This window comes from Pseudomonas frederiksbergensis (assembly GCF_900105495.1).
In the GTDB taxonomy this organism is placed as follows: Bacteria; Pseudomonadota; Gammaproteobacteria; order Pseudomonadales; family Pseudomonadaceae; genus Aquipseudomonas; species Aquipseudomonas frederiksbergensis.
In genome coordinates this window covers 1,493,264-1,550,934 of the sequence record NZ_FNTF01000002.1, presented here as the reverse complement: position 1 = coordinate 1,550,934, position 57,671 = coordinate 1,493,264, and the positions used below count along the sequence as shown (strand labels likewise).

The window sequence follows — 57,671 nt, the reverse complement described above, 5'->3', positions numbered from 1 at the left end:
TATCCCAGCGGTTTTCAGATTCCCGATGACGACGAAGCGCGCATGCTGCTCAAACTGGCGCGCGACCTGGGCATCAACCTGATCGACACTGCTCCGGCTTATGGCCGTAGCGAAGAACGCCTCGGCCCATTGCTGCGGGGTCAGCGTCAGGATTGGGTGATTGTCAGCAAGGTCGGCGAAGAGTTTGCCGATGGCCAGTCCCATCACGACTTCAGCGCCGCCCACACCCGGATGTCGGTGGAACGTAGCCTGCAACGCCTGGAAACGGACCTCATCGACCTGGTGCTGGTGCACTCCGACGGCAACGACCTGGCGATCCTCAACGACAGTGAAGTCTATGCGACCCTCGCGGCGCTCAAGAGCGAAGGCAAGATTCGCGGCTTCGGTTTTTCTGGCAAAACCGTCGAAGGTGGTTTGAAGGCTCTGGAACAAGGTGATTGCGCGATGGTCACCTACAATCTGAACGAACAGAACGAGAAGCCGGTCATTGACTATGCTGCTGCTCACGGCAAAGCCATTCTCGTCAAAAAAGCCCTCGCCAGCGGTCATGTTTGCCTGAGCCCGGGCGTGGACCCGGTTCGCGCCAGCTTCGAGTTGTTGTTTGAACACCCGGGTGTTGCCAGTGCTATTGTCGGGACCATCAATCCGCTGCACCTCGCCCATAACGTCGCGACCGTTGCCCAGGTCCTACGTAGAAACTGATGCCGCCCACGCGGCCTTAAGCAGGAGCCGACATGCCGCGTACGCTCATAAGAAAGAACCCGAGCAACTTCAAGACCCTGCCGTTATTCGTCGAAGCGACTCCCGAAGGCCTGAGTTATCAAAGCGTCGGGATGCCGCTCAATTTCTCCCAGACGCTGCAACGTCGCCGCCCGGTGACGGTCGCCGACACTCAGCGGTTTTCGCTGGAGCTGGCCAACCTCGGGGTCTCGGTGCGCCTGACCCTGCATTGGCAGAACCGCGATTACTGGGTGTTGGTTCGTCAGCGTCGGCAAGACCGCGGCGATGTAGTGCTCAAGCTGATCTCCGGTTACGTGCCCGCCCATGAACTGAACCTGCCACTGCACACCGCGATTCAGGAAATTGCCGAAGAGTGCCTGCTGGAAACCCCGGAAGGCTGGCTCGGCGGGCGTTTCAACGACACGTGGCTGCCGGCGCCCTACTCGTCCGCGCTGCATTACCGTGAAGCCTTGCCGTTTCGCCTGACGCCGTTGTCCGGTTCGGCGCGGCCGGTGCGTTGCGCCAAGATGCAGTTGATCGAACGCCCGCGGGCCTACGTGCATTTGCCGACGGCCTCGCTGCAATTGATCTATGACTTGCGCCTGGACGTGCCCAAGGAGGCCAAATCCCTGAGCCTGTTCCATGTCGACGAACGACTGGAAGGCGATCAACTGGTGGCCCGCCTTGATCGCAAACGTCCCGATTTGTATTTGATGCCGCTGCAGGACGGTCAACCGATGGCCGAGCTCTACACCCTGAAAAAGGATCAGCTGTACCCGGCGAGTACTCGCGGGTTGTACCTGGCAGAGAGTTTTGCCCAGCAGGAAGGCTGGCTGGTGAGGGATGAACGGATTCGCTGGAAGGATTGGGTGCGGCAACAGGGCTTGAGCCCGCCGGGGAAAGATTCAGGTTTGGCGCGGTTGCGTGGGAAGGCCAAGCTATTACTGAAAAGAATCGTACCGCGTAAAAAAGTCAGCTCCTGATTGATCGTTCCCACGCTCTGCGTGGGAATGCCTCAATGGACGCTCTGCGTCCGCTTTGGGACGCGGAGCGTCCCGGGCTGCATTCCCACGCAGAGCGTGGGAACGATCAGTGTTACTCGGACTTGCGGATCTTCTCGACAATCGCGGTAGTCGAGCTGTTTTCCACCAGCCCCAGCACTTTCACCGTTCCGCCGTAAGCGGTCACGATGTCTGCGCCGACGACCTGCTCGATCCCATAGTCCCCGCCCTTGACCAGCACATCCGGCTTGACCTCGCGCAGCAGGTTTTCCGGGGTGCCTTCAGCGAAGCTGATCACCCAATCCACGGCGCCCAGACCTGCCAGAACAGCCATGCGACGGTCGACGCTGTTGATCGGACGACCCGGACCTTTCAGTCGGCTGACCGACGCATCGTCGTTGACCGCCACGATCAGGCGATCACCCTGAGCCCGCGCCTGTTCGAGGTAGGTCACGTGGCCGGCGTGCAAAATGTCGAAGCAGCCGTTGGTGAAGACGATCTTCTCTTTATGCGCACGCGCATCATCGACGGCCAGTAACAGTTGCTCCAGGCCAAGCACACCGCGCTCCGAACCTTCTTCACGCTGGATGGCGCGACGCAGTTCCGGCGCGCTGATGGCTGCCGTACCGAGTTTGCCGACCACGATGCCCGCCGCCAGGTTGGCCAGGGCCACCGCGTGGGGCAGTTCTTCGCCTGCGGCAATGGCGGCGGCGAGGGTGGAAATCACCGTGTCGCCGGCACCGGTCACATCGAACACTTCACGGGCACGGGCCGGCAGGTGCAGCGCCGGATGATCCGGCCGCAACAGGGTCATGCCGTGTTCGCCGCGGGTCACCAGCAACGCGCCGAGGTCGAGGTCGTGCATCAGCTGCGCGCCCTTGCTCACCAGCTCGTGCTCATCGGCGCAACCACCTACGATGGTTTCGAATTCGCTGAGGTTCGGGGTGATCAGGCTTGCACCCCGGTAGATCGAGAAATCCTTGCCCTTGGGGTCGGCCAGCACCGGAATGCCACGGGCACGGGCGGCCTGGATCAGCACCTGATGGTTTTTTAGCGCGCCTTTGCCGTAGTCGGACAGCACCAGCACTTTGATGCCTTCGAGCAATTCGTCGACTTGCTCGCCCAACGCCAGCGCGTCGGTGGCGAAAGGTTCTTCGAAGTCGATACGCAGCAGTTGCTGGTGACGGCTCATGACCCGCAGCTTGACGATGGTCGGCTGGTGCGCAATGCGCTGGAACACCGCTCGCACGCCAGCGCCCTTGAGGCTGTTGGCCAGGCTGTCGGCGGCTTCATCGTCACCGGTCACGCCGAGCAGCGAGGCCGGGGCGCCGAGGGCGGCAATGTTCAACGCAACGTTGGCGGCACCGCCCGGGCGGTCCTCGATTTGCTCGACCTTGACTACCGGTACCGGCGCCTCAGGGGAAATCCGTGAGGTACCACCATGCCAGTAACGGTCGAGCATGACATCGCCGACCACCAAGACAGGGGCTTGATCGAATCGCGGCATGGACAACTTCATGGAGCAACCCACATACAAAATGAACAGGGGCGCGATATTAACACAGGGTTGGCGTGGGCTTGTGTGACGGCTGCAATGGGAGGGTTCGGCAGATGTTTCTGATCATTTATTGATCAGAAAACCGGACAATCGACAAGTTTGGTCAAGGAAGGTAAAGGTCTGGATACAAACCGCCGGGCGCATTGCACGCCGGGTGTGCGAAAGGGGTGAGCCAGGCTCACCCCTTTTTGTGGGGTCAGGCGATGTCGCCAACCGGAGCATCGAGGCCCATCGCATGCAGGCGCGAGTAGTAGCCGTTTTGCGCCAGCAGTTGAGCGTGGGTGCCGCGCTCGACGATTTCACCATGATCCATGACCAGGATCAGGTCGGCTTTCTCGATGGTCGACAACCGGTGAGCGATCACCAGCGTGGTGCGACCTTTCATGACCTGATCCAGTGCCGCCTGAATGTGTCGCTCGGACTCGGTATCAAGCGCCGACGTTGCCTCGTCGAGAATCAGCAACGGTGCGTTCTTCAACAAGGCCCGGGCAATCGCCAGACGCTGACGCTGGCCACCGGACAACAACACGCCGTTTTCGCCGACCTGGGTGTCCAGGCCTTGCGGCATTTCCGAGATGAAGTCCATCGCGTAAGCATCCGTGGCGGCCTTTTCAATGTCGGCACGTGGGGCGCCGGCCAGGTCACCGTAGGCGATGTTGTTGGCGATGGTGTCGTTGAACAGGGTCACATGCTGCGTCACCTGTGCCACGTGTCGACGCAGATTACGCAGGCGATAGTCTTCGATTTCCACGTCATCGAGCATGATTTCCCCGGTTTCGTGGTGATAGAAACGCGGGATCAGGCTGGCCAGGGTCGACTTGCCGCTACCCGAGCGACCGACCAGGGCGATCATTTGCCCCGGTGCTGCCGTGAAGCTGATGTTCTTCAGCACTTCACGCTCGGTCCCTGGATAGGTGAAGCTCAGGTTGCGCACTTCCAGGTGGCCGCTGACGCGATCACGCTCGACGGTACCCAGGTCAACCTCTGGCTCGACGTCCAGTTGCTCGAAAATGCTCTCGGCGCCGGCAACGCCTTTCTGGATGGTCGAGCTGACTTCCGACAGTTGCCGAATCGGCTTGGGCAACAGGCCCGCCGCGGTGATGTAGGCCACCAAATCACCGGCGGTGGCATCGCCGCGCAGGAACAGCACCAGGAACATCAGCACCGCCATGGCGGTGTAGATCACCAATTGCAGCATGGGCGTGTAGACCGCACCGGTCTTGGTCATGCGCAGTTGCTTGTCGGTGTTGCCCTGGCTGGCTTCGGCGAAACGACGCTCTTCATAGCTTTCGCCACCGAAGCTGCGCACCACGCGATAGCCCTGGATGGTTTCGGAGGCGACGTGAGTCACATCGCCCATCGCCACCTGGATTTTCTTGCTCTGCTTGCGGAATTTTTTGCTGGTGCTGCTCACCATCACTGCGATGATTGGCAGGATTGCCAGCATTACCAACGTCAGCTTCCAGTTCATCCACAGCAGGTAAGCAAACAGGAACACCACGGTCAGGCCTTCACGAATGACCACTTTGATGGCGTCCGTGGCAGCACCGGTGACCATGGTCACGTTAAAGGTGATGCGCGAAATCAGGTGCCCGGAGTTATGAGTGTCGAAATAACGGTTGGGCAATACCAGCAACTTGTTGAACAGCTCGACCCGCAAGTCGTGGACCAGCCCCAGCGATACTTTGGCCAGGTAGTAATTGCCCAGGAAAGAGCCCAGTCCTTGCCAGGCGGCGATCAGGATGATCAGCAGCGGCACGGCCATCAGCAACTGCAAATCTTGCAGATAGGGAACAGTCGGGAAGAGCACCGCTTCGGGGTTGCTCAAGCCATCGACGAAATATTTGAGAATCCCTGCGAGCATGGGCTGCGTCGAGGCAAAAATCACAAAGCCGACGATACTGATGGCAAACATGCCCCAGTACGGGCGCACATACGACAGCAGGCGCAGGTAAATCTTCAAGCTCGACGGCGCAGGCAAATCAGGGCTGGTCATGAGAACCCGTTGTATGAGAAAAGAGCCCGCGAGTGTAACACAGGCCATTTTAGTCGCTGAGCTGCGGTAACATGGCCGGCTATCCATGCCTCACGGCGCCCAACCCGGAGTATTGATGCAAGCGCTTGATCACACCCGATATCTCGCCCTGCGCGAGGGAGCACAAGTCCTTGAAGCGGATGGTTCGGGGGACAAGGTTCTGCGGTTGACGGACGGTTCAATACTCAAACTGTTTCGCCGCAAACGCCTGCTGACGTCGGCCGCGTGGTACCCGTACGCCAAACGCTTTGCCGACAACTGCGATGCATTGCGTGAACGGCACATCCCCTGCCCCACGATTCGTCAGGTTTACCGTATTGCGAGTATCGAGCGCGATGCCGTGCACTACGATCCGCTGCCGGGCCAGACCCTGCGTCAGCTGCTGGACATCCAGGGCGATGCCGATCCGTTGCGCGGCCAATTGGGGGTCTTCATGGCCACTTTGCATGAGCGGGGGATTTACTTTCGCTCGGCGCACCTGGGCAACATCGTACTCACACCCGAACATCAGCTGGGTCTGATCGACATCGCCGACCTGCGGGTGTATCGCCGTCCGCTGCGCAAGACGCTGCGGCTGCGCAACTTCAAGCATATGGTGCGTTACCCGCAAGATCGCCAATGGCTGCTCGACAGTCGCGGCGAAGTCTTCATGCAGCATTATGGCCAGACCCAGAGCATCTGCTCCAAGGAAGAGCTGAGCGTCGCACTGCAAAAATGATCTGACGGCCTTCGCCTCCGGGGAGGAAGCGAAGGCCAGGCATTACGCCAGCGCAGGTTGTCGCGTCTTCAGCACTCGAGAGAGGATCATCGCGGCGGGCAGCAGCACCAGTGGCCACAATTCGTCAGGGTTACCGATCAGCAAACTGCCATCGAAATTCAGCATCACCAGCGCACACGCCAGGTACATTCCCCACGCGTCGCGCAGACGCCAGGCCTGCCAAAGGCTTGCGACCATCAGCGCGACGAACAACGCCAGCGCGACCCCGCCGCTGTACAGCCCCAGCGCTACGAAAATGTTGTGTGGATGCTGAATCGGCATAGAGCCATCGAGCACCTGGGCGGTATGAAAGTTGATGCCGCAGCCCAGCGTCCAGCCACAGTGGCGCCACTCGCCGACCATGATCTGGAAGATTTCGATACGGTACGAATCGCCTCGAGTCCAGAGGGACTGGTACCAGGCTTCGTTGTGCACCATCAGGAACAACAGGCCTGAAACAACCGCGCCAATCGCCACCGCAGTGCCAACCAGCCGCGGCTTGAGATAAATACCGTAAAGCAACCAGATGCCAAACAGGAACACAGCCCCCACGAACGCAGTACGCGTCTGCAGGACGAAGGCTACCGCGAACACCGACAACACGATGGCCAGGCCACCCTCGATATACTTTCGCTCCTTGAGCCAGATTGGCAGCGCCAGCGCCAACGCACAAAACAGCCAGATGCTGGCGTAGATGACATTCTCCAGGCGTGCCGGAAGTATCGCCACCCGGCTACCGACGGCGAACTCACCGGTTGCCCATCCGTAGAGCGCACTGCCGAAAATGTACAACGTCAGAATCCAGAACTGAGCGCGAATAAAAGCTGCGCTGCGGAAAAACTGCGGATCGGTGAGGGCTGCGGCCACCATCACGAACATCAGTACATAGAAGACGTGTTTGTAGAATTGCAACTGCCCGGCAATCGTCGCAGGTACCAGAAACCACAGAATGAACGCCAGCCAGCCCCATGCCATTGGCTCCTTGAGCAAGCCCGCACCGCGCTCCTTGATCAGGAAGACCAGGCCCGGCAATGCCATCAGGACGTAGAACAGGTTGTTGGTCCACTTCGACGACCAGCCCACCACAAAGCTCAACAGAAACAGGCAAAGCACTGCGCCGAAATAGGTCAAGGTGTTCTTTGCTGGCTTCATGCCGCTAAATTCCATGGAGCACCCAACCTATTGCCAGACCCAAGATAAGAGCTGCAATCAGCTTCAGCCGATCGAGACGTTTACGCCGTAACTTGTTCTCCCGCTCCTTCGGAACCACTACATGCTCTCCGAAGCCGGTGTGCAGTACCGCGTCGTTTTCCAGAATCAACGCATAGCGGTTCTCGCCAGCGTACAGGCGCGACAGGTCTTTCTCCCCGGAGAAACCGGAATACGGTGCATGCATCAAGTAATCCGCACGACGGCGCAGCCCTGGATTAAAGGAAAAACCTTGCCACTCGGCTTTTTGCGAGCCCAGTACGTAGAAAGGAATGCCATGGCTGACTTTGCGTTCGTTCAGGAACACATAAGGACTGTGAACCATCAGGTCATGATTGAAGCTGCGCAACCACACTTGCAGTGCCTGGGGATCTTCTTCCAGCAGGCATTGGGACTCTTCGATGAACCCTTCGCGATAGAAGTCCCAGTCATCTTCACAGTGGAAAATCCACGATGTCTGCACCTGGGCATAAGCGGCATCGATGGATCGCAACTGCCCCAGGCGTGGCTGGTTGATGAAGAACTGGGTGTGCGCTCTCCAGTGTTCCGGAATACAGGCCTCTACGGCGCTGTCGCCGGAGTCCTCGGTAATGAACACCTTACGAATGGGAGCCGTGTTGAACCGGTCAAACGTCTCGAGCGTACGCTTCAACAGATCGAAGCGACCGCAACTAGTGATTACTACCGAAATGTCGCTAGTCTCGCTGAACAGCATTTATTTGCACCGCACCATAGGTTGTTTAATCGCCCGGCTTCACAGCCCCAGCGACAAGCGTAATTTTTCTTTCCAGCCCAGCGGAACATGCTCGCGCAACGGCGCACGCAGGGCGTCGACGATCGCATGTCCTACCGCCCGGAACGTGTAATGCTGCTCTACCAAAGCCTGCCCGGCCAATGAAATGGTCTCGGTCAGCTGTGGGGACTGGCGCAACACCGCCAGTTTTTCCCTGAGTTCGTCGCGGGTTCGATAGAGCACGATGTTGTGCATATCGACAAACCCCAGCGCGCGATTCTCTGCTTCCCCTTGATCGTAAGCAAACAGCACACAACCACAGGCCATGGCCTCGAAGTTCTTGATCATGTATTCGCCCATGCCGACGTCGGCACTCACGAAGTAACGGATCCGGCTTAACGTCTCGCAGTATTCCTCGCCCGACTTGGTGCGCGTGATCAGCAGGTTCTCCACTTCGGCCACGGACTCGAGCATGGCCTTGCGCCCGGCATACGCCACGCTGTTGAGGCTACCGACGAAACCCAGCTCGATATCACGTTCACGCTGGCAGTTTTGCAACAACGCCTGATCGTAGCCCTTGGGCACGAAATGCGCGTCAAACCCTTCCTCACGCAAGCGCTGGCTGACCATGAAGCCCGAGCTGATCACCCGCACCCAGGGCAGCTTGCGGTAATGGGCGCTGAACTTGCCGGTGTACTTGCACGGGATGTAGTTCTGGTACGCATCGTGTTCCAGAATAACCAGATTGGGCAGGGTCTGGATGAACCTCACCTGTCTGATTTCTTTTTTGAAGCGCAGGAAAAACACTATCCGGTCGTAGCGGGTCACATCGACATGCTTGCGGAAATATCCACGCAGGTCGTCCTGCTCCGCGCTGGTCAGCTCGCGCTTGTCGCAGTCGCAGTGCTCGGCGATACCGTCGTACAGTCGATCGAGGATCGCTCGCTGCTCTTTCTGCACCAGAAACAGAACTTTCAATTGGTCTCTCTCTTTCCAGACAGCTCTTGGACCCAGAATAATTCGTGGCGTCGCACCGCTTTACGGAAGAACTCGTTTTCGCCGAAAGCCGGCCAGCGACGGGCCGCCAGACAACGTTGGATCGCCCGACGAAGTAGACGCTTGAGGGGAAGTCGGGGCTGAAGGTCGTGCATCATGCCCAACGACATAGCCTTGTGCCACTGCTTTTCAGCCGACAGACAAAGCGCCCAGGGCCGCAACGGTTCGTGATTACTGATCTGTGGCGGCAGGGTCACACCGGTCCCGGCATCACCCATTGGCCAGCGATCGTTGTCGTGAAGATGATTGGCGTAATGCAATAAGGTGCCGGGCTGCCAGGCTGTACCGTTCAGTGCCTGCATTACCGCCTGCTGTGAGCATAGATGGTCCGGGTGCGGGTCGAAACGCGGATGTGGCAAAACGATGACCTCAGGCTGAATACGCTCGATCAACTCACTCAGGTCGGCCAGCAGATTGTTCCAGGACGGTATGCCATCGACGTCACTGCCCAGGGCAAACGGATTGAACCGTCGAAAAAATCGGGTATCGCCCAGCTGTGCCTCACGGGAGACCACGGCCTCGGTCGGCGCGCTTTGCATGACGGGCAATTGCAGGCAGAAATAGCCCAACTGAATGCAGCGTTCCTGAGGTACACCACCCCACAGCGGCACGCTGAGGCTGTCCCAGGCACGAAGCGAGCCTTTCAACCGGGACGCTTCGACGCCATCGAGCCCCATCTGCTGATAGTGCCCGGCCTCGATTTCACCGGCAGTCAGGGTCACGATCCAGCTTTGACTGGCGCTGCTGTACAGGCCGAATGCGGCCAACTCGGCATCGTCGGCATGGGGTGCGATCACCATCACCCGTTGACGGCTGTAATCCGGATGCTCGAACGCCCTGAGCACCGGCTCACCCAGCAGTCGGCAGAACCGCCCGCGCAGGCGTAACTCACCTTGCGACAGAACCTGCGCCTGACCACTGAGATTGAGGTAACGCAGGCCGTTCACACCCCGCTCGAACGTTTGTCGGTCCGGGTTATCTCCCCCCGACAACTCGACCACGGGATCGATGAAGCGCCCCAGCCAAGTGCTTTTTATCCGTAGCGCCAGGATCAGCGTGGCGTCATCGACCAGCATGACCCCGTCATCCAGGCGCAAACGCTCACCGTCGAGATGAACCTTGGGCTGCTGGGTGTACGGTGGAAAGCTGTACTGATAATCGTCGTTGGGCGAATAAAACAAATGGTCGGCAAACCAGGCTTCGTGGGTAATCCAGCCCAGAACCGCGAGCACCAGCGGCAGCCACCAGGCCACCAGCACACCCACGGCAATCAAAAGCACCAGCGCGATGAGCAGACCGATGCGTTTGTTGCGCCGATGGCGCTTGAGCAATTGCTGTTTGCGGTTCATGGGCTGGCTCATACGGTGAACACCGGCACAGGATTGCACCAGCGATCCTTGTATTCACGGTCGGCGCGACCGAAAGAAAAGCGCAACGGTTTGCCCAACGCCCGGGCATGCTCCCAGGCGCTTTGCGTATTGATAAAGCTCAGCACGCTGCCCGGACTGAATTCGCGGGTTTCGGGATCGACGCCGCCATTGATGTACTCGACGCTGATCCACTGCGGTGTTTCGACACGGTAGACCAGTTGAATCGCGATGGGCGCATCGTTGAGAAAAATCACCGAGCCGATCAGCAAATCACGCAGCAACTCGATGACCTCCGCCATGCGCTCGGCCCCCGTCGCCGGGAACCCCCAGCGACGCTGGAACAGGTCGCAATAGATCGCCGCCAGTTCACTGCTGGAAAACTCCGCGACCGGCCGAACCACTCCGCCCGCTTCTTCCAGCAATCGCAATTCACGACGCTGGTTGTAGCGAAACTTCTTCGACAGTTCTTCGGGTGTGCGGGCCATCGCCAGCTGTTCAGCCTGCAACTTGATGCCGGTAAAACGGCCTTCGTTCAGCGCCGACAGGTAGCGTCCACGATGACGCAGCGGCGCTTGCGCATCGGCAGCGGCCGGCAGGATGAACTCGGCATTACCGAGGTCGAACAGGCCTTTTTTACCGCAGCGCTTGAGCACGTCCTTGGACAAGGCGAGATCGCGACCCCAAGTCGGGATCGCGGCTTTGACTTCACCGTTTTGCTCCCAGGCCAGGTAGCGCACAGGAATGTCGGCCAGCTGCGAAAGCCGCTCGACCACCATGGGATGAGTGGCGACACTGCCGCCATATCGTTGCCAGGCCTGGGCATATGTCGAGGCGTCGACTACCGCCCAGCCACGTTCGCGCCAGCCTTGAAATCGGTTGAGCATCAGGCCCTCGACGCCAGTTCGGTAACGTGCGGCAAACGCCAGAAGGCATCGCGTACCGCGCGGTCGGAGAAGCGCTCACGCAAGCGATCGAGCATCAGCTCGGCACACTGGTGACGCTGCTGCTCATCCATCGCGGCCAGATGTTGCAGCCCTTGAGCCAAGTGTTCGGCATCGCCCAGCGGGAACAGGATACCGACGCCCTCGACCACTTCCTTCGCCCCGCCACATGCCGTAGCGAGCAACGGCACACCGGCAGCCATCGCCTCCAGCAGCACCATGCCGAACGGTTCGTGATCGGAACTCAGTGCAAACACATCGAAGGCACGGAAATAGCGTCGGGCTTCAGGCACCTGACCGAGAAACAACACGCGGTCGCCGATACCCAACTCACGGGCCAGGGCCTTGAGGTCCTGTTCCAGTCGACCGGCACCGAGAATCACCAATTGACTGCTGGCCGGCAAACCCGGCAACGCCGCAGCAAAACCGTGCAGCAGCGTAGTCTGATCCTTGTCCGGGTGCAGCCGCCCGACATTGCCGACAACCCAGGCATCCGGCGCCAGGCCAAGGGTTTCCCGGGCCTCGCGAACCGACACCTGACTGTCCTGCAAGGTCTGCACATCGATACGGTTATAGAGCGTCTGAATCCGCGCCGCCGGCCACTTCGTCAGGCACTGGCGCATGTCGTCGCGTACGGCATCCGAAACCCCGAGCAGGCTCAGGCGCTTGCGGAAAATATTGGCGAAGAGTTTGCGAGTACCGCGCTTGTAATCGTCAAACGCGTGATGCACGCCAATCACTGGCAACGACGTGCCGAGCAAGGCGATATAAACAGGTTTGAAACGGTGAGCGATGCAGAAACTGAAATTGCGCGAGGCGGCGATCTTGCGCAGGTCGCTGATGGCGCCCAGCTTCAGGCCACGAATGGCCTTGGAGCTGTATTCCATGAACAGCACCTCATCGGAAGCGCAGCCCGCGGCGACTTCGGCATCGGCGGCCCCGGTCAGAAACACCGTGGTCACGCGATAACCGGTCCCCGCGAACAGGCTGGCGTACTGCCGGGCGCAGTCTAGAAACGGCCCGTCATAGCCGTGACAGAACTGCAGCACATGGCGTTCAGCCGAGCGTGTCATATGCGTCCGCGCCCTCTTTGACCACCAGGATGTCTTCCATGATCAGGTACTGCAGATCGGAACCGAAGAACATGTTCAGGGCGTCCGTCGGCGAGCAGATCATCGGTTCGCCACGACGGTTGAGCGAGGTGTTCAGCGACACGCCGTTACCGGTCAGCACTTCCAGCGCCTTCATCATGTCGTAGTAGCGCGGGTTGTATTCGCGCTTGAGCACCTGGGCCCGGGACGTACCGTCTTCGTGGACGACTTCCGGCACACGGGTCTTCCACTCTTCCGCCACTTCAAAGGTGAAGGTCATGAACGGCGCCGGGTGATCGATCTTGATCATCTGCGGTGCAACGGTGTCGAGCATCGACGGGCAGAAAGGCCTCCAGCGCTCGCGGAACTTGATCTGGTGGTTGATGCGGTCAGCCACGCCAACGGCGCTCGGGCAACCGATGATCGAACGACCGCCCAAGGCGCGCGGACCGAACTCCATGCGACCCTGGAACCAGGCCACCGGGTTGCCATCGACCATGATTTTGGCGATGTTTTCCGGCATGTTCTCAAGCTTGCGCCATACCGGCTTGCTCGGGTGACGGGCGCACGCGGCGAGCACGTCTTCGTTGGTGTACGACGGGCCGAGGTAGACGTGTTCCATCTTCTCGACCGGCACACCACGGGCATGGGACACATAGGCCGCCGCGCCTACCGCGGTGCCGGCATCGCCGGACGCAGGCTGCACGAACAGTTCTTTAACGTCATCGCGGGCGATGATTTTCTGGTTCAGCTTGACGTTCAACGCACAGCCACCAGCGTAGGCCAGCTTGCCGGTTTCCTTGAGCACGTCGCCCAGGTAGTGGTCGATCATCTGCAGCGAGATTTTTTCGAACAGCGCTTGAATGCTCGCTGCGTAGTGGATGTACGGCTCGTCGGCGATATCACCTTCGCGCTTCGGGCCCAGCCACTCGATCAGCTTCGGCGAGAAGTAGTAACCTTTGCCTTTTTCCTTGTAACGACGCAGGCCGATGACGTTGGCGTAGTCGGTGTTGATCACCAGCTCGCCGTTTTCGAACGAAGCCAGGCGCGAGAAATCGTATTTGCTGGCGTCGCCGTACGGCGCCATGCCCATGACCTTGAACTCACCGTCGAGCATATCGAAACCGAGAAACTCGGTGATCGCGCCATACAGGCCACCGAGGGAATCCGGATCAAAGAATTCCTTGATCTTGTGGATCTTGCCATTCTCGCCGTAACCGAAGAAGGTCGTGGCGTACTCACCCTTGCCGTCGATCCCCAGGATCGCGGTTTTCTCTTTGAAACCGGAGCAGTGATAAGCGCTGGAGGCGTGGGCCAGGTGGTGCTCGACCGGCTCGATCTTGATTTTCTTCGGATCGAAGCCCAGTTGCTCGAGGCACCAGACAATCTTGTTGCGATAACGCTTGTAGCGACGGTTGCCCATCAGGATCGCGTCAAGAGCGCGATCCGGGGCGTACCAGTAACGCTTGGCGTACTGCCAGCGAGCCTTGCCGAACAGGCTGATCGGCGCGAACGGAATCGCTACCACATCAACGTCGGATGGCTTGATGCCGGCCTGCTCGAGGCAGAACTTCGCCGACTCGTAAGGCATGCGGTTCTTTGCATGTTTATCGCGCACAAAGCGCTCTTCCTCAGCTGCCGCGACCAGCTTGCCGTCGATGTACAGGGCTGCGGAAGGATCATGGCTAAGGGCGCCGGACAGGCCAAGAATCGTCAATGCCACAGGGGTCTAGCCTCTTTAGTCTGCATGCAGGCGCAAGGCGCCTCAAAGATTAATGTGCCCTCGCAAAGGGCGAGTGGCAGCTAAAGGGCGGGATTATAGCGTAAACATGGCGGGAATGACCCAGCGCATATTGCCCCCGTGAAGATGGCTCGGGCGATAGCAGGCGGCATTGCTCATCAGCGGCCTGCTCGCCAATAGATGCTGATATTGCCGTCAGTAGCCTGGCGGTAAACCGTATAGGGCAGGAGGACGGTATCGAAAACACCCGACAGGGTGAAATCCACCAATACGAACGGCAAGAGAATTCCCGTGGGATCAGGCGCTGCATTCAATACGCAAAAGTCGAACGCCAGACCACTGTAGATACGCGGGATGGACTGGCAGTAGGTCTTCTGCTTTCTAAGACTGCGAGCCGCGTCTTCTTCATCTTGCAGCACTGTAACAGCGGTCCCGCAGCCTGATAAAACCAGTGCAAAAGCGCTCAGCAACAGCGTTATTTTTATTGTCAAAATCTGCCCTCCGTGAACGTCAGGCAAACTAGCATTGCGGCTATTCAGGGCACAGTTCACGGGTTCTGCAGATCATGTAGGACATTTCATAAGAACCTGTCCCTTAATCTCGGGGGACTGTTCTGGCCCCATCGCGAGCAAGCTCGCTCCTACAGGGGATCTGTGTCGCCGGAGATCCAGTGTGGGAGCGAGCCTGCTCGCGATAGGACCGAAGGTCCGATTCAGGCAGCGCTAGAGATATCTTTGGGAAGACGCTGATCGATGATCTGATACAGCGCGCTGCTCTCAGGCCAGTTACGCATGAACCGCGCCCGATCCCGCGCATACGCCGGGGCGAAGCTGCTGAGCGAGGCGTGCTGACACATCGAATCCAGATCGATCAGCGCCCAGCGATCGTCCTGCCAGAACAGGTTATGCCCCTTGAAATCCCCGTGACTGATCCGCTCGCCAATCAGCTCGGCAAACAAATGATCCAGCGCCAACAACTCGGCTTCCGGTGCCTCACCGCTTTCAACATAAGGCGCAAAGCGCTCGATGATGTCCGGCCCCGGCAAATACTCGGTCACCAGATAAGCCCGACTGCGCAGCCAGAGAAAACGTTTCTCCAGCAACGCCAACGGCTTGGGCGTGGCGATGCCGAGAAACGCCAGGCGATTGCCTTCGCGCCAGGAATGCCAGGCACGGCTCGGGCGCCAGAAGCGTTTGAGCCAGTGGGCAAAACCTTTGATGTTGTAGCGCTTGATCACCAGCGTGCGGCCGCCCACCTCGACCTTGCCGACGCTCGCCGCGCCGCCGGTCTTGTACAGATGGCCCTGATCGAGCAACACATCGGCCTGGGCCAGCACCGGCAGCATCGCCGCTTCTTCCTCGCGGCGAATCGCCCGCAAGCCGAACGCTCCGCGCTGGACACTGAACAGCGTGCAATCGCGGCCGATTTTGATCAGGAAGTCCTTCAGGCGCCAGCTGCGCACCTTGTTGATCTGCTTCTGCAACGCTTCCATCGGCAAGGCATGCTCGCCGTTGCTCAGCAGGTAATACACCAGCAGCTCTTCGGTGAAAGGCTCCAGCGTCTTGGGCAACTGGGCGAAAAACACCCCGAGGTTTTCCAGGACTTTCTGTCGCGAGAGCGGCTGGCCAGGGGTTTCGGAGCAGACGCCGCCGCCATCGATCAAATACAACCGGCCGCGCTGGCGCAAAAGGTTGTCCAGGTGCAGGTCTTCCTGCCAGAGCCCCTTGCGATGCATTTGGCCGATGGCGCCCAACGCCTCGGCCAGCACAGCCCCTTGCATATCCGCCAGCACCGGCAAATGCTCGACCTGTTTCCAGGTTTCACCGAGGCTTTCGGCGCCCTCGATGAACTCGAACAGCAGCCAACCGCCCTCGCCGTCCTTCAGGCCATCCGCCAGCAACAACGGCGTGGTCAACCCCTGAGCCGCCAGCAACCGCACGCCGTCCAGTTCACGCTGGAAATGCCGCGCCGCTTTGCTGCCGACCAATAACTTGGCCAACACCGGGCGCCCGCGCCAGACGCCGGCACCGACATAACGCTGCCCCGGCAACACCCGCAACAGACTTAGCAATTGCAACTCGGCAGGGCCGGCGGCATCGGCCAGTGGAATGTTCAGCGGCAGGCGCGGGCTGCGTCCTGCGTTTTTCAGCTCAGACAAACGCATCAGCGCGTCTCCTTATGAGTGCGCCGCGCGATCAGGCGCGCAAGCCAGGCGTCGATCAACGAACTGTCTTGCGATTGATCCAGATAGGCGGCCAGCAGCTCACGCAACTGCGCTTCGCTCCACTCAGGCGCCCGACGCAGCAACGGCTCCAGGTCTTTGGCCCGATCACGCAGGCCAAACAGCAACGGCCGGGTCTTTTCCAGGTCGATCAGTTGGGCCAGGTAACCATCGCCAGTGGCCTGGAGAAAAATGTGCTTGGGGTAGAAGCAACCGTGAACCTGACGCGCGCCGTGCAGGCGCCGGGCCAATAGGCCACAGGCCTGAAGAATGGCCGAATGCTGCGCCGAACTCAGGTCCGACCAGCGCTGCAACAGCGAATCCAGGTCATCCCAACCGTCCAGGGCACGGGTTAGCAGAATCGCCCGAACTTCGCCGTCGACTTTACGCTCACCGAAAAACGCCGCTTTCAATGCTGGAATTCCGAGCTTTTCATAGCGACTGATATTGCGAAATTCACGAGCAAAGCTCGGCTCGCCAAAGGGCGCATGCAAGGTGCGCATCTGGTAGTTGCTCTGGCGCTTGAGGTAGTAGCCGTGACCTTCCAGATTCAGCCGAAACACGCTGCTCCAGCCGCCGCGAGCGGTGTTGGGCTCGTCCACAGCGTCGAGCTGCTTGGCCCAGAGTGCATCGAAGGTGCCGAGGCCGTGACGCTCAAGCAGCGCACGGTCTTCAGCGGCCAGAAAATCAGTCATTCGCGTCCCTCGAAAAATCTCACCACGTGCCGAATCCGTTTTTTGTCGGCGGCATTTAGCCGATCACACTGGCGGTATTGCAGATAAAAGCGCAGGCGCTGGGTAGCCGACAACTGATACTTGGCGACTTTGTCCAGACAGGCCAGGTCCTTGGTGATCCGGTATTTGAGCCAGAAGCCGCGCCAGAAATCGCCGTTGGGGCAGTCGATCAAAAACAGCCGGGGCTCATCGTCGATCAGCAGGTTGCGCCACTTCAAATCGTTATGGGTGAAGCGGTGGTCGTGCATGGTCCGGGTATAAACCGCCAGCTGCCGGCTGACATTGTCGACCCAGGCGCGGTCCGCCAGTTTCGGATCACGCCGCTCGGCCAGCGCCGACAAGTCTTCGGTATTGGGCAGTTCACGGGTGATCATCGCCCCGCGATCGTACGCCGCACCGCGACGCTCCAGGCCCCAGGCCACCACTTCAGCGGTAGGAATGCCCCACTTGGCGAAGCGCTTGAGGTTCTGCCACTCGGCCTTCACCCGAGGCTTGCCCAGGTAACGGCGCAGGCCTTTGCCCGCACCCACGTAGCGTTTGACGTAATAGTTGACGCCATTGCGCTGGACGCGAATGACCTCGGACAACGGGTCGCGGGTCAAGCGCTCGCCCTGAAGCGAAAACACGGCCTCAAGGCTGCCGAAATCTTCTGCCAGATCGCTGTACTCAGGCTCCAGTGTCCAACCCGCCATCAGAGCGCATCCCCGTATCGCTGTTTACGGTCGTAGAGTTTGTTGGCCTTGCCTTCGAGCCAGGCGAGCAACCCGGCTTCCTCGCCCAGGATCTGGCGCAGGGGCCGCTGGAAATAGCCCTTGAGGAAACGCAGTTTGTCGCGGCGGGTCAGGCCAATGTCCAGCGCTGAAAAATACAGCGCCGCCAGGTCCTTGTTGCGCCAGCGTTGGGTAATCGTCGGCCGGGTCTGGGCACGGTGCAAGTCGATCACCGAGAGCTTGAAATCATCGGCTGTCACCGGTTTGTCGGTGTGCAGCAAAAAGTGGCAGATGTAGCAGTCGCGATGGTTGACCCCGGCGCGGTGCATCATCCCGGTCATGCGCGCGACTTCGGCGATCAGCGCTCGCTTGAGTCTTGGCTCGGGCGAGTGCTTGGCCCAGTCAATGCTGAAGTCTTCGAGGCTGACAGTGGGCGCCAGCTCTTCGGTGATGATGAACGAATGCTGGTCCGCCGGGTTGCTGCCCTTCTCGCCGTAAGCCACGGCGGTCATGGTCGGCACACCGACTTCTTGCAGGCGCTGGATGGCCTTCCATTCCTGGCCGGCACCGAGCACCGGCAACTTGGCGGTGAGCAGGTTCTTGAAGATTTCGCCCCAGCCAATGCCACGGTGGATCTTCACGAAAAAACCACTGCCGTTGACTTCGGTACGCAGGGTCCGGCGCGCTTCAAGTTCGCGGTATACCTCGCCCTGGAGACCTTCGACTTCGGCGAACGGGTCGCGTCCGGCCCAGAGGCTCTTGAACGGTTCAGCCAGCATCAACTTCATTAAGCGTGCTCCGCCAGAATCACATCGGCCGCGTGCTGCGGCATGCTGTAGAGGTCGGCCGTCGCGGCGAAGGCCAGACCGTTGCGGCTCCAGGCCGCCCGTGCATTTTCGTCATTCAACATGCCGGTCAGGTATTGCGTCAGCTGCGCCTGATCGAAAGGCTCGTCCAGCACCAGACCGGCGTCGGCCTCGGCGATGTAATGGGCGTAACCACACACCGCGCTCACCAGCACCGGCAACCCGGCCACCAGGGCTTCGAGCAACACAGTCCCGGTGTTTTCGTTGTACGCCGGGTGAATCAACAGATCGGCGCCGAGCAGAAAACGCGGGATGTCGCTGCGGCCCTTGAGGAACGTCACGTTATCGCCGAGCCCCAGTGTGGCGCTCTGCATCTGGAACAATTTGGGGTCGTCCTGGCCAATTACAAACAGCCGGGTGCGTTTCTTCAGATCGGCGGGCAATGCGGCCAGCGCCTTGAGGCTGCGATCCACGCCTTTGGTCTTGAACCCGGAGCCGATTTGCACCAGCAGCAGATCGTCCTCTTTCAGGTTGAATTCGCGACGGAATTCGGCACGGATCTCGGCGGCATTGGCCGGTGCACGACGGTCCTGAGAGATACCCGGCGGCAGCAAATGGAAGCGCTCAAGCGGCGTGTCGTAATGCTTGATGAACAGCGGCTGCTGGACTTCGGAAATCATCAGCACTTCGGTCTTGGCGTCCTTGGCGAACACCGCGCGCTCGTACTCGGCGAAGTGCCGGTAGCGGCCCCAACGGCGGTACAGCGAGTTGCGCAGGTTCTGCGCCTTGTCTTCGAAGCAGCCGTCGGCGGCATAGTAGACGTCCAGGCCGGGCATCTTGTTGAAACCGATCAAACGGTCCACCGGACGCTTGGCCAGATCCGCCTCCATCCATTCGCTGAGTTTCTCGTTGCGACGATGATTGAAGAACGCCTTGACCGGCGCAACCAACACCTCGAAGCCCGGTGGAATGTCGCCTTCCCAGATCAGCGTGTAGACCCGAATCTGATGGCCGCGCTGCTGACATTCCAGGGCGATGCGCATGAAATCGCGCTGCAAGCCCCCGAATGGAAAGTACTTGTACAAGACGAATGCCAATTGCATCAGCGCAGCTCCTCAGCCAGTAACAACGTGCTCAGTCGGGTCGCGACACGCTCGGGATTCAGACGCGTGAAGCACAGGGGCCACTCGCGCTTAAGGTCAAACTGACGGGCATCTTCGGCCGTCGGTTGATACGTACATTTCTTTTGCATACACGGCGCACAGGGGAAATCGCTGGCCATGTGGATCTGCGCTTTACCGTAGGCGCCGGTCAGGCCCGGGTTGGTCGGGCCGAACAGCGACAACGTCGGTACGTCCAGCGCCGCGGCGAGGTGACCGAGACCGGTGTCCACCGCCACGCAGGCTTGCGCGCCGGCCAGCACTTTGCCGACACCCGCCAGGTTCAGCTTGGGCAGCACTTCGACGTGCCGCATGTCTTTGGCGATGCGCTCGGCCCGGGCTTTCTCGATCGGATTACCCCACGGTAGCTTCACCGCGACACCAAGATAGCCGACGCGCTCGGCCAACTCGCGCCAATAGGCTTCAGGCCAGTGTTTGGTGTCCCACGTGGTGCCGTGCAGGAACACCACATAAGGATTCTTGCGCGGCAGCTCCACCAGTCGCTCGATGTTCAGGCCGTAATCGCCCAGGCCTTTGGGCAGGTCGTAACCCAGGGCCACGGCGAACAGCTGACGCACTCGCTCTACCGCGTGTTGCCCACGGGCCACGGCCAGACGCCGGGAATAGAAGCGGGCGGCAATCGGCTCGCGGGCCGAGTTTTTATCCAGCCCGGCCACCGGGGCTTTGGCGTATCGGGTCAGCAAGGCGCTTTTGAGCAGGCCCTGGGCATCGATCACCAAATCATATTTGTTGGCGCGAACGCTTTGCTTGAAGCGTTTCCATTCGCCACTCTTGATGGTCTGCCAGATGTTTTTGCGCCAGCGACGGATCGCCACCGGAATCACCTTGCCCACGGCCGGGTGCCAGGTCGGGATTTCGGCGAAGCCCTCTTCCACCACCCAGTCGAACTGGATGCCGGGGATCGCCCGTGCCGCGTCGGTCAGCGCCGGCAACGCGTGAATCACGTCGCCCAGCGAAGAAGTCTTGATCAGCAGTACCCGCAAACTATTTGACCTCGACCACAGTGCCCTGCAAACGCTGCAAGGCTTCGTTCACCGCTTGCGGCATGAGTTGGCGCAGGCAGTTGTAATGACCGAAACGACACGTGCGATCGAAGCAGGGGCTGCATTCGATGCCCAGGCGCACGATCTCGACGTGCTCGGCCAATGGCGGCGTGAAACCCGGCGATGTCGAGCCGTAAATCGCCACCAACGGGCGATTCAACGCAGCGGCGACGTGCATCAGGCCGGAGTCGTTGGACACCACCGCGTCGGCGCAGGACATCAGGTCGATGGCTTCGGCCAGGGAAGTGCCGCCGCTGAGGTTCACCGACTCTTCACGCAGACCGGGAATCAGCCGCGAGCGGATGTCTTCGCCGACAGCGTGATCGTTTTTCGAACCGAACAGCCAGACTTGCCAGCCTTCGCGGATTTTCGCTTCGGCAACCTTGGCATAGTGCTCGGACGGCCAGCGCTTGGCCTCGCCAAACTCGGCGCCGGGGCACAGCACCAACACCGGACGGTCGAGAGCCAGGCCGAACTTGGCCAATGCCGCTTCGCGAGTGACCGGGTCAATCTGCAGGCTCGGCCGTGGATACGGGGTCGGCAGTTCGGAACCCGGCTCGTAAGCCAGGGCCATGAAGCGTTCGATCATCAGCGGGTAACGTTCTTTGTCCAGCGTGCGCACGTCATTGAGCAGGCCGTAGCGGAATTCGCCACGCCAGCCGGTGCGTTTCGGGATGCCGGCGAAGAACGGCACCAATGCCGACTTCAGGGAATTGGGCAGCAGGATCGCCTGGTCGTACTGGCCGGCCAGGGATTTGCCGATGCGCCGACGCGTCGCCAACTCCAAAGCACCGTGACCGAGCGGAAAGCTCAAGGCCTGGCGTACTTCGGGCATGCGCTCAAGAATCGGCCGGCTCCACTCGGGGGCCAGCACGTCGATTTCGCATTGCGGGTGGCGCTGCTTGAGGCACTGAAACAGTGTCTGCGCCATCACCATGTCACCGACCCAACTGGGCCCAACGATCAGAATTTTCATGTGGTTTCCATAAACGAACCGGGGAGGCATACGCCTCCCCGCCTCGATAATCCAGCACCTGCGGGGTGAACCGTCAGGTCATTTGGACGAGCTGATTGGGGCTCGTCGGATCAATTTAATACACATTCATGTCAGTCAGCATAAACCTCTGTGGCGAGGGAGCTTGCTCCCGCTGGGCTGCGCAGCAGCCCCAAAATTTGCCACTGCATTCTCATGACAGACTGCACAAGCTGATTTGGGAGCGCTTCGCACTCCAGCGGGAGCAAGCTCCCTCGCCACAAAAACCCGCTCCCACATTTGAATCTCGTCGCCTGCTCAGCTTAGCCCCAGCTCGCGCCAGATCCGCACTACCTGCCGCCTTTCGTCCACGAACTGGTCGCCCGGTATCACCCCGGCGTCCTTCTGCAAGGCCTGCCGGTGAGCGGCTGAACGATAGGCTTTATAGGCCTCGCGCAACAGGCTGGCGTCTTCGGCGGGCATCAGCCCTTCCTCCTCCAGCCCTTCCAGAATGCGGATGTTGTCAGTCCAGCGCAGCAATGGCGGGTGCGATTCGGACCACGCCAGGGCCGCGTATTGCACCATAAATTCAATATCGACGATACCTCCGGCGTCCTGCTTGAGATCGAACGGCGCCGTGGCCTCGAAGGCATTTGCCCCGGTGCCCGCCGCAGTACTCTTGCTGCCAAGGTTATCGCGCATTTTGGCGCGCATCTCGCTGACCTCTTGGCGCAACGTCGCCAGGTCACGCGGCTTGCCCAATACCGCCGCGCGGACTTTCTCGAATGCCTGGCCGACGTCCGGGCTGCCCACCAATACCCGCGCCCGCACCAACGCCTGGTGTTCCCAGGTCCAGGCTTCATTTTCCTGATACCGGGCAAACGCTCCGAGCGAACTCACCAGCAACCCCGACGCGCCGGACGGCCGCAGTCGCATGTCCACTTCATACAGCTGACCGGAGTTGGTCTGGGCCGTGAGCAAGTGAATGATCCGCTGCCCCAGCCGGGTGAAAAATTGCGCGCCGTCGATAGGTTTCGGCCCGTCGGTTTCCGCCTGCGGATCGCCATCGTGGATGAACACCAGGTCCAGGTCGGAACCATGCCCCAATTCCAGGCCGCCGACTTTCCCGTAACCGACAATGATGAAGCCGGGATCGCACAAAGTGCCGTCGGTACGCAGCGGCGTACCGTACTTGGCCACGGTCTGGCGCCAGGCCAGGGCCAGCACTTGCTCGAGGATCGCTTCGGCGAGCCACGTCAGGTAATCGCTGACTTTCATCAACGGTAGGCTGCCAGCGATTTCCGAAGCGGCGACGCGCAAGCGGTGCGCCAGTTTGAAATGTCGCAGGGCTTCCATTTGCTGTTCGAGGTCGTCTTCGGGAATCCGCGTCAAACGCTCGCGCAACTCGGCGGCCAATTCCGGTGCCAGCGGCGGCTTGAACAGCCGGCCTTCGTTGAGCAATTCGTCGAGCAGCAGCGGGAAGCGGGTGATCTGTTCAGCGATCCACGGGCTCGCGGCGCACAAGGTCAACAAACGTCGCAGCGCGCCGGGGTTTTCGGTCAGCAACACCAGGTACGCGGAACGACGGGCCACAGCTTCCACTAGCGGCAAGACTCTTTCCAGCACCAGATCCGGATTGGCGTGCTCCACGGCCTGCGCCAGCAACCGCGGAATAAAGGCATCGAGGCGCTCGCGACCCAAGCGCTGCATCGCGCGCAATTGCGGACTGCCGCGCAAACCGGCCAACGCTTTCAAAGCTTTGGTGGCATCAGCGAAACCGCCCTCTTGCAACTGACGGCAAGCGGCCTCTTCATCCTGAGCCTCTTCCCACAGCGGCAGCCATTCGCCGCCGACCACCACTTCGCTTTCGGTGCCTTCCTCTTCGTCGGGATCGGCGATCACCTGACCAAAGTGCCAGGCCACGCGGCCACGCCAATACATAAGCTGTTCGTGGAAAGCGGCCCAATCGGCGAAGCCCAACATAAAAGCGATGCGCGCCTGATCCTGCGCGCCGTCCGGCAGCATTTGGGTCTGGCGGTCGGCAATCGCCTGGATCGCATGCTCGGTGTACCGCAGGAATTCGTAGCCTTCGCGCAGTTCACTGACCACCGCCGGCGGCAGGTACCCCTGACCTTCCAGCGTGCTCAGTACTTTTAATAGAGGCCGCTGCTGCAAGCTCAGGTCGCGGCCGCCGTGGATCAGCTGGAAGGCCTGGGCGATAAATTCGACTTCACGAATACCACCGGAACCGAGTTTGATGTTGTCGGCCATGCCCTTGCGCCGCACTTCCTGCTGGATCAGCTGCTTCATGGTGCGCAGCGCTTCGATCGCAGAGAAGTCGAGGTATCGCCGGTAAACGAACGGCCGCAGCATCTCTTGCAATTGCGCGCCGGCCACTTGATCGCCAGCCACCACCCGCGACTTGATCATCGCGTAGCGTTCCCAGTCGCGGCCCTGATCCTGGTAATACTGCTCCAGCGCGTTGAAGCTCAGTACCAATGCGCCGGCCGAACCGTAAGGCCGCAGGCGCATGTCGACGCGGAAGACAAAACCGTCGACGGTCATCGGGTCCAGGGCCTTGATCAGGCGCTGGCCGAGACGAATGAAGAATTCCTGGTTATCCAGCGAGCGTTTGACGCCGACGGTTTCGCCCCCTCGGGATAGGCGAAGATCAGGTCGATGTCCGACGACAGGTTGAGCTCCACCGCACCGAGCTTGCCCATGCCGAGAATGACCATTTGTTGCGGCTCGCCGCTACGCCGGCCAGTCGGCACGCCGAACTGCTGGCAGTGCCGCGAGTACAACCACTGATAGGCCTGATCGATGCTGGCATCGGCCATGTCCGAGAGATCGCGGCAGGTCTGGATCAGATCGCACTGACGTGTCAGGTCGCGCCAGATGATCCGCACCTGATGACGGCTACGCTGACGGCGCAGGGCGCGACCGAGCTCATCGTCGGTGTCCGCTGCATTCACCGCGGCCGCAATCTGTGCGCACAACTCGCCGGGCGCAAAGCTTCGATCCAGCTCACCGGACTGCACCAGTTCCAGCAACATCAACGGGTCGCGGACACTTTGTTCAATCACGAAGTCGCTGGCAGCGGTGACGCGGGCGAATTGCGCCCAGCGTTCAGGCGTCCAGCCGGCCAGACCATGGTCGTCGTCGAGGCCGGCGACGGCCGTGCGGAAAGACTGTTCGGCACGGGTGACAAACGGCAGGAGGATGCCGGGCAGTTCGGCAAGCGAAGGGAGGCTCATGGTCTATCCTTGATCGGCGTGTAGAGGGCTGCATGTAGTGATTCGCGAGAATGCACTACCTGATCGACTGTCGAACAAAGGTTAGAAATAGCTGAAATTTCTTTATTTTTGGCAGACAGCATCAAGCTTTCACCTTTTCTGGTTGGCAAAAGACCAACCTTAACGATTATTCTCACAACGCAGCTGGAGGCCACAAGCCGCTCATCTGTAGTTTTACTACTCGTATATACATTCGAAAGGCTGAAATGCCCGATGATTTGTAGTAAAACTACACGCCGCCGGAACAACCTCTCGGCAATCCAAGAATTTATATCGTCTGCCCACAAGGCCAGTCGCAAACTCAGGCAACCGATTCTGGAAGCCTTTCCGCCCTGGAGCAAGCCATGCAAGACCTCGATCCCGTCGAAACCCAGGAATGGCTGGACGCCCTGGAATCGGTTCTCGACAAAGAAGGCGAAGACCGCGCTCACTATCTGATGACCCGTATGGGCGAACTCGCAACCCGTAGCGGTTCGCAATTGCCTTACGCCATCACCACGCCATACCGCAACACGATCCCCGTTACCCACGAAGCACGCATGCCTGGCGACCTGTTCATGGAACGCCGCATTCGCTCGTTGGTACGCTGGAACGCGATGGCCATGGTGATGCGTACGAACCTGAAAGATTCTGACCTGGGCGGTCACATCTCCAGCTTCGCCTCCAGCGCAACCCTGTATGACATCGGCTTCAACTACTTCTTCCAGGCCCCGACCGACGAACACGGCGGCGACCTGATCTACTTCCAGGGCCACACCTCGCCAGGCGTTTACGCCCGCGCATTCATGGAAGGCCGCATCACCGAAGACCAGATGAACAACTTCCGCCAGGAAGTGGACGGTCAGGGTCTGTCGTCCTACCCGCACCCTTGGCTGATGCCTGATTTCTGGCAGTTCCCGACCGTATCCATGGGTCTGGGCCCAATCCAGGCGATCTACCAGGCACGCTTCATGAAGTACCTGGAAGCCCGTGGTTTCATCCCGGAAGGCAAGCAAAAAGTCTGGTGTTTCCTGGGCGACGGCGAGTGCGACGAGCCGGAATCCCTGGGCGCGATCTCGCTGGCTGGCCGCGAGAAGCTCGACAACCTGATCTTCGTCATCAACTGCAACCTGCAGCGCCTTGATGGCCCGGTTCGCGGCAACGGCAAGATCATCCAGGAACTCGAAGGCGTGTTCCGCGGTGCTCAGTGGAACGTGACCAAAGTCATCTGGGGCCGTTTCTGGGACCCACTGCTGGCCAAAGACGTCGACGGTATCCTGCAACGCCGCATGGACGAAGTCATCGACGGCGAGTACCAGAACTACAAAGCCAAAGACGGCGCGTTCGTGCGTGAACACTTCTTCAACTCGCCAGAACTCAAGGCGATGGTTGAAGACTTGTCCGACGACGAGATCTGGAAACTCAACCGTGGCGGCCACGACCCGTACAAGGTCTACGCGGCGTACCACGAAGCGGTCAACCACAAAGAACAACCGACCGTCATCCTGGCCAAGACCATCAAAGGTTATGGCACCGGTGCCGGCGAAGCGAAGAACACCGCGCACAACACCAAGAAAGTGGATGTTGAAAGCCTGAAGCTGTTCCGCGATCGTTTCGACATCCCGGTAAAAGACGAAGAGCTGGAAAACCTGCCGTTCTTCAAGCCAGAGCCAAACAGCGCCGAAGCCCGCTACCTGAGCGAGCGCCGCACTGCACTGGGCGGTTTCGTGCCACAGCGCCGCGCCAAGAGCTTCGACATCCCGACGCCACCACTGGATACCCTCAAGGCAATCCTGGACGGCTCGGGCGACCGTGAAATCTCCACCACCATGGCTTTCGTGCGGATCCTCGCGCAGCTGGTCAAGGACAAGGAAATCGGTTCGCGCATCGTTCCGATCATCCCGGACGAAGCCCGTACCTTCGGTATGGAAGGCATGTTCCGTCAGTTGGGCATCTACTCCTCCGTCGGCCAGCTCTACGAGCCAGTCGATAAAGACCAGGTGATGTTCTACAAGGAAGACAAAAAGGGCCAGATCCTCGAAGAAGGCATCAACGAAGCGGGCGCCATGAGCTCCTTCATCGCAGCCGGTACTTCGTACTCCAGCCATAACCAGCCAATGCTGCCGTTCTACATCTTCTACTCGATGTTCGGCTTCCAGCGTATCGGCGACCTCGCCTGGGCCGCTGGCGACAGCCGCACCCGTGGCTTCCTGATCGGCGGCACCGCCGGCCGGACCACGCTGAACGGCGAAGGCCTGCAACACGAAGACGGTCACAGCCACATCCTGGCTGCCACCATCCCGAACTGCCGCACCTTTGATCCAACCTACGGCTACGAGCTGGCGGTGATCATCCAGGACGGCATGAAGAAGATGACCGAAGAGCAGCAGGACGTTTTCTACTACATCACCGTGATGAACGAGTCCTACCAGCAGCCAGCCATGCCGGCCGGTGTCGAGGAAGGCATCATCAAGGGCATGTACCTGCTCGAGGAAGACACCCGCGAAGCGGCGCACCACGTTCAGCTGATGGGCTCCGGCACCATCCTGCGTGAAGTTCGCGAAGCGGCGAAAATCCTGCGTGAACAGTTCAACGTCGGCGCTGACGTGTGGAGCGTTACCAGCTTCAACGAACTGCGTCGCGATGGCCTGGCCGTAGAGCGCAGCAACCGTCTGCACCCGGGTCAGAAGCCTAAACTGAGCTATGTCGAAGAGTGCCTGAACGGCCGTCAAGGTCCGGTCATCGCGTCTACCGACTACATGAAGCTGTTCGCTGAGCAAATTCGTCAGTGGGTCCCGTCCAAGGAATTCAAAGTCCTGGGCACCGACGGTTTCGGCCGCAGTGACAGCCGCAAGAAGCTGCGTCACTTCTTCGAAGTCGACCGTCATTTCGTGGTGTTGGCAGCCCTGGAAGCCTTGGCTGACCGTGGTGATATCGAGCCTAAAGTGGTGGCTGAAGCCATCGCCAAGTTCGGGATCAACCCGGAAAAACGCAACCCACTGGACTGCTGAGGAGACACTCTGTGAGCGAACTCATTCGCGTACCTGACATCGGCAGCGGTGAAGGTGAAGTAATCGAACTATTTGTGAAGGTCGGCGACCGTGTGGAAGCCGACCAGAGCATCCTGACGCTTGAGTCGGACAAGGCGAGCATGGAAATTCCTGCGCCCAAGGCCGGCATCGTCAAAAGCATCAAAGTGAAGCTGGGCGATCGCCTGAAAGAAGGCGACGAACTGCTGGAGCTGGAAGTCGAAGGTGCCGCTGCTGCGGCCCCAGCGGCGGCGGCTGCGCCGGCTGCCAAGGCTGAAGCGAAACCGGCTGCTGCTCCGGCAGCTGCCGCGCCAGCCGCAGCTCCGGCTGCCGCCAGCGTCCAGCAAGTGCACGTGCCGGACATCGGTTCGTCGGGCAAGGCCCAGATCATCGAGATCCAGGTCAAGGTCGGCGACACCGTCGCGGCTGATCAGTCGCTGATCACCCTGGAATCCGACAAGGCCAGCATGGAAATCCCATCGCCTGCCGCTGGCGTGGTCAAGAGCATCAGCGTCAAGCTCAACGACGAAGTCGGCACTGGCGACCTGATTCTGGACCTGGAAGTGGCGGGTGCTGCGGCCCCTGCTGCTGCCGCGCCAGCCCAGGCTGCTGCGCCTGCTCCGGCCGCCGCTGCTGCTCCAGCCGCCGCGCCTGCTGCACCGGTTGCCGACAGCGTTCAGGACATTCATGTCCCGGACATCGGTTCGTCGGGCAAGGCCAAGATCATCGAAGTCCTGGTCAAGGCTGGCGACACCGTCACCGCCGACCAGTCGCTGATCACCCTGGAATCCGACAAGGCCAGCATGGAAATTCCATCGCCTGCCGCGGGCGTGGTGGAAAGTGTTTCCGTCAAGCTGGATGACGAAGTCGGTACCGGCGACCTGATCCTCAAGCTGAAAGTCAAAGGCGCTGCGCCTGCTGCTGCCCCGGCAACCGCCGCTGCTGCTCCTAGTGCTCCAGCTCCAGCCGCCGCTGCTCCTGCTGCTCCGGCACCGGCACCGGCAGCACCAGCTGCTGCACCGGCCAAGCCAGGCGCCAAGGTTCACGCGGGCCCGGCAGTACGCCAACTGGCTCGCGAGTTCGGCGTCGAGCTGAACGCTGTTGGCGCCAGTGGTCCGCACGGTCGCATCCTGAAAGAAGACGTGCAGGTTTACGTCAAAGCCATGATGCAGAAAGCCAAGGAAGCACCGGCCGCTGCTGCTGGCGCAACCGGCGGCGCGGGCATCCCGCCGATTCCGGTCGTGGACTTCAGCCGCTTCGGTGAGACCGAGGAAGTGCCGATGACCCGCCTGATGCAAATCGGCGCGTCGAGCCTGCACCGCAGCTGGCTGAACATTCCGCACGTGACTCAGTTCGATTCGGCTGATATCACCGACCTGGAAGCGTTCCGTATCGCTCAGAAAGCCGTTGCAGAGAAGGCTGGCGTCAAGCTGACCATCCTGCCGCTGCTGCTCAAATCCTGCGCACACCTGCTCAAGGAACTGCCGGACTTCAACAGTTCGCTGGCACCAAGCGGCAAGGCGATCATCCGCAAGAAGTACGTGAACATCGGCTTCGCCGTCGACACCCCTGAAGGCCTGCTGGTACCGGTCATCAAGAACGTCGACCAGAAGAGCCTGTTGCAACTGGCAGCCGAAGCCGCCGTGCTGGCCGCCAAAGCCCGCGACAAAAAGCTCACCGCTGACGACATGCAAGGCGCCTGCTTCACCATTTCCAGCCTCGGCCACATTGGCGGCACCGGCTTCACGCCGATCGTCAACGCGCCGGAAGTGGCGATCCTCGGTGTTTCCAAGGCAACCATCCAGCCAGTCTGGGACGGCAAAGCCTTCCAGCCAAAACTGATGCTGCCGCTGTCGCTGTCCTACGATCACCGTGTGATCAACGGCGCCGCTGCTGCACGCTTCACCAAGCGTCTGAGCGATCTGCTGGCGGACATCCGCACGATCCTGCTGTAACACCGGCCGGCCCTCCTTCATCGGAGGGCCCGTCGCGTTCCACGTTTTCCGAGCGCCACGCTCGTACCTCAACCCCGCCAGTTTGGCGGGGCTTTTTTTGCCCTCAAGAAAACCATCCCCATTCAGCATTCCAGGTAGCAGCTGTCGAGCTTGCGAGGCTGCGTTCGGCTGCGAAGCAGTCGTCAGATCAGAACTTGCGGTGCATCAGGTAGACCGCGTTAGCCGGTTTCACGACGGCTACGCCGCCGAACGCAGCCTCGCAGGCTCGGCAGCTGCTACAGGCCGCATTAGGGCTGAACTGACTGGCATTGGGCCCTCTCCCAAGTTTTATTCCTACATTCACGGCTTACGCCGCCTACAACTCGAGTCCACTTCCGCCCGATATTTTTCGCAAGCCAATAACTAATCTTAGTTGGTAGCACCCCCAATAGATTCTTCTACAACTTAATCTGCTTAGTTAGCATTACTTCGAATGGATTCGAACATGTTCAAACCAACTGTCGGCCCTATTATTGGCCACACAACAACTAACCACGCCCGCATTTTCTTGCGCGGCGAACTTCAAAACACTGCACCAGTATTTGCAGGCATTCGTTATCGACGAACAGGCGAAGAGCGCTGGTCCCAAGGTGTATTTGCAAAGTTGACGATCTTGCGGGATATGTCCGACGTAATTGCACTCAACGAACTTGCCACCGACACCGAGTACGAATACCAGGCAGGCTGGTTCAGCCCCATGAGCCCGGTGCATACCGTGGAAACGGTTCAGGAACTGCCGCTGCAATGGCCGCGCGTCATCTACCGGTTTCGCACACTATCCAGCAAAGCCGCGATTCCACGGGCCTATATCGTCGGTTCCTGTCGCTACCTGCGCATGACCGCTGGCATCCCGTCTGCACCGTATCTGGGCGACAGGATTTTCGCCTCGATCACCCATCTGGCGCAGCAGGCCGAACCGCCCATCAGCGCCATGTTGATGACCGGCGATCAAATCTATGTCGATGACCTGAACGTCATTGCTCCCGACCGGGAATACAAGGCAATACTCAGTAAGTACCGTGCAGCTTTTTCCCAACCCAATATTGCAAAATTAATGTCCGGCGTCCCGACTTACATGATCCTCGACGATCATGAAATCGAAGACAACTGGCCCGCCAACGAAAGTAAGGCAGATGCCTACTTATACAAAAATGCCATCGCGGCGTATGAGTTGTATCAAGCCAGTCATAGCCCCACACATGAACTTCTTGCCAGCGGGCAAGTAAACAAGCAACTGCAACACTATTGGTATCAATTCGCCGAAGGCGATATCGAATGGTTTGTCACTGACAGTCGAACCCGACGCAACCTGTCGGCCAATGATCGACGCATCCTTGACGAAGAGCAGGAACAAGCCTTGTGCAAATGGTTGATTCACAGCCCGGCCAGGGTCAAGTTCGTGGTCACCAGCGTAATGTTCTACCCCGACCGCAAACTTCACGGTGATGACGCCTGGAAAGCTTTCCCGGAACAACGGCTACGACTGCTGGAGACCATTCGTACGCACCGAATAAAGAACGTCTTCTTCGTGTCCGGCGATGTCCATGGCTCCCTGACCAGTCGCCTGACCCACAGCGAAGACCCGGACTTCGCGGTGCACACCATCGTCTCCTCGCCTTTGTGCAACAGCAAACTGCTGCCGTATGCCAAGGCATCCACTTTCATCCTCGGCCAACCATTGGCGCGAACAGCCGCTGGCGACTATCAGCATGAACTGACCAGCCAGGTGGTCAGCCAGGACAACTTTGCCCATCTGGTCGTTGATCAGGAGAAGGTACAGGTCAACTATCACGACCGGGACGGCCAGCGGCTGCAATCGGTAGGCATTCCTTTGCGTTAAACCAAACCTGTGGCGAGGGAGCTTGCTCCCGCTTGAGTGCGCAGCGCTCACAAGATTTTTGGGCCGCTGCGCAACCCAGCGCGAGCAAGCTCGCTCGCCACAGGGCTCCAAACGATTACTTTTAGCCATCCATTGGAGAAATCCTCTCTCCTGCCGACATATTCTTATAGCACTTGGCCTTCATGTCTCTTGTCAGTCACTGTCGCAATGATGCAACCTTGCCGCAGTTAACAGTACAGAGGGCGGAAGCCCGGCGCGATCAGCCTATTCGAAGTGAGTTCCCCTCCATATGAAGAGCCAACCCGATGCCGCCAGCCGTATGGTGGCCGAGGTAGTGACGCAGTTGCCTGTGCCCTCGCGGCTCGGCATGCTGCGTTTCGAACGGCTGAATGAAGCGAGCTGGGCGCTGCTGTTTCTCGATCCCAATTGCGAACGACAGTTCGGCCTGCCGGCTGTGGAGCTCTGTGCTCTGGTCGGCTCGCCCTACGCCAGCCTGATGGAGCCCGAAGCGCGCTATCAGCTGCATGACGCGGTTCAGCAACAACTCACCGAAAGCCCGCATTACCTGATCCGCTACACACTGCACACCGCCGCAGGTTCCTTGAACCTGCTAGAACTGGGCGAAGCCTACAAACAACACAATCGACACCTGCTACGCGGCTACCTGTTGGTAATCGACGGCTTGTTCGAGGGTGAGCAACTGCTGCCGGCCCTGGACCTGGAAACCCAGAACTCCCGCCTGCAAATCGCCCTGGAACTCAATCAGCGCGCCCAGCAGGAACAGCTTCTGCACCTGGACCGGGTGCGCGCCCAGCAAGACTTGATCCTGCTGCTGACCCGCCAGCGCTATAGCAGTAACAACTCCCTGAAAGAAGCCGCCGAACTGATCACTCGCAGCGCCTGTGACATTTACGAAATCGACTGCGCCAGCCTGTGGAACCTCGAAGGTTCACAGCTCGTGCCGATTTCGGCCTATCACCGCGCCAGCCAGGAATACCTGCTGCCGGAGCCGATGGACGTCAGTCTCTTCCCTGATTACCTGGATGCCTTGCAGACCGGCCGCGCCATCGACGCCCACAACGCCATGCGCGACCCGCGTACCCGGCAAATGGCCGAACACATGCGTCCGCGCGATGTGAATGCGATGCTCGACGCCAGCATTCGCGTCGATGGCCAAGTGGTTGGCGTACTCTGCCTGGAACAGACCGGTACGCCCCGCGCCTGGCAATCGGACGAAATTGCGTTCGCCGGAGAGTTGGCGGATCAGTTCGCCCAAGTCATCAACAACCACAACCGCCGCACTGCTACCAGCGCCCTGCACCTGTTCCAGCGTGCGGTAGAGCAAAGCGCCAACGCCTTTTTGCTGGTCAATTGCGATGGCGTGGTGGAATACGTCAACCCCAGCTTCACGGCGATCACCCAGTACACCACCGAAGAAGTCCACGGCCAGCGGCTGTCGGAACTGCCGGCACTGGAAAACCTCAGCGAGCTGCTGTTCGACGCGCCCTCGGCGCTGGCCAAGAGCAACAGCTGGCAGGGTGAGTTCAAAAGCCGCCGTAAAAACCTCGAACCCTACTGGGGCCAGTTGTCGATTTCCAAGGTTTACGGCGACAACCGCGAGCTGACGCATTACATCGGCATCTATGAAGACATCACCCAGACCAAGCTCGCTCAGCAGCGCATCGAGCGTCTGGCTTACACCGACAACCTGACCAACCTCGGCAACCGCCCCTCCTTTATCCGCAACCTCGACGAACGTTTCGCCCGAGACAGCGATACACCGATCAGCTTGTTGCTGGTGGACATCGACAACTTCAAGCGGATCAACGACAGCCTCGGCCACCAGACCGGCGACAAACTGCTGATCAGCCTGGCCCGGCGTCTGCGCAACAGCCTGAGCCCGAGCGGCAGCCTGGCGCGGTTCGCCAGTAACGAATTCGCCGTGCTGCTGGACGACACCGACCTGCGTGCGGGTCAACAGATTGCCAATCAACTGCTGGCGACCCTCGACAAGCCGATGTTCGTCGACAACCAGCTGATCAGCGTCACCGGCTCCGTAGGCCTGGCCTGCGCGCCGTTGCACGGCCGCGATCCGCAAACCCTGATGCGCAACGCCGGCCTCGCCCTGCACAAGGCCAAGGCCAACGGCAAACATCAGGTCCAGGTGTTCACCGAAGCGCTGAACGCCGAAGCGAGCTACAAACTGTTCGTCGAAAACAACCTGCGCCGCGCCCTGACCCAGAACGAGCTGGACGTGTTCTACCAGCCCAAGCTCTGCCTGCGCAGCGGTCGCCTGTTGGGGATGGAAGCGCTGCTGCGCTGGAACCATCCGGAAAAAGGCATGATCCGCCCGGACCAGTTCATCAGCGTCGCCGAAGAAACCGGCCTGATCATCCCCATCGGCAAATGGATCGCCCGCCAGGCCTGCCGCATGAGCAAAGACCTGACCGCCGCGGGCCTGGGCAATCTTCAGGTGGCCATCAACCTGTCGCCCAAGCAGTTCTCCGATCCGGACCTGGTGTCGTCCATCGCCAACATCCTCAAGGAAGAAGCGCTACCGGCAAACCTGCTGGAACTCGAACTCACCGAAGGCCTGCTGCTGGAAGCCACCGAAGACACCCACTTGCAGCTCGATCAGCTCAAGCGCCTGGGCCTGACCCTGGCCATGGATGACTTCGGCACCGGTTACTCATCGCTCAGCTACCTGAAAAAATTCCCGATCGACATCATCAAGATCGATCGCAGCTTCATCCACGAAATCCCGGACAACCAGGACGACATGGAAATCACCTCCGCGGTGATTGCCATGGCCCACAACCTGAAACTCAAGGTCGTGGCTGAAGGCATCGAAACCGCCGAGCAGTTGGCTTTCCTGCGCCGCCACCGCTGCGACGTCGGCCAGGGTTACCTGTTCGACCGACCGATCCCCGGCGTAGAGCTGATCGAAAAGCTCAAGCGCTATCCGCGTGGCCCGCTATCGCTGTAACACAACAGCCCCCTGTGGGAGTGAGCCTGCTCGCGATAACGGTGTATCAGCGACAACGATGCAGACTGCCACGACGCCATCGCGAGCAGGCTCATTCCCACATTTTGACTAGTGATTAACTTGGCATCATTGGGCACACTGGCGGTCTGTGTATTTACATTCAAACCTGACTGAGAGGACTGATCATGGTTCTGCGCTCGGAAATCCTGGTGAACAAAAACGTGCTCCCGACTAAAGAACAAGCTCTGCCCGGCCGTGAAACCCCAATGACCGTGCCGGAAAAACACTTCGTCCACGACGCCCCGCTGCTGGGCCCATTCGCGATGGACGTGGATTTCGCGATCTTCGGCCTCGGCTGCTTCTGGGGCGCAGAGCGCAAGTTCTGGCAGCGCGAAGGTGTGGTCAGTACGGCGGTGGGTTATGCCGGCGGCTTTACGCCGAACCCGACATATGAAGAAGTCTGCTCGGGCCTGACCGGCCACAGCGAAGTGGTACTGGTGGTCTACGAGCCGGCAAAAGTCAGCTATGAAGAGCTGCTGAAAATGTTCTGGGAATTGCACAACCCGACTCAGGGCATGCGCCAGGGCAATGACATCGGTACTCAGTACCGCTCGGTGATCTACGCCACCAACCCTGCTCAACTGGCGGCGGCCGAACACAGCAAGCAAGTGTTCCAGGCTGAGCTGACCAAGGCTGGCAAAGGCACCATCACCACTGAAATCGAAGAAGCCCCGACGTTCTACTTTGCCGAGGCGTACCACCAGCAATACCTGGCGAAAAACCCTGAAGGGTACTGCGGGATTGGCGGTACCGGCGTGACCTGCCCGATCTGACTTTCGGGCCCTGATCGTTCCCACGCTCTGCGTGGGAATGCAGCCCGGGACGCTCCGCGTCCCTACAGAAGTGGACGCGGAGCGTCCGTTGAGGCATTCCCACGCAGAGCGTGGGAACGATCACTGGTCAACTTTCAGCAATCAACCAATCCATCTGCCACCCACCCTGGGTCTGCCCCAACTTCTTGGACAACCACGGCAGCAACTCACGCAATTCCTCTTCCAGACCCCACGGCGGATTCGCAATCGCCAGCCCCGAGCCGTTCAAGCTGTTCGGCGTATCCAGCGGATGCACCAGCAACTCGACCCGCAACAACTTCGGTGCGCCCGTACCCGCCAAGTCCTGATAAAAACGCCGCAACAGGCGCTGGTCCTTCACCGGGTACCAGATCGCCGCCACGGTCTGCCGCATCCGGCCAATCGCCTCTTTCAGCGACGCCGCACAGCGCTGCATCTCATCCAGCTGCTCGAACGGCGGATCGATCAACATCACTGCCCGCTTCTCCTGCACCGGCAACATCGCACGCGGCACATGCCAGCCTTCGCCCAGATGCACCTTCACCCGACGGTCGCCCGCCATGTTGTCCTTCAGCAGCAAGCCGTCCTCGGGGTGCTTCTCATTGAGCATCACCCGATCCTGCGGCCGCGTCAGACGTCGCGCCAACTCCGGCGACCCCGGGTAATAGCGCAACTGGCCATCCGGGTTCATCTCGTGCAGCACCTTCATGTAATCAGCGGTCAACGCCGGCAGATCCGGCTGATCCCACAAACGCGCAATACCTTCCAGGTATTCACCGGTACGGCTCGCCTGATCGCCCTGCAGGTCATACAGACCAATGCCGGCGTGAGTGTCGAGATAGGCAAACGGCTGCTCCTTGCGCGACATCAAAGCGATGATGCGGGTCAAAGTCAGGTGTTTGAACACATCGGCGTGATTGCCGGCATGGAAGGCGTGACGATAATTCATGGCTGCTCCTGCGAAGGGCGGGAAGTTTACCCTGTACGGCGGCGAACGTCAGGACCTCACAGCCGAGCGGACAGTTGCAGCACGCATAAAGGGGGAAACACACCTCAGCTAGGCCGCAACACGATCTGTAGCAGCTGGCGAAGCCTGCGTTCGGCTGCGCAGCAGTCGTAAACCCTGCCTGCACGGTGCACCTGAAACACCGCAAGCTCTGATTTTACGACTGCTGCGCAGCCGAACGCAGGCTTCGCCAGCTGCTACAAAAACGTGCGTATCAACTTAACTGAACAGCATCAGCGAAAGCCCCCGGCCCTACTCCGAAGACCGAGCCTTCAATCGTCGCCCTAACACATCCAGCACATCACACCCATCCCGCAACGGAATGGCGCAGAGCAAAGCAAAATCACTAAGAAGAAAGGACTGACACTCGATCGAACCGCGCATGGACAAGTTCTCCATCACCTGGGTGACGGCACGAATTCGGTAGTTGGCAGCGTCATACAAAACATCCAGCGGCGCTTGGGTGTCGACGAACAGGGTTGGCATGTCGTCGCAATTGCTGGTGAGCGCCATGAAGCGGCTTTTGGGATGGGGAATTGGTTTTTCATAGGGGGGATCGGGGGTAAGTGTTTTCATCAATTTGAGTCCTAACGTATGGATTGAAGCCGCCAGAAATCACTTCCACGCAAATAGGTGGCGGCTGTACGCAGGTGTGGAAGACCGGGACGTTAGGCACCCGGCGCACTCGAAAGCGCCCCGCGCACAGCCACCATAAAAACACAGACGATAAAACACGCCGAACTGGTGGCGCTTGATGCGCCTAACGATAGAAGGGCTTCCACACCCTGTCACTGAATTTGCAGTGACAGCTAAGAGACTATCGATGAGGTCCGTTGCGCACCAGTTCATGAAAACCGCTACAACTTGAAGGAAACTTCCGACGACCTTGCCCAGAAATTTCGCTGCCTGTAAGTCCGCCTTCGCGGGCAAGCCTTGCTCCTACAGGATCGAGCCAAACCACCCAAAATGGGAACGCTCTCAATCCTGTAGGAGCAAGGCTTGCCCGCGATTGAGCGCGAAGCGGTCATAAAATCTATCTGTCACAGAAATAGCGAGCCTTACCAGGTTGATTGATCTTCAAGGCTGGCCTTATGAAGGTCGTCTTTCCACTCTTCACTTGCCAACCTAAATACATCCTCAAAAAAACCACGGGGGTCTTTCAACGAGTACCACTCAGCTCGAGGCCAACTTGAGTCATATACATCGTCTATATTGAACAAAATTTGAAAATCGCAACTGCGATCTCGTAACTTTTCGCTCAAGAACTCAAATAACAAAAACTTGTGCCTATAAGACAAACACTCCAGTTTCAAACTATATCTAACGATAAGTATCTCTCTATCGAACTGGTTATCAGGATCAAAAACCTCCAGTTCTTCACCACGAGTTTCCTCACGATCATAGACATTGAACACCCCAATAAACCACATCAGGTTCGGTTCAAAATCTTTATCAACAAACGGATTTCGCAACATCATTTTCTCTCCGTAGGAAAACCCGTATAAGGCCAATCCACCTTATTCTGGTCAAACTTAACTTCAAACCAATCCAAATTTTCATTCAACATAGGGTTTTGTTTGTCTTTTTTGTTCGGTCGATAACCGCGACCTGCGCCTGGCAATTCCATCCTCACAATTGGGTCATTGTTGTGGTCCCAACCTGTATATGGATCCAGTCCTAGCCTTTCCCTTGTCATAGCTTTGTTCAACGCATTTAAATGAACTCTCCAGTTTGTGAACTGGGAGCTCAAACTCCCTCTAGGTGGTACTGGTACTCTCCCCGTCTTAGGATTTGCTCCATTTATAGCCCTCTGTTTGAGTGCCACATCAGGTATTTCTGAACTGTGCTTTTGCACAGTGTGCATTTTATATTTTTTCTCCAACCTAATTACCCGCTCTTTGGCACTAGCTTCAGCCAACTCATCAATCCGTGCCCTCCGCTGCTCAGCCGTCATCTTCGGTAGCGGCGGCTCACCCTCTTCAACCTTAGCGCCAGTCGTATCATTCGGCGCCCCACACCCTGGCTTATTCGGCGACGGACAACTCCCGCTCAACCCCAACGGATCAACCCACCCCGTCGGATTCGGCGTGTACTGGTACTGGTTCAGCCCGCCCGCCAACTTGATCGGATCGGGCGTCAGGTACCGGCCCACCTCCGGATCATAGTACCGATGCCGGTTGTAATGCAGGCCGCTCTCGGCGTCGAAGTACTGCCCTTGAAACCGCAACGGCTGCTCAAGTTGCTCGCCACCACCGAACGCCAGGCGCGTGACTTGGCCGTAGGCGTTGTACGTCGCCGACCAGACGATGTCGCCGCTGTAATCGGTGAGTTCTTGCGGGGTGCCGAGGTGGTCGAGTTGGTAGTAGAACGGGCAAGCCTGGTCCGGGCCTTTGCCGTCGAGCATGGCCAGTGGGCGGAAGCTGCCGGGTTCGTAGACGTAGCTGCGGTAGTGCTCGCGGCTGCTTTCGGCGATGAGGTGGTCGCCTTGCCAGAAGAATTCGGTGGTCTTGCCGTCGACGGTTTTGCTGATGCGGCGGCCGAAGGCGTCGTAGCGGTAGCTGGCGCAGCGGCCGTCCGGGGTGGTGACGCCGACCAAGCGGTGCTGGCCGTCGTAGCGGTATTCGGTGACGCGTGTTTGCCCGGTGCCGCGGCGTTCGCGGATCAGGTTGCCGAAGGCGTCGTAGTCGTAGTGGCGGTCGCCTTGCCTCAGCAGGCGGTTGCCTTTGACGGTGGACGGGCCGGGACGATCGTGCATCAGCAGGTTGCCGGCCGGGTCGTGGGCGAAGCTTTCCGGGGGTTGATCGCGGGTGTGGCGGACGCGGATCAGGCGGTTGAGCGGGTCGTAGTGGTAACTGCGTTGGCCGTGGCGGGTGTCGGTGAGGCGGTCGAGATTGCCGTTGGTGCTGTAGGCATAGTCGCGGCGATACAGCGCTTGGTGCTGTTGGCTGACCGCGTGGGCCTTCAAGCGGCCCTGATCGTCGTAGGCATATTCGCTGAGCAACTGCCCCTGCTGGCGTTGCTGTTCGCGGCCGAAGGCGAATTGGTGCTCGCTGAGCCGCGCGCCGTTGAGGTCGATCGCGGTCAGCGCGCCGCCCCGGGCGTGGTGGTAATCGAGTTTGCTGCCGTCCGGCAGGCGCAGGCGATTCAGTTGGCCGCAAGCGTCGTAGCCATAACGCAATGTGCCCCAGCCCTGATGCTCGGTGATCAGCCGGTCCTGCGGGTCGTATTCGAATTCCAGCGGATGGTCGTGGCCGTCGTCGACGCTGACCAACCGGCCGAGGCGGTCGTAGCGGTATTCAACCTGGCTGCCGTCGGGCAGGGTTTTGACCTGCAGGCGTCCGGCCAAATCTCGCTGGTAAGCGGTCACCCGTTGCGAGCCGTCGTCGCCGAACTCGGTTTTCTCCAGCAGCTGGCCATTGAGGTCGTAGGCGTACGCCGTGCGTTGGCCGTCGAAGCCGGTTTCCTGTCGGATCAAGCCGTTGGGCGTGTAGTCCAGGCGATAGGTTTCGCCGGATTCGTTTTCGATTGCCGTGAGCAACAGCTGGGCGTTGTCGTAGCGGTAGCGCAGCTGGGTGCCGTCGGGATTGAGGCGGCGGCTGACCAGGTGCAGGTCGTCGAGGTATTCGTAGCGGGTGACGCGGCCCAGTTCATCGCGTTCGGCGGTGATCTTGCCATAGGCGTTGTAGCTGAACGCGCGGCTGGCGCCGCTAGGCAGTGTGGTCTGGAGCAGTCGGCCCACGGCATCCCACTGGTAGCGGGTGACGGCGCCATGTTCGTCCTGACGGGTAAGCTGCCGCCCCAGCGCGTCGTAGGAAAAGCGCCGCCGACCGCCGTCCGGCAAGGTCTCTTCGAGCAGTTGGCCCAGGGCGTTCCAGACGAACACGTGCCGGCTGGTGTCCGGGTAGCGGATCGACAGCAGTTGCCCTTTGTCGTCGTAGTAATAGTGGCTGACCTGGCCGTCGGGGTCGCTCGCTTCGGTGATGTCGCCCTGGGCGTTGCGCTGGTATGTCCACACCGCTTGACCGCGGTACCGCGCCTGCAGGAAACCGTTGCGGTATTCGTAGGCCGTCGGCTCGTCTTCCGGCGGAATCAGCGCGATCAGCCGTCCGACTTCGTCGTAACGGTATTCGGTGACGGCGCCGAGCGGGTCCTGCTCGGCCAGCAGCCGACCGTGGTCGTCGTAGGCCTTGAGGTGTTCGCCGCCGTCCAGCCCGACCTTGCGCACCAGCCGCGCCCGGTCGTCGTGTTCGTAAACCTCTTCGCTGCCGTCGGCGTTTTTAACCCGCACACGGCCGTGGTCGTCCCAGACGTAACGCGCGTCCATTTGCGCAAACGACGCCCAATGCCGGACACATCGGGCCGCCTTACCGGACCTTTCCCACTCCCAGAAGAAACTCGCCCCACCGGCCAACTGCCGCTGCAGGATGACGTGCTGATCGTCGTAGTCGTAGCGCTCGCTTTCGCCAGCGGCATTGGTGGCTTCGATCAAGCGATGGCGAGCGTCGTAGCGGTAGGCAACCAGTGTTTGTTCGGTACGCCAGGCGTCTTCCAGGGTGTCGGCCGGCTGAAAACGCTGATAGTCGATGGCGAGCAAATGGCTGCGGTCATAGCGCAATCGCAAGGCACGGCCAGCGCCGTTGTCGAGATGCTTGATGCGGTCTTGCCGGTCGCGGGTGATGCGCAGGCGGTTGTCGTAGACGTCGCTGATCGCCGTCAACCGACCGTTATGAAAGTGATAGAACCGTGCGTCGTCACCGGCCTGGGCGAGGATCAGTTCTTCCGGCTCGTCACCCAGATAAATCGCCGCCCGCGACAGGCTGTTGTGAATCGCCGGGCGCTCGATATTCGGTAACGGAAAGGTGGTACGGCGGTTTTCGTGGTCGATCCAGATAACGCTGTCGCCCTCGATTTCCAGTCGATGCGACAGCGAATGACTCCAGCCAAACCCGAGCCCGCAATCGATCTCCACCGCACTGGTGCGATAGAGGCGGGTGAACTCGAACGGCAAAATCCCGTCCAGCGTACCGTCGTTGAGGGTCAGCAGTTCTTCGCCGGTGACCATCGACACCGGGCATTTGTTGGTGGCGGTTTTATCGACGGTGTCGGCGCTGTCACCGTTGGGGTTTTTCGCCTGATCCGGGGCGTCGTCGTGGTGTTCGTCTTTTTTCAGCGTGGTGTTCTTGCGGCCATTCCAGCGCAGTTGCATTCGACCTTGTTTGAGCCCCGCCGCCACACCCCGTGCGGCAACTGTTTTATAGCGATCAACGTAAGCCATGAAGTTGCTGATGATCGTGACCATCGACTTCACGAAGCCCATCGCGGCCTCATAAATCTGCGCGCTGTACTTCTTTAATCGCATCGCGAGCCAGGCAACACCCACCCCGACCACGCTCAGCACCAGGCCAATCAACAAATCGATGACCAAGCCAACCACGACCTTGGAAATGGCTTCCGCCGAGGACCCGGCAAGTTGCGAAGGTGGCAATGCTTCAAGCCATAGCACTGCGGTACGCATCAACAAACACAGCGCCGCCTCGTCGCTGGCCAGCAACATGGCTTTTTCCATCAGGTCGGGGGCGGTTACGGCCAGACCGGCAAGTTGCCCAGCACTTTCGCCAAGCTTCTCGGCAAAAGCGTTGGGGTCTTTCAGGATGTCGGTAAGTTCACCGATGCCATCCCAAACAGCCTGAATGGCTGCCCAACTACCTGCGAGCATGCCATTGCCCACCGCCGCCAACGAAGCTGATGCCGATTGCTGCGACCATTGCGGCTTAAACCCTTCCCACTCTCTGCGCAGCCAGACTTCCAGCTCTTGGGTCAGGCCGTCGTAAGAGGAGAAAAGCTCATCGACTTGTTGCGGGGTGACTTCACTCTGGACATGAACGCGATAAAACTTCCCGGGAGTGCCGGTGAATTGCCCCTTACCGTATTGATCAAGCGTGATCGGCTTAGTCTCGCCGTCCTCTACGGCAATCACATCAATCTGGATATTCCCTAACGGAATGTCATAAACCGACTCGAACTTGCTCTCGATCTCCAGAATCCCGCTCTTTGGGCACTGCGCAAGACTGGAGAAAAAATCGTCATCACGACTGCTCACCGCGGTGGTGGTATTACCCAGTTTTATGAGCCGCTCCATGTCCATCAGCGAGGGCATGTCCGTAGCTCGGCTGACCTTGTCCGCATTCCTGCTTAAGAAGCCACCAAGTTGTTGGCGATACAGACTCAAGGTGTCCTTGAAACAGTCGAGTTCCTGTTCGATGCGGGCGATGTGCGCCATCAAGACACCAATCGGCGTGAAATAGAGTGAAAAATCGGGGCAAACATGAGCAATCCCTCGCGCAGAAAATGGGCGCGCGAGACTGTGCAGGGGATCGATCAAGAAAGAAGTCAGGGAAGTTGGATGTGAATGTAGGACTAATCCCTAATTAACGATCACTGAATGACAAGCAAATAAAACGCAAACGTGGCGGGAGGTTTTCCTCACGCCACGTTTGTTTATCGAACAATCTTTGGATTTTTGCTTGGAGCCGCGAGACTGATTTTGGCGACTTCCCGCTAGGTTGAGGGGGAAAGGACCTCAAGCCTTACACCTACTCTGAAGACCGCGCCCGCAAACGCCGGCCAAGCACATCCAGCACATCACACCCATCCCGCAACGGAATGGCACAGAGCAAAGCAAAATCACTGAGAAGGAAGGACTGACACTCGATCGAACCGCGCATGGACAGGTTCTCCATCACCTGGGTGACGGCGCGAATTCGGAAGTTGGCGGCGTCATACAAAACATCCAGGGGCGCCTGGGTGTCGACGAACAGGGTTGGCATGTCGTCGCAATTGCTGGTGAGTGCCATGAAACGGCTTTTGGGGTGGGGGGTTGGTTTTTCGTAGGGGGGATCGGGGTGAAATGTTTTCATCGGTTTTAGTCCTAACGTATGAATTGGCGCCGCCACAAATCGCTTCCACGCAATGGGTGGCGGCTGTACGCAGGTGTGGAAGACCGGGACGTTAGGCACCCGGCGCACTCGAAAGCGCCCCGCGCACAGCCACCATAAAACACAGACGATAAAACACGCCGAACTGGTGGCGCTTGATGCGCCTAACGATAGAAGGGCTTCCACGCCCTGTCACTGAATTTGCAGTGACAGCTAAGAGACTATCGATGAGGCGCGTTGAGCACCAGTTCATGCAAACCGCTACATCTTGAAGGAAACCTCCGACGACCTTGCCCAGAAATTTCGCAGCTACATCAGATCAGCTCAGCTCTTCCATCAAGTACGCCAACAACTCTGCTTTCAGCCCGGAAGGCAGGTCAGGCCTGGCAAGAAACGTCTCGACCTTCCTTCGCAACACGTTCTCAGAAAACGCCTCGAACAGGTTCTGATGCTCTTCATTCAACCACTGCAACAGATTGTTGGTATGGGTTGAAGCATCTACAGCGCCGAGGTGTTGCAGCAGGGAATCAGAAACCTCCCACCATGGAAAAACCCTCGAGGTTTTCAGTGCACTACCACCGATATCGACCGACTGCCGGTTAATAAGGCACCTCCCTATCACCGGTAATAGCTCAGCGGCTTTCACGTCAGCGGACTGCAAAATCGGCAACAAATAACGCCCATCCCAAAAGCGGAAAAACACAGCTTTGCCGTTCGGTAGCGTCACTTGAGTGAGACTGCGCAGATGCTCAACCAGCACCTCAAGGCTTGCCGAAGACACCGCTAACCAGCCCCAATCTTGGGACTCGGTTGTGGCAACCCAATCGAGAAACTCACTGTCGGCAGCGACGATTCCTACATAGGGCATCACTGCTTCCCACCCGGAGTAAATCGTATCTGCCCAAATCGGGCTCGGCGCGTGGACGCTCAATGAGCGCCGCCAAACCTTGAACGGCTCCGCAGCGCTGGCGTTACTAAAGATTGCGAAGAGTTTTTCAGTGCCGTTAAGGGGATGACCTTGTAGCCAGGTATTAGGGTTATTAACCATGAAATGTGTCCATCAATTGCTTTAACAAACGAAAACTGCTCAACCCGCCAAACTAATAAACTCTCGAAAAAATCGACTACATCGCACTCACTTCAACCACCCGATATATCGACCTACCAATACAAACCCTAGAGCAACAAGCGTAAGAGCCACCATTGACCCAAAGGATATTTTTATAAACCGCTTTAACCCGACAGGCAAACTTTCGTAATCTTCTAAGCTGAGTTTTCCTTTTTTCAATGATTGCCGAGAACAAAGCATCAACGCCCCCACGCAAGCAATCATAAAATAACGACTCACGGGATCCCTCCCTAATGTCTTTTGTTTGGCAAGCACTGCAGGAGAGTTACTCAGATGCCTGAGTATCTCAGCCATACGAAAATAGGAGACATACAACAAGGCGAGCAAAGCCAACAACATAAGGAACATCAAAATCAAGCCACCAAATGCAAATATTGCCTCAGATGCTGATCTCATCTTGTCGCCTCAAATATAACCTCCACCCCCAAAAAAAGTCCGCCGTATTTTTTATACACTTTCTACTTGAGCCAGCCCATATATTCCCCTCCAAAAAAAAGCACAAACATCGCTATACCGCCGCCAAGAGCAGATATATAAAAAAATCGAATCAGCCTCAACAATCCACGGGGGAAATTAATATAATCACTTTCATCCAAGGCACCGCTCCTAATCGATCTCGACGGTAACAGCAAGTAAGAACCTATACAGACCAACATAAAATGGTCACCAAACACTCCGCCGCTCCTAAAAGATTTACGCATCGAAACTCCATGAGAGTTACTGAGCAAACTGAGAATCTTTTCCACTCTAAAAAAAGCAAGATACACTTGACCAACAATAAATATAAAACCAAGCCCAAAAAACAATCCACCAAAAATCAGGACAAACCAAACTTCATCATTGTCTGTCATCCATAAATTCCCCTATAAATAATTTCACCTATTTTTCTCCTCCAGCCTCTCCAGCGAAAAAGGTTGCCCTATTTTTTTTTACACTCTCTACTTTAGCCACCCCATGTATTTTCCCACCGCAAAAAGTACAAGCATCATCACGCCGAGAAATAGCGATAAGAAATGCATCGTTCGCAACTGGAATTTTATTTTTGACGGAAAATTGCCGTAGTCGTACTGACTCAAATCCCCCCTCTTTATCGACCTCTTATGAAAACAAAGCATCATAGCTATATTCCCAATTACCAATATCTTGCTAAATATCCCTCCAGTTAAAAAAGGTTTGCGCAGATCAGCGCCATACGAATTCGGTAACGCGGAAAAAATATTCTCAAGTTCAAAAAACACAAAATATAACTGAACAAAAAACACACCGATTCCCGATGCAATGTTAAATATCGCGAACATGAAATAAACATCTTCTGCATCCAATATTAACCACCCCATCCCTAAATCTTTTCACCCGCTCCTTCACCAGTTTTTCGTCTATAAGAACCTTCAGACTGAGTTCCCACCTAACCCCCAATGTCTTCATCGCAATCACGCCGAGAACCAAGACCAACATGATACAAACGCATTTGAGAACACAAAAAACATATCACTTCAACCAGCTCATATACCTCCCTATAATTACAACCACCAAAGAAACCAATGCCAGCGATAGCATCAAGTAACCACACATTTTAATCATGCTCTTTAGCCTGACTGGAAAGCGCTCATAGTCTTGCAAATCAAGATCTCCGCTTTTCAACGACTGACGCGGAAAAATCAGAATTGCGCTAACACAATATATTAAAAGCAAACGACTCACTGGATCCCAACCCAGGGACGTTTTTCTATACATGACAGCCGGAGACTTACTCAAATTCGCCACTATTTCATCCATACGAAAGTAAGCAATATACAAAAAAACAACCAACACAATCAAAATCATAAAAATTAGAACTAACCCACCCAATAAAAATACCGTTTCAGACTGAGTTCTCACCTACTTACCTCATATATAACCTCGGCACCTAACTCACCAAAGCTCCCTAGTCCATCGCCAACGACAGCAGCACCTAATCCAGTTAAAACGACTCCGCAGATAATCCCTCCGACAACTACAGCACCAGCACCGATAGCAATACATATTGTTCCTCCCATGTATGCACCAGCAGCTCCTCCTGCGACGATCCCACCGAACTTCCCCGCCTCAGTAAACTTTACTTTGCTGCATGCCTCTTCCGTCCCGCTCCGACAGGTTTCCTTTACCTTGAGTCCCGATGCAGTTGCTTGCAGCCCAACCCCAACCCAGCCCCCCATCTTGATCAACTTACTGGCCTTACTCACCCCATCAATATGCGTCGCATATCCCGGAATACCTCCCGCAGAGCCGGCCTTGCTCCAATGATGCACAAGGCTTCGACTGGATATACCAAGTGCATTTTTAAGTTTCGGATGATCGGGAATCCCTACTCCTTTGCGCACCAATGGCCCAAGACTATTATCGAGCTGCATCATTAGGCGTTTGCGCTCGGCAAAGAAGTCGGCACCCTGAAGTTTTCCATGCCTATCAAAAGTTCTCTGGTGCAATTTTTCTAGATCCAGAAGGGTGCTCTTCAAGTTACCAATGTGCTTATCGAACATGGCAGCACCAATACCGACACTGCTAGAACCCTGCGAAAGAAAAGATTCAATTTCACCATGGTGACGCGTCATGAACTCGGCTTCGGTATCGCTCAACGGCTCAAGAGCCGCATCGACTTTTTGCGCAGCTTCCATCAACAAAGCTTCTTCACGAGTGCATTGCGTATTGCGTGGATCGCTCAGAACGATCAATTGACCAGGTTTGGCGTATTGGGTGAGTTGTGGATTCAGGCTTCGGAATTTCTCCAGTACTGCCGGATCCGGTTGCGGGAACAGTATTGATTCAAGCGCAGACCGAGACATCCCCTGTTCGACAATGTGAAAACCCGGCTCAACAGTTGAAGCAGTTTTAGCGGATGAAGCCTTTGGCGCACCGGTCAATGAATTGGGCGTAGGACATATCCCGTCCTTACAACGCTCACATTCCTCACAAAACGGTGCATCACTTTTCAGGCTCATGACCTGTGCCGCACTCAGCACCGCTGCCGGGGCAGCGGCGAGTTTCAACGGCGTATCCGGCAAGGCAGGCGCAGCCGCCATGGCCGGCATCAGTGCACCACCCACCTGAATCGGCACGCTGCTGAAGATCCCGCCGGGACCGATGTTGATCCACTGCCCGCCCGCCTGAATCGTCGCGCTGGCGCCGCCGTCGATCACCACTTGCTGACCAGCGCTGACATGGAATTGCTGGCTGGCACTCAACGCCTGGCTGGTCACCCGAATGTGTCGGTCACCGACCACCACCAAGTGATCGTCCAGCTTCACTTCGGTCTGGCGCTGGCCATGGGTGATGCGTTGCTCGTCGGCCTTCAGCTCATGGCGAGCGGTGCCGGTGACGACGATGCTGCGGGCGTTATCGACCTGCACCTGTTGATCATTGAGTACGTGCTGAGTCCAGTTTCGCTGGGCGCGCAGGTAGATTTCCTCGGCGCCTTTGCGATCTTCGATGCGCAATTCGTTGTAACCGCCACCACCGGGACTGCTCTGGCTGCGGAAAATGCTGCGGGTTTTGTCGGCGGGCAGATCAAGCGGCACCGGGGTTGCGGCGTTGGGCAGGCAACCCATCACCAGCGGTTTGTCGGCATCGGCGTCGACGAACCCCACCAGCACTTCCATGCCGACTCGCGGGATCATCACGCTGCCATAACGGTCGTGCGCCCAGCCGGTGGCGACGCGCAGCCAGCAACTGGAGTGTTCATCGAGCTGACCGTCGCGGTCCCAGGCGAGCTGAACCTTGACCCGACCGAACTCGTCGCAATGGATTTCACTGTCGGTCGGGCCGGTGACCACGGCAGATTGATAGCCGAGCATGCGCGGCTTTTCCGGCCCGAGTGGAGGGCGAAACCAAACGTCCCACGGTGTGGCCAGGAAGGTATTGCGATAGCCCTGGAAATCATCCGGGCCGTCACTGGTAACCGACTCTTCCAGCACTTGTGGTTGACGGCCATGGTGTTCAATTTCAGTGATCAACCACAGGTCATTCCACGCCTGATGCGGGTGTTCGGCCAGGTGTAGGAAATGCCCGCTGACCAAAGCCGATTCGTCGCCACGACCTTCGGCCTGACGGAAGTCGGCGTTGTGCCGTTCGAGTGCTCGTTGGGCCAGATGCTTGCCGTGTTCGCGGTCGGTGAATTGGCCAGGAAAGTGGTAATCCTCGAGCACCGGTCGCAGCTCACTGTCGAGGCGGCTTTCAAGTTGCAGGCGAGGTTTTTTGAAGTCGTAGTCGCGACGGGTGACGGCTGTCGTCCGGGTTTCCAGTCGCACGTTGAAACGTTTGATGGCCGGCGCATCCGCCGCCATGCCGCTGCCCGGCAGGTAGAGCGTCGGCTCGGGCAGCCGAGGGAAAACCGTCTGGTCATCGCCAAACACCAGCAGGTGCCCGTCGAGACTGTGCTGAAAGTGGTAATGAATGCCGATCTCGGCACACAGCCGCTGGATGAAAGCCAGATCGCTTTCCGCGTATTGCACGCAGTACTCACGCTCGGGGTAATCGCTGCCGAGTCGAAACTCGAAAGCATCGCGCTGGATGCCGTGGTCCTTGAAGATTTGCGCGATGATCGTCGGCACGCTTTTGTGCTGGAAAATCCGCTGATTGATGCGCTGGCCGAGGTAGGCCAGGCGCGGCACGAGGCTGATTTGGTAGCCCGTGAGGCGTTGGCCGGAATCGCTTTGGCCAACGCGAAAAATCTGACCATGAATGCCGGAACCCTGAGCATCAAAACTCAGGAATGCCTGACGATGCAGGAGGCTTTCGAGTTCGATGTCGGGCCGTTCGCTGACCAGTTCCAGATCAAAACGGTAGGGCTGACTGATGGCTTCCGTGCCCGTGAACTCAAGGACCTTGAGCTCAGTCTGGACGCCGTCGATCGTCAACGTGAAACGCGGTTGATTGGCAGGAGCGAACATCCGATGTGTCTCTGCAGAATGAAGGCGGGCGATTCTGCATGAGCGACAAGGGGTATTGATGGAGGGGCGGGAAAATCAGATTTGCCCTACTAGTTCTGAAGACGTCCCCTTCAGAAAACAGTTGTTTTGGCTACAGACATTCCCTTCAAGACCACCACCCTCCCCTGTAGGAGTGAGCCTGCTCGCGATAGCGGTTAATCATTCAACATTGATATCGGCTTACCCGGCGCTATCGCGAGCAGGCTCACTCCCACAGGGGTATGCGCAAGGATTCGAGATTTGCGTAGGCAAAAAAAGGCCCGCATCCATAAGGAAACGGGCCGTTTTCATGTTCGGCGAAAGGTCAGAGCATCAGCTCATCCCCATCATTTGTTCAGGCGGAAATCTGCCTCGGCAGCGGCGAAGCGCTGAAGCATGCCTTTGGTAGGCTCGCCCAGTTTGCTGACGATGTAGATCGCCAGGCTGGCGAAGATGAAACCAGGGATGATTTCGTACAGGCCCAGCAGTTCGAAGTGTTTCCACACGATCACGGTGATCGCGCCGACCAGGATGCCGGCCAGTGCGCCGTTGCGGGTCATGTCTTTCCAGATCACGGAGATCAGGACAACCGGACCGAACGCAGCACCGAAACCAGCCCAGGCGTAGCTGACCAGACCCAGCACACGGTTTTCCGGGTTAGCGGCCAATGCGATAGCGATCAAGGCAACCAGCAACACCATGGCACGACCAACCCAGACCAACTCGACCTGGGAAGCGGTTTTACGCAGGAAGGTTTTGTAGAAGTCTTCGGTCAGGGCGCTCGAGCACACCAGCAATTGGCAGCTCAGGGTGCTCATCACAGCAGCCAGAATGGCCGACAGCAGTACACCGGCAACCCATGGGTTGAACAGGATCTTGGCCAGTTCGATGAACACACGTTCGTGGTTTTCGCTCACTGGCATGGCCACGGCAGGGTTTGCCGAGAAGTAGGCAATACCGAAAAAGCCTACAGCCACGGTGCCGCCCAGGCACAGGATCATCCAGGTCATGGAGATGCGGCGAGCGTTAGCGATCGATTTGACCGAATCCGCCGCCATGAATCGCGCCAGGATGTGCGGCTGACCGAAGTAGCCCAGGCCCCAGCCCATCAACGAGATGATGCCGATGAAGGTGGTGTTTTTCAGCATGTCGAAGTTGCTTGGATCTTGCGCTTCGATGGCCAGGAACGTGGTGTCGATGCCGCCAGTGGCCAGCAGCACGATGATCGGCGTCAGCAACAGGGCGAAGATCATCAGGGTGGCTTGTACGGTGTCAGTCCAGCTCACTGCCAGGAAACCGCCAACGAAGGTGTAGGCAATAGTCGCCGCAGCACCGGCCCACAGCGCAGTCTCGTAGGACATGCCGAAGGTGCTTTCGAACAGACGGGCACCGGCCACGATGCCGGACGCGCAGTAGATGGTGAAGAACACCAGGATCACGACCGCAGAGATGATCCGCAGCAGGCCGCTTTTGTCTTCGAAACGGCTGGAGAAGTAATCCGGCAGGGTCAGCGCATCGCCGTTGTGCTCGGTCTGCACGCGCAGGCGGCCGGCGACGAACAGCCAGTTCAGGTAAGCACCGATGATCAGACCGATGGCGATCCAGCTTTCGGAGAGACCGGACATGTAGATAGCGCCCGGCAGGCCCATCAACAACCAGCCGCTCATGTCGGAGGCGCCGGCGGACAATGCAGTCACGACGCTGCCCAGGCTGCGACCGCCCAGAATGTAGTCAGAAAGGTTGTTGGTGGAGCGATAGGCCATGAAGCCGATCAGCACCATTGCTGCGATGTAGATCACGAACGTGATCAGTGTTGGATTGCTTACGCTCATTTGAGTGATGCCCTGGCTTTGTTTTTATGTAGCGGCAGAGTGTGAAAGCGCCGACAAACGACAATGTTCGTTCAGACGATTTCCGGGCCCGCGCATTTAATGACTGATGTTTCCCCAGGAAAGCCATCAGCCGGTACACCTGTCTTTTTTGACCGGTTGCACCTTGGGCGCGAATGCTATTCAACAAAGTAAATAAGGTGCAACCAGTTTCGAGCGAATAAGTTGCACCTAGTCGGATTTACTTGAAAAAAGCCTGTTTTTGCTCCCTTTTAGCGCAGTCCTGGCGGTTTACTAGAAGCAAAAGCACCAAGCAGGAGCAGTACGTTCGTACCGGAATTTATTTCCTGACGAGCTGCGTATTATTCCGACAAAAAAAGGGTTGCACCCGGTTGCACCTCGACGGTTGCGCGGCTAATCTTGCCGCCAGCTGATGCCACGCGGTCGTGGCAAACATGAGGATAAAAATATGGCTACCACCACCCTTGGGGTCAAACTTGACGACCCGACCCGCGAGCGCCTCAAGGCCGCCGCGACCTCGATTGATCGCACGCCACACTGGCTGATCAAGCAGGCAATTTTCAATTACCTGGAAAAACTCGAGGGTGGTGCAACCCTGTCCGAGCTGAACGGTTTGAATGGCAAGGAAGTTGACGATGCGGGCGAGATCCACGTCGATCACGCGCATCAGTGCTTCCTGGAGTTCGCCGAAAGCATCTTGCCGCAATCGGTGCTGCGCGCTTCGATCACCGCCGCTTACCGTCGCCCTGAGCCGGAAGTGGTGCCGATGCTGATCGAGCAGGCTCGCCTGCCAGCCTCGATGGCCGAAGCCACCAACAAGCTCGCCGCCTCGATTGCCGAAAAACTGCGCAATCAGAAAAGCGCCGGCGGCCGTGCCGGAATTGTTCAGGGCCTGTTGCAGGAATTTTCCCTGTCGTCCCAGGAAGGCGTGGCGCTGATGTGCCTGGCCGAAGCGCTGCTGCGTATCCCGGACAAAGGCACCCGTGACGCACTGATTCGCGACAAAATCAGCACCGGCAACTGGCACCCGCACTTGGGCAACAGCCCGTCGCTGTTCGTCAACGCCGCCACCTGGGGCTTGCTGCTGACCGGCAAACTGGTCGCCACCCACAACGAAGCCGGCCTGACATCGTCCTTGAGCCGCATCATCGGCAAGAGCGGCGAGCCGATGATTCGCAAGGGCGTCGACATGGCCATGCGCCTGATGGGCGAGCAGTTCGTCACTGGCGAAACCATCGCCGAAGCCCTGGCCAACGCCAGCAAGTTCGAAGCCAAAGGCTTCCGCTACTCCTACGACATGCTGGGTGAAGCCGCACTCACCGAGCACGACGCCCAGAAGTACCTGGCCTCGTACGAACAAGCCATCCACTCGATCGGCAAAGCGTCCCACGGTCGTGGGATTTATGAAGGTCCTGGCATTTCCATCAAGCTGTCGGCACTGCACCCGCGTTACAGCCGTGCGCAGTACGAGCGCGTGATGGACGAGTTGTACCCGCGCCTGCTGTCGCTGACCCTGCTGGCCAAGCAATACGACATCGGCCTGAACATCGACGCCGAAGAAGCCGACCGCCTCGAGTTGTCGCTGGATCTGCTGGAGCGCCTGTGCTTCGAGCCGCAACTGACCGGCTGGAACGGCATCGGTTTCGTGATCCAGGCTTATCAAAAGCGTTGCCCGTACGTGATCGATTACGTGATCGACCTGGCTCGTCGCAGCCGTCATCGCCTGATGATCCGCCTGGTAAAAGGCGCGTACTGGGACAGCGAAATCAAGCGCGCCCAGGTCGAAGGCCTGGAAGGCTATCCGGTCTACACCCGCAAGGTGTACACCGACGTTTCCTACATCGCCTGCGCTCGCAAATTGCTGTCGGTGCCGGAAGTCATCTACCCGCAATTCGCCACGCACAACGCCCATACCCTGTCGGCCATTTACCACATCGCCGGTCAGAACTATTACCCCGGCCAGTACGAGTTCCAGTGCCTGCACGGCATGGGTGAACCGCTGTACGAACAGGTTGTAGGCAAAGTTTCCGAAGGCAAGCTGAACCGTCCGTGCCGCGTGTACGCTCCGGTTGGCACGCACGAAACACTGTTGGCGTACCTGGTACGTCGTCTGCTGGAAAACGGTGCGAACACCTCGTTCGTCAACCGCATTGCCGACCAATCCATTTCGATTCAGGAGCTGGTGGCCGATCCAGTGGCCAGCATCGAGCAGATGGCTACGCTGGAAGGCGGCTTCGGCCTGCCGCACCCGCGTATCCCGCTGCCGCGTGATCTTTATGGTGCCGAGCGCGCCAACTCCAGCGGCATTGACATGGCCAACGAACATCGTTTGGCTTCGCTGTCCTGCGCCCTGCTGGCAACCGCTCATAACCACTGGAAAGCCGCGCCGATGCTCGGTTGCGCGTCCAGCAGCGAAACCCCTGCGCCAGTGCTGAACCCGTCGGATCTGCGTGACGTGGTTGGCCACGTACAGGAAGCGACCGTCGAAGACGTCGATAACGCGATCCAGTGCGCCCTGAACGCTGCACCGATCTGGCAGGCCACTCCGCCCGCCGAGCGCGCCGCGATTCTGGAACGTGCCGCTGATTTGATGGAAGGCGAAATCCAGCCACTGATGGGCCTGCTGGCTCGCGAAGCGGGCAAGACCTTCGCCAACGCCATCGCCGAAGTGCGTGAAGCCGTGGACTTCCTGCGTTACTACGCGGTGCAGGCGCGCAACGATTTCACCAACGACGCCCACCGTCCATTGGGTCCGGTGGTGTGCATCAGCCCGTGGAACTTCCCGCTGGCGATCTTCAGCGGCCAAGTCGCTGCGGCACTGGCTGCCGGTAACCCGGTTTTGGCCAAACCTGCGGAACAAACCCCGCTGGTAGCCGCTCAAGCCGTGCGCTTGCTGCTCGAAGCCGGGATTCCGGAAGGCGTGCTGCAACTGCTGCCGGGCCGTGGCGAAACCGTTGGTGCGCGTCTGGTCGGTGACGATCGGGTTAAAGGCGTGATGTTCACCGGTTCCACCGAAGTCGCTCGTTTGCTGCAACGCAATGTCGCTGGTCGCCTGGATGCTCAAGGTCGCCCGATTCCGTTGATCGCCGAAACCGGTGGCCAGAACGCAATGATCGTCGACTCCTCGGCACTGACCGAACAAGTCGTGATCGACGTAGTGTCGTCGGCCTTCGACAGCGCCGGACAACGTTGCTCGGCGCTGCGTGTGCTGTGCTTGCAGGAAGATTCCGCTGACCGTGTCATCGAAATGCTTAAAGGTGCCATGGCTGAATGCCGTCTCGGTAACCCGGAACGCCTGTCGGTGGACATCGGCCCGGTGATCGACGCCGAAGCCAAGGCCGGTATCGAGAAGCACATCCAGGGCATGCGCGATAAAGGTCGCAGCGTTTACCAGGTGGCAATCGCCAACACCGAAGAAGTCAAACGCGGCACCTTTGTGATGCCGACGTTGATCGAACTGGAAAGCTTCGACGAACTGCAACGGGAGATCTTCGGCCCGGTGCTGCACGTGGTTCGCTACAAGCGCAAAGACATCGATCAGCTGATCGGTCAGATCAACGCCTCCGGTTACGGCCTGACGCTGGGCGTACACACGCGCATCGACGAGACCATCGCCAAGGTGATCGACAACGTCAACGCCGGCAACGTCTACGTCAACCGCAACATCGTAGGTGCTGTGGTCGGCGTGCAACCGTTCGGTGGCGAAGGCCTGTCGGGTACAGGTCCGAAAGCCGGTGGTCCGTTGTACCTGTACCGTCTGTTGTCGACACGTCCTACCGATGCAATCGAACAATCCTTCGCTCGCGGTGATGCCATCGCGGCGCCGGACGTTCGTCTGCGTGATGCCATGAGCAAGCCGCTGACAGCCCTGAAAGCCTGGGCCGACAGCAACAAGTTCACCGACCTGAGCACCCTTTGCGTGCAGTTCGCGGCGCAATCGCAAAGCGGGATCACTCGTCTTCTGGCGGGCCCGACCGGCGAGCGCAACAGCTACGCCATTCTGCCGCGCGAACACGTGCTGTGCCTGGCGGAAGTCGAAGGCGATCTGCTCACGCAACTGGCGGCGGTATTGGCCGTCGGCGGTTCGGCGGTATGGCCGGAAGCTGAATTGACCAAGGCGCTGTTCGCACGTCTGCCGAAGGACATTCAGGCGAAGATCAAGCTGGTTTCCGACTGGAGCAAGGACGAAGTGGTCTTTGATGCGGTTCTGCATCACGGCCATTCCGATCAGCTGCGCGCGGTCTGCCAGCAAGTGGCCAAGCGTGCCGGCGCGATTGTCGGGGTTCATGGTTTGTCGCAGGGCGAAACCAATATTGCGCTGGAGCGTCTGGTGATCGAGCGGGCGTTGAGCGTTAACACTGCTGCGGCGGGTGGTAATGCCAGCTTGATGACTATCGGTTAAACCGCAATAAGACCGGGCATCCGCAATGGGTGCCTGGTTTGCAAAACCCCTGTGGGAGCGGGCTTGCCCGCGATAGCGATGTATCAGTCACTGATGATGTTGGCTGGTCTGGCGCTATCGCGGGCAAGCCCGCTCCCACAGTTGCTTGTGTCGCCCGCTAAGTCGCTGCGCTGCTCCACCATCACCCATATCAATCATCCTGTTCAGCCTCTATTCCCACGCCTAGACTCGGTCCATTCCAAAAAAAGGTAGGCCGCCATGTCCGAGACGTTGCTCAGTTCCCGCAATCTGGCTTTCGAGCTGTATGAAGTCCTTGATGCCGAGGGCCTGACCCAGCGTGAGCGTTTCGCCGAGCACAACCGCGAGACCTTCGACGCCGCCATCGGCACCGCCCGCACCATCGCCGAGAAGTTCTTCGCCCCGCACAACCGCAAGGGTGACGAGAACGAACCGCGCTACGAGGATGGTCAGGCGATTCTGATTCCGGAAGTGAAACCGGCGGTGGACGCCTTCCTTGAAGCCGGTTTCCTCAACGCTGCGCGCAGTTTCGATGCCGGCGGCATGCAACTTCCTACGCTGCTGTCCCAAGCGTGCTTTGCGCACTTTCAGTCAGCCAACGCGGCGTCGACTTCTTATCCGTTCCTGACCATGGGCGCGGCGAACCTGATCGAAAGTTTCGGCACCGAGGAGCAGAAACAGCGCTTCCTGCAACCGATGATCGACGGTCGTTTCTTCGGCACCATGGCGCTGACCGAGCCGCATGCTGGCTCGTCGCTGTCGGATATTCGTACCCGCGCAGAGCCTGCGTCTGACGGCACCTATCGCCTCAAGGGCAACAAGATTTTCATCTCCGGCGGTGATCACCCGCTGTCGGAAAACATCGTGCACATGGTGCTGGCCAAGTTGCCGGACGCACCGGCCGGGGTGAAGGGCATTTCGCTGTTCATCGTGCCCAAGTTTCTGGTCAACGATGACGGCAGCCTGGGCAAACGCAACGATGTGTTGCTGGCCGGGTTGTTCCACAAGATGGGCTGGCGCGGCACCACCTCCACCGCGCTGAACTTCGGCGATAACGGCGAGTGTGTCGGCTACCTGGTGGGCAAGCCACATCACGGTTTGAGCTACATGTTCCAGATGATGAACGAGGCGCGGATCGGCGTCGGCATGGGCGCGGTGATGCTCGGTTACGCCGGGTATTTGTATTCCCTGGAATACGCCCGCGAACGTCCGCAAGGTCGCGTGCCGGATAGCAAGGACCCGAACACCGCACCGGTGGCGATCATTCAACACGCCGACGTCAAACGCATGTTGCTGACCCAGAAAGCCTACGTCGAAGGTTCGTTCGACCTGGGGTTGTACGCGGCGCGGCTGTTTGACGACACCACGACCCTTGAGACGGAAGCCGAGCGCAAACAGGCCCATGAACTGCTGGATTTGCTCACGCCGATCGTCAAATCCTGGCCGTCGGAGTTTTGCCTCAAGGCCAACGAACTGGCGATCCAGATACTCGGCGGCCATGGCTACACCCGCGAATACCCGGTGGAGCAGTAT

At 58.7% G+C, this 57,671-nt stretch carries 36 protein-coding genes and 2 pseudogenes (2 of these 38 running past the window's edge); 10 read left to right on the top strand and 28 right to left on the bottom strand.

Going from position 1 to position 57,671, the window contains the following annotated elements; translation table 11 throughout:
- Both BLW70_RS07605 and BLW70_RS07600 read left to right on the top strand, forming a co-directional pair.
- On the top strand, positions 1 to 702 hold the 3' portion of the coding sequence (locus BLW70_RS07605; protein WP_074873116.1) for an aldo/keto reductase. It extends 111 nt beyond the left edge of the window; 702 of the gene's 813 nt are visible here — the last part of the coding sequence; its start codon lies beyond the left edge, outside the window; its stop codon occupies positions 700 to 702.
- Between the two features lie 32 nt (positions 703 to 734).
- Positions 735 to 1,703 (top strand): metal ABC transporter ATPase, encoded by a 969-nt coding sequence (locus BLW70_RS07600; RefSeq protein ID WP_074873114.1) that lies wholly within the window; start codon positions 735 to 737, stop codon positions 1,701 to 1,703.
- Between the two features lie 112 nt (positions 1,704 to 1,815).
- On the opposite strand, the gene hldE is transcribed toward BLW70_RS07600, so the two are convergent.
- The gene (gene hldE / locus BLW70_RS07595; RefSeq protein ID WP_074873111.1) at positions 1,816 to 3,240 is read right to left on the bottom strand and encodes a bifunctional D-glycero-beta-D-manno-heptose-7-phosphate kinase/D-glycero-beta-D-manno-heptose 1-phosphate adenylyltransferase HldE; all 1,425 of its coding nucleotides are present in this window, start codon (positions 3,238 to 3,240) and stop codon (positions 1,816 to 1,818) included.
- 235 nt (positions 3,241 to 3,475) lie between these two features.
- On the bottom strand, positions 3,476 to 5,275 hold the full coding sequence (msbA, locus tag BLW70_RS07590) for a lipid A export permease/ATP-binding protein MsbA (RefSeq protein WP_074873108.1): 1,800 nt from the start codon (positions 5,273 to 5,275) through the stop codon (positions 3,476 to 3,478).
- A gap of 115 nt (positions 5,276 to 5,390) precedes the next feature.
- Here msbA and BLW70_RS07585 point away from each other — a divergent pair, with 115 nt between their 5' ends.
- The gene (locus tag BLW70_RS07585) at positions 5,391 to 6,032 is read left to right on the top strand and encodes a BUD32 family EKC/KEOPS complex subunit (RefSeq protein ID WP_074873105.1); all 642 of its coding nucleotides are present in this window, start codon (positions 5,391 to 5,393) and stop codon (positions 6,030 to 6,032) included.
- 42 nt (positions 6,033 to 6,074) lie between these two features.
- Here BLW70_RS07585 and BLW70_RS07580 read toward each other — a convergent pair whose 3' ends face one another.
- The 16 genes and pseudogenes from BLW70_RS07580 to glnE form a co-directional block, all read right to left on the bottom strand.
- Positions 6,075 to 7,223, bottom strand: a complete 1,149-nt coding sequence (locus BLW70_RS07580) for an O-antigen ligase family protein (RefSeq protein WP_083383348.1) — start codon at positions 7,221 to 7,223, stop codon at positions 6,075 to 6,077.
- Positions 7,224 to 7,227: 4 nt separating this feature from the next.
- A complete protein-coding gene (locus BLW70_RS07575) occupies positions 7,228 to 7,995 on the bottom strand; it encodes a glycosyltransferase family A protein (RefSeq protein WP_074873099.1) in 768 nt (255 codons plus the stop codon).
- Between the two features lie 39 nt (positions 7,996 to 8,034).
- A complete protein-coding gene (locus BLW70_RS07570) occupies positions 8,035 to 8,991 on the bottom strand; it encodes a glycosyltransferase family protein (protein ID WP_074873096.1) in 957 nt (318 codons plus the stop codon).
- Positions 8,988 to 10,418, bottom strand: a complete 1,431-nt coding sequence (locus BLW70_RS07565) for a PIG-L deacetylase family protein (protein WP_074873092.1) — start codon at positions 10,416 to 10,418, stop codon at positions 8,988 to 8,990. Before BLW70_RS07565 ends, BLW70_RS07570 begins: the two co-directional genes overlap by 4 nt.
- Positions 10,419 to 10,426: 8 nt before the next feature.
- Positions 10,427 to 11,323, bottom strand: a complete 897-nt coding sequence (locus tag BLW70_RS07560) for an antimicrobial resistance protein Mig-14 (protein ID WP_074873090.1) — start codon at positions 11,321 to 11,323, stop codon at positions 10,427 to 10,429.
- Positions 11,323 to 12,453, bottom strand: coding sequence for a glycosyltransferase (locus BLW70_RS07555; protein WP_074873088.1), 1,131 nt, complete (start codon positions 12,451 to 12,453; stop codon positions 11,323 to 11,325). The genes BLW70_RS07560 and BLW70_RS07555 overlap by 1 nt, the downstream gene beginning before the upstream one ends.
- Entirely contained in the window at positions 12,437 to 14,194 is a 1,758-nt protein-coding gene (locus BLW70_RS07550; RefSeq protein ID WP_074873084.1) for a carbamoyltransferase family protein, read from the bottom strand. The genes BLW70_RS07555 and BLW70_RS07550 overlap by 17 nt, the downstream gene beginning before the upstream one ends.
- 176 nt (positions 14,195 to 14,370) lie before the next feature.
- Positions 14,371 to 14,703 (bottom strand): YceK/YidQ family lipoprotein, encoded by a 333-nt coding sequence (locus tag BLW70_RS07545; RefSeq protein ID WP_074873081.1) that lies wholly within the window; start codon positions 14,701 to 14,703, stop codon positions 14,371 to 14,373.
- A 221-nt stretch (positions 14,704 to 14,924) separates the two neighbouring features.
- Positions 14,925 to 16,376, bottom strand: coding sequence for a lipopolysaccharide kinase InaA family protein (locus BLW70_RS07540; protein ID WP_074873078.1), 1,452 nt, complete (start codon positions 16,374 to 16,376; stop codon positions 14,925 to 14,927).
- Entirely contained in the window at positions 16,376 to 17,128 is a 753-nt protein-coding gene (locus BLW70_RS07535) for a lipopolysaccharide kinase InaA family protein (RefSeq protein ID WP_074873074.1), read from the bottom strand. The genes BLW70_RS07540 and BLW70_RS07535 overlap by 1 nt, the downstream gene beginning before the upstream one ends.
- Positions 17,125 to 17,859 carry a lipopolysaccharide kinase InaA family protein gene (locus BLW70_RS07530; protein ID WP_074873071.1) on the bottom strand — a complete coding sequence of 245 codons (735 nt, stop codon included), beginning with the start codon at positions 17,857 to 17,859 and terminating at the stop codon, positions 17,125 to 17,127. The genes BLW70_RS07535 and BLW70_RS07530 overlap by 4 nt, the downstream gene beginning before the upstream one ends.
- A complete protein-coding gene (rfaP, locus tag BLW70_RS07525; RefSeq protein ID WP_074873068.1) occupies positions 17,859 to 18,665 on the bottom strand; it encodes a lipopolysaccharide core heptose(I) kinase RfaP in 807 nt (268 codons plus the stop codon). The genes BLW70_RS07530 and rfaP overlap by 1 nt, the downstream gene beginning before the upstream one ends.
- The gene (locus tag BLW70_RS07520; RefSeq protein ID WP_074873065.1) at positions 18,665 to 19,786 is read right to left on the bottom strand and encodes a glycosyltransferase family 4 protein; all 1,122 of its coding nucleotides are present in this window, start codon (positions 19,784 to 19,786) and stop codon (positions 18,665 to 18,667) included. The genes rfaP and BLW70_RS07520 overlap by 1 nt, the downstream gene beginning before the upstream one ends.
- Positions 19,786 to 20,847 carry a lipopolysaccharide heptosyltransferase I gene (gene waaC / locus BLW70_RS07515; protein WP_074873062.1) on the bottom strand — a complete coding sequence of 354 codons (1,062 nt, stop codon included), beginning with the start codon at positions 20,845 to 20,847 and terminating at the stop codon, positions 19,786 to 19,788. Before waaC ends, BLW70_RS07520 begins: the two co-directional genes overlap by 1 nt.
- Before the next feature lies 1 nt (position 20,848).
- A complete protein-coding gene (waaF, locus tag BLW70_RS07510; RefSeq protein WP_074873060.1) occupies positions 20,849 to 21,883 on the bottom strand; it encodes a lipopolysaccharide heptosyltransferase II in 1,035 nt (344 codons plus the stop codon).
- A gap of 315 nt (positions 21,884 to 22,198) precedes the next feature.
- Positions 22,199 to 25,137, bottom strand: a pseudogene (glnE, locus tag BLW70_RS07505) (bifunctional [glutamate--ammonia ligase]-adenylyl-L-tyrosine phosphorylase/[glutamate--ammonia-ligase] adenylyltransferase).
- 383 nt (positions 25,138 to 25,520) lie between these two features.
- Here glnE and aceE point away from each other — a divergent pair.
- The 5 genes from aceE (at position 25,521) to msrA (ending at position 35,837) form a co-directional block, all read left to right on the top strand.
- Positions 25,521 to 28,166 (top strand): pyruvate dehydrogenase (acetyl-transferring), homodimeric type, encoded by a 2,646-nt coding sequence (gene aceE, locus BLW70_RS07495; RefSeq protein ID WP_074873054.1) that lies wholly within the window; start codon positions 25,521 to 25,523, stop codon positions 28,164 to 28,166.
- A gap of 11 nt (positions 28,167 to 28,177) precedes the next feature.
- Positions 28,178 to 30,139, top strand: coding sequence for a dihydrolipoyllysine-residue acetyltransferase (aceF, locus tag BLW70_RS07490; protein ID WP_074873049.1), 1,962 nt, complete (start codon positions 28,178 to 28,180; stop codon positions 30,137 to 30,139).
- Positions 30,140 to 30,623: 484 nt separating this feature from the next.
- The gene (locus BLW70_RS07485) at positions 30,624 to 32,018 is read left to right on the top strand and encodes an alkaline phosphatase D family protein (protein ID WP_074873044.1); all 1,395 of its coding nucleotides are present in this window, start codon (positions 30,624 to 30,626) and stop codon (positions 32,016 to 32,018) included.
- Positions 32,019 to 32,307: 289 nt separating this feature from the next.
- Positions 32,308 to 35,004 carry a putative bifunctional diguanylate cyclase/phosphodiesterase gene (locus BLW70_RS07480; protein ID WP_074873041.1) on the top strand — a complete coding sequence of 899 codons (2,697 nt, stop codon included), beginning with the start codon at positions 32,308 to 32,310 and terminating at the stop codon, positions 35,002 to 35,004.
- Between the two features lie 185 nt (positions 35,005 to 35,189).
- Positions 35,190 to 35,837: a peptide-methionine (S)-S-oxide reductase MsrA gene (gene msrA, locus BLW70_RS07475; RefSeq protein ID WP_074873040.1), complete on the top strand. Its 648-nt coding sequence runs from the start codon at positions 35,190 to 35,192 to the stop codon at positions 35,835 to 35,837.
- 127 nt (positions 35,838 to 35,964) lie between these two features.
- Here msrA and BLW70_RS07470 read toward each other — a convergent pair whose 3' ends face one another.
- The 10 genes and pseudogenes from BLW70_RS07470 to putP form a co-directional block, all read right to left on the bottom strand.
- Positions 35,965 to 36,804, bottom strand: coding sequence for a 23S rRNA (adenine(2030)-N(6))-methyltransferase RlmJ (locus BLW70_RS07470; protein WP_074873037.1), 840 nt, complete (start codon positions 36,802 to 36,804; stop codon positions 35,965 to 35,967).
- A gap of 309 nt (positions 36,805 to 37,113) precedes the next feature.
- Positions 37,114 to 37,437 (bottom strand): hypothetical protein, encoded by a 324-nt coding sequence (locus tag BLW70_RS07465; RefSeq protein WP_074873036.1) that lies wholly within the window; start codon positions 37,435 to 37,437, stop codon positions 37,114 to 37,116.
- Positions 37,438 to 37,919: 482 nt separating this feature from the next.
- The gene (locus tag BLW70_RS07460; protein ID WP_083383347.1) at positions 37,920 to 38,339 is read right to left on the bottom strand and encodes a hypothetical protein; all 420 of its coding nucleotides are present in this window, start codon (positions 38,337 to 38,339) and stop codon (positions 37,920 to 37,922) included.
- Entirely contained in the window at positions 38,336 to 43,141 is a 4,806-nt protein-coding gene (locus BLW70_RS07455; protein WP_074873034.1) for an RHS repeat-associated core domain-containing protein, read from the bottom strand. Before BLW70_RS07455 ends, BLW70_RS07460 begins: the two co-directional genes overlap by 4 nt.
- 313 nt (positions 43,142 to 43,454) lie before the next feature.
- On the bottom strand, positions 43,455 to 43,778 hold the full coding sequence (locus BLW70_RS07450) for a hypothetical protein (protein WP_074873031.1): 324 nt from the start codon (positions 43,776 to 43,778) through the stop codon (positions 43,455 to 43,457).
- 337 nt (positions 43,779 to 44,115) lie between these two features.
- A complete protein-coding gene (locus BLW70_RS07445; protein WP_074873027.1) occupies positions 44,116 to 44,844 on the bottom strand; it encodes a DUF4123 domain-containing protein in 729 nt (242 codons plus the stop codon).
- A gap of 87 nt (positions 44,845 to 44,931) precedes the next feature.
- Entirely contained in the window at positions 44,932 to 45,321 is a 390-nt protein-coding gene (locus BLW70_RS07440) for a hypothetical protein (protein WP_074873024.1), read from the bottom strand.
- A gap of 62 nt (positions 45,322 to 45,383) precedes the next feature.
- Positions 45,384 to 45,776 (bottom strand): hypothetical protein, encoded by a 393-nt coding sequence (locus BLW70_RS07435; protein WP_074873021.1) that lies wholly within the window; start codon positions 45,774 to 45,776, stop codon positions 45,384 to 45,386.
- A gap of 2,064 nt (positions 45,777 to 47,840) precedes the next feature.
- Positions 47,841 to 49,850, bottom strand: a pseudogene (locus BLW70_RS07420) (type VI secretion system Vgr family protein); the annotation flags it as partial.
- A 365-nt stretch (positions 49,851 to 50,215) separates the two neighbouring features.
- Positions 50,216 to 51,700 (bottom strand): sodium/proline symporter PutP, encoded by a 1,485-nt coding sequence (gene putP, locus BLW70_RS07415; RefSeq protein WP_074873014.1) that lies wholly within the window; start codon positions 51,698 to 51,700, stop codon positions 50,216 to 50,218.
- Between the two features lie 466 nt (positions 51,701 to 52,166).
- Between putP and putA the strand changes: the two genes are divergently transcribed.
- Positions 52,167 to 56,120: a trifunctional transcriptional regulator/proline dehydrogenase/L-glutamate gamma-semialdehyde dehydrogenase gene (putA, locus tag BLW70_RS07410; RefSeq protein WP_074873011.1), complete on the top strand. Its 3,954-nt coding sequence runs from the start codon at positions 52,167 to 52,169 to the stop codon at positions 56,118 to 56,120.
- 258 nt (positions 56,121 to 56,378) lie between these two features.
- A protein-coding gene (locus tag BLW70_RS07405) for an acyl-CoA dehydrogenase (RefSeq protein WP_074873007.1) crosses the window boundary here: on the top strand, positions 56,379 to 57,671 show its 5' portion. It continues 510 nt past the right edge of the window; the window shows 1,293 of its 1,803 coding nt (coding positions 1–1,293); the start codon lies at positions 56,379 to 56,381; the stop codon falls past the right edge of the window.

What these genes read in the sequence shown, in the direction of transcription:
- BLW70_RS07600 (WP_074873114.1), top strand. Translation starts at nt 735, where the DNA reads ATGCCGCGTACGCTCATAAGAAAGAACCCGAGCAACTTCAAGACCCTG.
- hldE (WP_074873111.1), bottom strand. Translation starts at nt 3,240, where the DNA reads ATGAAGTTGTCCATGCCGCGATTCGATCAAGCCCCTGTCTTGGTGGTC.
- msbA (WP_074873108.1), bottom strand. Translation starts at nt 5,275, where the DNA reads ATGACCAGCCCTGATTTGCCTGCGCCGTCGAGCTTGAAGATTTACCTG.
- BLW70_RS07585 (WP_074873105.1), top strand. Translation starts at nt 5,391, where the DNA reads ATGCAAGCGCTTGATCACACCCGATATCTCGCCCTGCGCGAGGGAGCA.
- BLW70_RS07580 (WP_083383348.1), bottom strand. Translation starts at nt 7,223, where the DNA reads ATGAAGCCAGCAAAGAACACCTTGACCTATTTCGGCGCAGTGCTTTGC.
- BLW70_RS07575 (WP_074873099.1), bottom strand. Translation starts at nt 7,995, where the DNA reads ATGCTGTTCAGCGAGACTAGCGACATTTCGGTAGTAATCACTAGTTGC.
- BLW70_RS07565 (WP_074873092.1), bottom strand. Translation starts at nt 10,418, where the DNA reads ATGAACCGCAAACAGCAATTGCTCAAGCGCCATCGGCGCAACAAACGC.
- BLW70_RS07560 (WP_074873090.1), bottom strand. Translation starts at nt 11,323, where the DNA reads ATGCTCAACCGATTTCAAGGCTGGCGCGAACGTGGCTGGGCGGTAGTC.
- BLW70_RS07555 (WP_074873088.1), bottom strand. Translation starts at nt 12,453, where the DNA reads ATGACACGCTCGGCTGAACGCCATGTGCTGCAGTTCTGTCACGGCTAT.
- BLW70_RS07540 (WP_074873078.1), bottom strand. Translation starts at nt 16,376, where the DNA reads ATGCGTTTGTCTGAGCTGAAAAACGCAGGACGCAGCCCGCGCCTGCCG.
- BLW70_RS07535 (WP_074873074.1), bottom strand. Translation starts at nt 17,128, where the DNA reads ATGACTGATTTTCTGGCCGCTGAAGACCGTGCGCTGCTTGAGCGTCAC.
- BLW70_RS07530 (WP_074873071.1), bottom strand. Translation starts at nt 17,859, where the DNA reads ATGGCGGGTTGGACACTGGAGCCTGAGTACAGCGATCTGGCAGAAGAT.
- rfaP (WP_074873068.1), bottom strand. Translation starts at nt 18,665, where the DNA reads ATGAAGTTGATGCTGGCTGAACCGTTCAAGAGCCTCTGGGCCGGACGC.
- BLW70_RS07520 (WP_074873065.1), bottom strand. Translation starts at nt 19,786, where the DNA reads ATGCAATTGGCATTCGTCTTGTACAAGTACTTTCCATTCGGGGGCTTG.
- waaF (WP_074873060.1), bottom strand. Translation starts at nt 21,883, where the DNA reads ATGAAAATTCTGATCGTTGGGCCCAGTTGGGTCGGTGACATGGTGATG.
- aceE (WP_074873054.1), top strand. Translation starts at nt 25,521, where the DNA reads ATGCAAGACCTCGATCCCGTCGAAACCCAGGAATGGCTGGACGCCCTG.
- BLW70_RS07485 (WP_074873044.1), top strand. Translation starts at nt 30,624, where the DNA reads ATGTTCAAACCAACTGTCGGCCCTATTATTGGCCACACAACAACTAAC.
- BLW70_RS07480 (WP_074873041.1), top strand. Translation starts at nt 32,308, where the DNA reads ATGAAGAGCCAACCCGATGCCGCCAGCCGTATGGTGGCCGAGGTAGTG.
- msrA (WP_074873040.1), top strand. Translation starts at nt 35,190, where the DNA reads ATGGTTCTGCGCTCGGAAATCCTGGTGAACAAAAACGTGCTCCCGACT.
- BLW70_RS07470 (WP_074873037.1), bottom strand. Translation starts at nt 36,804, where the DNA reads ATGAATTATCGTCACGCCTTCCATGCCGGCAATCACGCCGATGTGTTC.
- BLW70_RS07465 (WP_074873036.1), bottom strand. Translation starts at nt 37,437, where the DNA reads ATGAAAACACTTACCCCCGATCCCCCCTATGAAAAACCAATTCCCCAT.
- BLW70_RS07460 (WP_083383347.1), bottom strand. Translation starts at nt 38,339, where the DNA reads ATGATGTTGCGAAATCCGTTTGTTGATAAAGATTTTGAACCGAACCTG.
- BLW70_RS07455 (WP_074873034.1), bottom strand. Translation starts at nt 43,141, where the DNA reads ATGGCGCACATCGCCCGCATCGAACAGGAACTCGACTGTTTCAAGGAC.
- BLW70_RS07450 (WP_074873031.1), bottom strand. Translation starts at nt 43,778, where the DNA reads ATGAAAACATTTCACCCCGATCCCCCCTACGAAAAACCAACCCCCCAC.
- BLW70_RS07445 (WP_074873027.1), bottom strand. Translation starts at nt 44,844, where the DNA reads ATGGTTAATAACCCTAATACCTGGCTACAAGGTCATCCCCTTAACGGC.
- BLW70_RS07440 (WP_074873024.1), bottom strand. Translation starts at nt 45,321, where the DNA reads ATGAGATCAGCATCTGAGGCAATATTTGCATTTGGTGGCTTGATTTTG.
- BLW70_RS07435 (WP_074873021.1), bottom strand. Translation starts at nt 45,776, where the DNA reads ATGACAGACAATGATGAAGTTTGGTTTGTCCTGATTTTTGGTGGATTG.
- putP (WP_074873014.1), bottom strand. Translation starts at nt 51,700, where the DNA reads ATGAGCGTAAGCAATCCAACACTGATCACGTTCGTGATCTACATCGCA.
- putA (WP_074873011.1), top strand. Translation starts at nt 52,167, where the DNA reads ATGGCTACCACCACCCTTGGGGTCAAACTTGACGACCCGACCCGCGAG.